Source organism: Flavonifractor sp. An10 (assembly GCF_002161215.1).
Classification (GTDB): Bacteria; Bacillota; Clostridia; order Oscillospirales; family Oscillospiraceae; genus Flavonifractor; species Flavonifractor avistercoris.
In genome coordinates this window covers 396,024-452,081 of sequence record NZ_NFMB01000001.1, presented here as the reverse complement: position 1 = coordinate 452,081, position 56,058 = coordinate 396,024, and the positions used below count along the sequence as shown (strand labels likewise).

The window sequence follows — 56,058 nt, the reverse complement described above, 5'->3', positions numbered from 1 at the left end:
CAAGGGGGTTCCCGGCGGTTTTGTCCACTTTGTGGCAACTCGCCGGGGCGCTCTCCCCTTTCCCCGCCCCCCTTTATGCAGTTTTCGCCGTCCCGGCGGAAAAAATACCCGCGGAACCAACCGTCTCTCTTGCTTTTTTGCCGTTTTCAGAGTACAATATTGGTTCGTATCAAGAAGCAAGAATAAGGAGTGAATCAACATGCCAGAAGAGCGGAACACCACCATGACGCAGAACTTCATCCATGATTTCATCGACGAGGACATCGCCCAGGGTGGTCAGTTCCAGGGCATGACCGTCCACACCCGGTTCCCCCCGGAGCCCAACGGCTACCTGCACATCGGCCATGCCAAGGCGATCTTCGTGGACTTCGGCACCGCCGAGAAGTACGGCGGATTGTGCAACCTGCGCATGGACGACACCAACCCCACCAAGGAGGACGTGGAGTACGTGGAGGCCATCCAGGAGGATATCCACTGGCTGGGCTACGACTGGGGCGACCGCTTCTACTTCGCCTCCGACTATTTTGAGCAGATGTACGGCTACGCGGTGGAGCTCATCAGGAAGGGCCTGGCCTACGTGTGCGAGCTCACCCCCGAGGAGTTCAAGGAGTACCGGGGCGACGTGAATACCCCCGCCCGCTCCCCCTGGCGGGACCGGCCCATTGAGGAGTCCCTGGATCTCTTCGCCCGGATGCGGGCCGGTGAGTTCCCCAACGGCAAATACACCCTGCGGGCCAAGATCGACCTGGCCAGCGGCAACTTCAACATGCGGGATCCGGTGATCTACCGCATCAACCACATGCATCACCACCGGCAGGGGGACAAGTGGTGCATCTACCCCATGTACGACTTCGCCCACCCCCTGGAGGATGCCATCGAGGGCATCACCCACTCCCTGTGCTCCCTGGAGTTTGAGGATCACCGCCCCCTGTACGACTGGGTGATCGCCAACTGCTCCGTCCCCGCCAAGCCCCGGCAGATCGAGTTTGCCCGTCTGGGCATCAACTACACCGTCATGAGCAAGCGCAAGCTGCGCCAGCTGGTGGAGGAGAACCGGGTGTCCGGCTGGGACGACCCCCGCATGCCCACCCTGTGCGGCCTGCGCCGCCGGGGCTACACCCCCCGTTCCATCCGCAACTTCTCCGAGCGCAACGGCGTGAGCAAGGCCGCCTCCACCGTGGAGTTCGCCTTCCTGGAGCACTGCCTGCGGGAGGATCTGAACGAGACCGCCCAGCGGCGCATGGCGGTGCTCCGCCCGGTCAAGCTGACCCTCACTAACTACCCCGAGGGGCAGAGCGAGACCTTCACCGTGGAGAACAACCCCAACCGGCCCGAGGACGGCAGCCGGGAGGTGGCTTTCTCCCGCACCCTGTACGTGGAGGCCGAGGACTTCCTGGAGACCCCGGTGCCCAAGTACAAGCGCCTCTATCCCGACGGCCCCGAGTGCCGCCTGAAGGGCGCCTATGTGATCAAATGCACCGGCTGCGTCAAGGACGCCGACGGCAATGTGGTGGAGATCCTGGCCACCTATGATCCGGACAGCCGGGGCGGTGACCCCGCCGACGGCCGCAAGGTGAAGGGCGCCACCATCCACTGGGTGGACGCCGCCACCGCCGTGGACGCCGAGGTGCGGCTGTACGACAACCTGTTCACCGACCCCGACCCCGACGGCGGGGACAAGAACTTCCTGGACTGCCTCAACCCCAATTCCCTGGAGGTGCTCCCCCACGCCAAGGTGGAGGCCGGTCTGGCCGGGGCACAGGCCCCCGCCTCCTTCCAGTTTCTCCGCCAGGGCTACTTCTGCGTGGACAACAGGGACTCCTCCCCGGAGCACCTGGTGTTCAACCGTTCGGTGAGTCTGAAGGACTCCTTCAAGTTCTAATCTCGTTCCGACGGCGGGCGACCGCAGGCCGCCCCCACGCGCCCATGGTGCAGGGGGAAGCCCGCGGCCGCCCGCCTTATTTTATCAGGAGGTCACGCATATGAAGTACATGTTCCGCAACGACTACTCCTTCGGCGCCCACCCCAAGGTTCTGGAGGCGGTGTGCGCGGTGAACCTGGAGGGCAACTGGGGCTACGGCGACGACGGCTACACCGCAAAGGCCAAAGACCGGATCCGGGAGGTGTGCGGCTGCCCCGACGCCATGGTGGAGTTCCTGGTGGGCGGCACCCAGACCAACGTGGTGGCCTGCTCCTTCCTGCTCAAGCCCTGGGAGGCGGCCATCTGCCCCGACTCCGGCCACCTGAACGGCCACGAGGTGGGCGCCTTTGAGGCCACCGGCCACAAGATTCTCCCCGTGACCGTGGGGGGCGACGGCAAGATCACCCCGGATATGCTGAACCCCGTGGTGGAGCGGCACCAGGATCCCCACCTGACCAAGCCTGGCCTGGTCTATATCTCCAACGCCACCGAGAACGGCACGGTGTACACCAAGGCGGAGCTCACCGCCCTGTACCGGCGCTGCCAGGAGCTGGGCCTGCTGCTCTTCGTGGACGGCGCACGGCTGGGGGCCGCCCTCACCTCTGACGCCAACGACCTGACCCTGCCGGAGTTCGCCCATCTGTGCGACGCCTTCTACATCGGCGGCACCAAGAATGGCGCCATGTTCGGCGAGGCGCTGGTGATCACCCGCCCCGAACTCACCGACGGGTTCTTCCGCATGAAGAAGCGCATGGGCGCGGTGATGGAGAAGGGCTGGATCCAGGGCGTCATGTTCCAGGCCCTGTTCACCGATGACCTCTACTTCCAGATGGCCCGCCACGCCAACGAGATGGCCGCCCGCCTCCAGGACGGCCTGAAGGCCAAGGGCTGGACGCTGTGGGTGGAGTCCCCCACCAACCAGGTCTTTGCCACCGTCCCCAACGACGTGAAGCCCCAGATCGACGTGGTCTGCGACTACGAGGACTGGTGCCCCTACGACGAAACCCACACCGTGGTGCGCTTCGTCACCTGCTTCCACACCTCCCAGGAGGACGTGGACGGCCTGCTGGCCGCCCTGCCCGACCTGCACTGAGCTTCTTCAATTCCCCGAGGCCAACGCCTCGGGGAATTTTTTTGCCCGATTTCGTAACCAAACCGTCTCCGCTTCGTATATACTGATAGAACCGGTTCTTGGAGAGGAGGGGGACAGGCTGGACGAGGTTACACTGGCGAAAAAGCTCCGGCAGGGCAGCCGCCTGGCGCTGGAGAGGGCCATCGACCGCTTCACCCCCTATGTGAGCGCCGTGGTGGTGCGGGTGCTCGCCGGGCGGGGCACCCGGGAGGACGTAGAGGAGCTGACCGCCGACGTGTTTCTGGCCCTGTGGGCCCACGCCGGGGAGCTGGAGCCGGAGCAGGGCCTGCGGCCCTGGCTGGGGGCGGTGGCCCGGAACAAGGCCGCGGACTGGCTGCGCACCCACAGGGAGGCCGTCCCCCTGCCGGAGAACGCCGCCGCCCCCGGAGGCGTGGATCCCCAGGACGAGGCGGAGCGCCGGGAGTGGGCCGCCCGGCTGTGGGACGCGGTAGAGGGGCTGGACGAGCCCGACCGCACCCTGTTCCTGCGCTATTACCACTACGGAGACAAACTCAAGGACATCGCCCGGGCCTTGGGCCTGACCCAGGCCGCCGCCAAGCAGCGGCTGTTCCGGGGGCGGAAGGCCCTGCGGGATATCCTGACGAAAGGAGGGGTGGAGGCGTGAGAGACCGGATGCAGGCGCTGTGGGACGACGTGGTGCCCCTGGGCGGGGCCTGCCCCCAGGCCGACCCGGCGGCGGTCAAGCGGCGGGTCAACGCCGCGCTGAACGCCGTCCCCTCGGAAAGGAGAACCTATATGAGACAGAAAATCCGCTTCGCGGCGGCCGCCGCCGCCGTGGTGGGCCTGCTGGCGGGGACGGCACTGGCCGCCGCCGGCCAGTGGAACGTGCTGGACTTCTACTTTGAGGGGGATAATACCCCCGCCGATGACTACGTGAACCATGAGACATACTCCGTCAGCGATGACAACTACACCCTGTCCGTCACCAGCTCGGTGGCGGACACCCGCTCGGCCTACCTGCTGGTGACGGTGGAGGCCAAGACCGATGAGGCAAGGGCCGCCCTCATGGCGGACGATTTCGAGAACATCAGCACTTTTGATCTCTATACACTCTCGGGCGATACTGCCAATCCGGAAGCCGCCTTGTGCGGATTTGGCTATGGGGAGGACGAACTGCTGCGCACCGACAGCTCCCGCTCCTATGGGATGAGTACGCATGAGATGGGCCCCGCCTATGCCCTCCGGCTCCGTGCGGGCTTTATGGAGGATGGCCTGTATGTGGATATTCCCCTAACCTCCGTGGAACCCCTCTCTTTAGAGATCAACGCCGATGGCACCAGCTTCGGCACCACCAATAACGTCAAAGGCGGGGCCTCCCTCACCTTGGCCTCCATTTCACTCAGCCCCCTGTCCCTGCACATGGAATACTCCTACCCGGCAGGGGGCGGGGAGGCCGAACCGCTGCTCCTGTTCCGCAAAACGGATGGCACCTTGCTGAGCTGGGGGCAGGTAGTCGGCGCCTCCGGAGGCATGTTCGCTACCGGATCGGAGAGCAGCGGCTACAGCGTCCCTGTCCGCGCCCTGTGCGAAGGGCTGGGGGTGGAGTGTATCTGGGACAATGAGGCCCAGACCGCTGCCATGACCTACCGGGGCGTACCATTGTTCTGACTCCTGGCAGTACCACTGCCCTGGTGAACGGGCAGCCGGTGGAGATGGAGGAAGCCCCCGCCGTCCAGGACGGGAAGCTGGCCGCCGAGCATCAGATTTTTACGGACACCTGGCAGCTTGCCATGAGTGTGGCCTATGACAGCTGGCCGCCCGCTGACGGCACCCAGATAGTGGCCTGGCTGATAATCCCCTGACGGAAAAACTCCTTGCGCCCCGCGTCCGGCGGTGGTAAAATAAAGCGGAACGAGCGGTGCCCGGCACGTAAGACCAGTTTACGTGCCGGGCACCGCTCTCTATTTTGGAAAGGGAGTTGCTTGTATGCCGAGAACCAAATTTCAGGAAGTAGTGTTCGCCGCCCTCATGTGCTTTTTCATGGTGCTGGCCATGGAGCTGTACAACACCGCCTTCCGCCTGGGCGGGATGTCCAACGCCTGCTGGCTCCCCGCGCTGCTGGAGCTGCGCATCATGCTGCCCATCTGCTTTGTGATGAGCTTTTTCTTCCTGGATCCCCTGGCCCAGCGCATCGCCTTCGCCCAGGTAAGTCCCGGGGCGGACAGGCCCATCCTGGTCACCCTGGTGCGGGCGGGGGTGACGGTGGCCCTCATGTGCCCCGCCATGAGCCTGTGGGCCACGGTGCTCTTCTCCGGGTTCAGCGCGGAGTTCCTCTCCGTCTGGCTCCAGACCATTGTGCGCAACTTCCCCATGGCCCTGTGCTGGCAGGTGTTCTTTTGCGGGCCCCTGGTGCGCCGGCTGTTCCGCGCCCTGTTCCGCAGGCAGCTCCAGGCCGTCTGAGGTGGCTACAGCGCCAGCCCGTCCGCCACCTGCCGCAGGGTGGCGGCGGAGGCGGCCAGGGCCTCCCGCTCCGCCGGGGAGAGGGGGATCTCCAGGGTGTCCTCCACCCCGTTCCGCCCCACCACGGCGGGTATGCTCATGCACAGGCCGTCAATGCCGTACTGGCCCTGGAGCAGATTGGACACCGGGAGCACCGAGTGCTCGTCCCGCACGATGGCGTGGGCAATGCGGGTCACCGCCATGGCCACACCGTAGTAGGTGGCCCCCTTGCGGCGGATGATCTCGTAGGCGCTGTCCCGCACCTCCCGCTGGAGCCACTCGTCGGCCTTGTCGTGCTCGTAATAGCCCCGCAGCTCGCAGAAGTGATCCAGGGGGATGCCGGACACGTTGGCCCCGCTCCACACCGCCAGCTCGCTGTCGCCGTGCTCGCCGATGATGAAGGCGTGGACGCTGCGGCTGTCCACCCCCAGCCGCTCCCCCAGCAGGTACTTGAGCCGGGCTGTGTCCAGCACCGTGCCCGAGCCCAGCACCCGGTTGGCCGGGTAGCCGGACAGCTTCCACGCCGCCCAGGTGAGCACATCCACCGGGTTGGACACCACCAGCAGGATGGCCTCCCGGTTCCGTTTGGCGATCTCCGGCACGATGCCCCGGAGGATCTCCACGTTCTTGTGAACCAGATCCAGCCGGGTCTCCCCCGGCTTCTGCCCCGCCCCGGCGGTGATGATCACCAGGGCGCAGTCCGCCACGTCGTCGTAGTCCCCCGCCCGGATGTCCATGGGCCGGGCAAAGGGCAGGCCGTGGGAGAGATCCATGGCCTCTCCCTCCGCCTTGTCCCGGTTGGCGTCGATGAGCACCAGCTCGGAGAAAATGCCGTCCTGCATGAGGGCAAAGGCGATGCTGGCCCCCACAAAGCCGCAGCCGACGATGGCCGCCTTCTGTAATTTCACCATAAAATATGCCTCCTTTGAAGCTCAGGATATCCACTTGATTCCATTCCTATTCTATACTATTTCTATAGGAATATCAAGTTTTTTCCTGAATTTCAAAGGAGGCCTATCTCCTCTTTCGACGCCGGGGCTACAGCCTGCTGCGATCCCGCAGCCAGCTGGGCAGGGAGCGCATCTTGATGCTGGAGACAATGCCCATGGCGGCAAACATGGTGACGATGGAGGTGCCGCCGTAGCTGATGAAGGGCAGGGTCAGGCCCACCACCGGGAACACGTAGAGACACATGCCCACATTGACCGCCACCTGGGCGGTGAGCATGCCGGCGTAGCCCATGGCGATGAGGGCGCTCTGGGGGGAGCTGGCCCGCCGGGACACCCAGATGCACCGCAGGATGATGGCCCCCAGCAGGCACAGCAGCAGCACGCAGCCCACCAGGCCGAACTCCTCCCCGCAGACGGCGAAGATCTCGTCGGTGTGCCGGGCGGGGAGGGACTGCTCCGAGGTGCTCTGGGTCTGGGTGCCGTTGAGGTAGCCCATGCCGAACAGGCCGCCGCTGCCGATGGCCAGGATGCTGCGGGTCTGCTGGAAGCCCGTGTCCCGGGTCTGGTCATACAGGGTATCCGGGTTGCCGGTCAGGTGGTCAAACACCACAATGAACCGCCTCATGAAGTAGCGGTCTTTGATATACGGCCAGATCAGCAGCAGCCCCACGACGCACACCACGACAGCCAGAAGAAACCACCGCTTTTTCACACCCCCGGCCCAGGCCACCACCACAAAGATGACGGCATAGGTCAGGGCCATGCCGAAATCGCCGGAGGTGGCCACAATCAGGCCGAGCATCACCAGCGTGTGCCCGGCGATGGAGAACACCGACGTGGGGCGGCTGATGCTCCCCCTCTCTCCCAGCTTCTTCATCTGCCAGGCCAGCAGCAGTACAAAGGTGAGCTTGGCCAGCTCCGCCGGCTGGAGGTTCACCGGGCAGCCGGGGATGTGCAGCCAGCTGTTGTTGCCCGTCTCCTCCCCGCCGGTTCCCAGCGGGGTCAGCAGGAGCAGGTTGATGAACACGCCGAAGAGCAGGAGCCATTTCCAGGATTTTTCCGTAAACAGTTCAATGTCCACCGAGGACAGGAGAATATAGGCCAGCACACCCAGCAGGATGCCCGCCGCCTGGATGACCATGCAGCGCATCCCCGCGGCGGCGTCCATGTACCGGGTGGCGCTGTAGATAAGCACCAGGCCAAATCCGCTGGCCAGCAGGCAGAGAGCCAGCAGCAGCCGGTCGCCCCGCTCCAGGAAGGCCCGGATGGAATCTCGAAGCCAGGACAAGTCCCCGCCTCCTTACCATTTTTTCGCAAATACCGCAATGTTATTTTAGTTTACCATCTTTTTTGCGTTTGGTAAACAGGTGTGTTATAATCTTGTCAGAATCTTCACATTTAAGAGGTGAGCCATGGAACTGCTATCCCATTCGCCGGAGGACACCGAGGACATCGGCGCCCGGCTGGCGGAACAACTGGAGCCCGGCGCGGTGGTGGCCTTTACCGGGGATCTGGGGGCGGGCAAGACCGCCTTCACCCGGGGGCTGGCCCGGGGCCTGGGTATCCCCGACCGGATCACCAGCCCCACCTTCACCATCGTCAACGAGTACGAGGGGGGCCGGCTGCCCCTGTTCCACTTCGATATGTACCGCCTGGGCTCCGCCGACGAGCTGTTTGACATCGGCTGGGAGGACTATCTCCGCCGGGGGGGCGTATGCGCCGTGGAGTGGAGCGAGAACATCGCCGATGCGCTGGAGGAGGACGCCGTGCGGGTGGATATCCGCCGGGGGGCCTCCGACCAGGAGCGCGTCATTACCATTGCGGGGGTGAGCAAGCTGTGAAAATCCTGGCCCTGGAGTCCTCCGCCGTGGCCTGCTCGGCGGCCCTGTGCGAGGACGAGAACCTGATCGCCCAGTCCTTCCAGGACAACGGCCTGACCCACTCCGTCACTCTGCTGCCCATGGCCGCCGCCCTGCTGGAGCAGTGCGGCGCCTCCCTGGAGCAGGTGGACGTCGTCGCCGTGGCCGCCGGCCCGGGCTCCTTCACCGGGGTGCGCATCGGCGTGGCCGCCGCCAAGGGGCTGGCCTGGCCGGGCAGCAAGCCCTGCGCCGCCTGTTCCACCCTGGAATCCATGGCCTGGGGCGTGGCCCACATGGGCATGGACATCTGCGCCGTCATGGACGCCCGGCGGAATCAGGTGTACAACGCCCGGTTCCTGGGCACCGGAGAGGGACTGGAGCGGCTCACCCCCGACCGGGCCATCGGCCTGGACGCGCTGGCGGAGGAGTTAAAAAACCGGGGAAAGCCGCAAATTCTGGTTGGAGACGGCGCGGTTTTATGCTATACTACTTGCAAGGAACTGGGGCTGGATGTCCGGCTGGCGCCGCCCCACCTGCGGCAGCAGAGCGCCTGGGGCGTCGCCCGGTGCGCTCTGGAGCTGGCCCGGTCGGGCCGCCTCACCGACGCGGCCTCTCTGGTGCCCGAATACCACCGGCTCTCCCAGGCGGAACGGGAGCGGCTGGAAAAAGAACGAAACAAAGGGGAATGAGCCATGGACATGGAAAAAGTACACATTCTGGATCATCCGCTGCTCCAGCACAAGCTCTCCATCCTGCGGGATGAGAACACCGGCGTCAAGGACTTCCGGGAGGTCGTCTCCGAGATCGCCACCCTCATGTGCTATGAGGCCACCCGGGATCTGCCTCTGGAGGAGGTGGAGATCAAGACCCCCATCACCACCGCCAAGTTCAAGATGATCGCCGGCAAGAAGCTGGCCATCGTCCCCGTCCTCCGGGCCGGCTTGGGCATGGTGGACGGCATCCTCACCCTGATCCCCTCCGTCAAGGTGGGCCACATCGGCCTGTACCGGGATCCCGACACCCTGGAGCCGGTGGAGTACTACTGCAAAATGCCCACCGACATCGCCGAGCGGGATGTGATCATCCTCGATCCCATGCTGGCCACCGGCGGCTCCGCCTCCGCGGCCATCCAGTTCATCAAGAACTATGAGGTCAAGCACATCAAGCTGATGAACATCATCGCCGCCCCCGAGGGCATCGAGCGGGTGCATCACGACCACCCCGACGTGGATATCTACTGCGCCGCCTTGGACGAGAAGCTCAACGACCACGGCTACATCGTCCCCGGCCTGGGCGACGCCGGCGACCGGATCTTCGGCACCAAGTAAAAATCCATTAAAAAGCGGCCGTCTCCTGCGGGAGACGGCCGCTCTGTTTCTGTTCTGTTACTTGCCGTGCTTGGCCTTCAGGTACTTGTCCATGGACTCGGCGGCCTTCTTGCCGGCGCCCATGGCCAGGATCACGGTGGCCGCGCCGGTGACCGCGTCGCCGCCGGCGTACACGCCCTCCCGGGTGGTCTCCATGGTCTCCTCGTTCACCAGCAGGCAGCCCTTCTTGTTGGTCTCCAGGCCGGGGGTGGTGGAGCGGATCAGGGGATTGGGGCTGGTGCCCAGACTCATAACCACGGTGTCCACGTCCAGGCGGAAGTTGGAGCCCTCCACCACCTTGGGGGCGCGGCGGCCGCTCTCATCGGGGGCCGCCAGGCGCATCTTCACGCACTCCAGGCCGCCCACCCGGCCGCTGCCGTCATCCAGCACCTTCACCGGGTTGGTGAGGAGCATGAACTCGATGCCCTCCTCCTTGGCGTGGTGAACCTCCTCCTTCCGGGCGGGCATCTCCTCCTCGTCCCGGCGATAGAGCACGTACACGTGCTCGGCGCCCATGCGCTTGGCACAGCGGGCGGCGTCCATGGCCACGTTGCCGCCGCCGATGATAGCGGCGGAGCCGGAGATCTTCAGCGGGGTGTCGTACCCCTCCCGGTAGGCCTTCATCAGGTTGATGCGGGTCAGGTACTCGTTGGCGGAGTACACGCCCGCCAGGGTCTCGCCCTCGATGCCCATGAACATGGGCAGGCCGGCGCCGGAGCCGATGAACACGGCCTCGTAGCCCTCGGCAAACATCTCATCGATGTCGTAGGTCTTGCCGATGACCATGTCGGTCTCCAGATCCACCCCCAGGGCGGAGAGCTTGTCCACCTCGTTCTGCACGATGGCCTTGGGCAGGCGGAACTCCGGGATGCCGTACACCAGCACGCCGCCGGCGGTATGGAAGGCCTCGAAGATGGTCACCTCATAGCCCAGCTTGGCCAGATCGCTGGCGCAGGTCAGGCTGGCCGGGCCGGAGCCCACCACCGCCACGCGGATGCCGTTGGTCTGGGGCTTGGCGGGCATGGCGTTCACGTTCTCCCGGTACCAGTCGGCCACAAAGCGCTCCAGCCGGCCGATGGCCACCGGCTCGCCCTTGATGGCGCGGACGCAGCGGGCCTCGCACTGGCTCTCCTGGGGGCAGACGCGGCCGCTGACGCTGGGCAGGGCATTGGTGTCGGAGATGATGTCGTAGGCCGCCTGGAAGTCCCCCTCGGCCACCTTGGCGATGAACTCAGGGATGCGGATATTCACGGGGCAACCGCCCACGCAGGGCTTGTTCTTGCAGTTGAGGCAGCGGGTGGCCTCCTCCATGGCCATCTCCTTGGTGTAGCCCAGGGAGACCTCCTGGAAGTTGTGGTTGCGGACGTTGGGATCCTGTTCCGGCATGGGAACCTTCTTCAGACTCATATTCGGCATTGCTCTCGGCTCCCTTCCTTTAGTGATCCATCATCTCATGGGCCAGCTGGTCAAGGCGGCAGGCGTGCCGCTCCTTCTCCTCGGCCTCCTGGGCGCGGTAGACCGCGTTGCGGTTCATCAGCTCATCAAAATCCACCTCGTGGCCGTCGAAGTCGGGGCCGTCCACGCAGGCAAACTTCATCTTGCCGCCCACGGTGACCCGGCAGCCGCCGCACATGCCGGTGCCGTCGATCATGATGGGGTTCAGGCTGACGATGGTCTTGATGCCGTAGGGCTCGGTGGTCTTGGACACGAATTTCATCATGGGGATGGGGCCGATGGCGATCACCGCGTCGTACTTGACGCCGGAGTCGATGAGCTCCTTGAGCTTGACGGTGACGAAGCCCTGCTCCCCGTAGCTGCCGTCGTCGGTCATGATGTAGCAGTGGTCGCTGACGGACTTGAACTCGTCCTCCAGGATCACGATGTCCTTGGAGCGGAAGCCGGCGATCACGTCCACCTCCAGCCCCTCGGCGTGGCAGGTCTTGGCCTGGGGGTAGGCGATGGCGCAGCCCACGCCGCCGCCCACCACGCACACACGCCTGGCGCCCTCGGGCAGCTCGGTGGGCAGGCCCAGGGGGCCCACGAAGTCCTTGATGGAATCTCCCTCGTTGAGATCGGCCAGCAGCTCGGTGGTCAGGCCCACCTTCTGGAAGATAATCGTGACCGTCCCCTTCTCGCGGTCGTAGTCCGCGATGGTCAGCGGGATCCGCTCCCCCTGCTCATCCAGGCGCAGGATGATGAACTGTCCCGCCCGGGCCTTCTTGGCGATCAGGGGGGCCTCCACCTCCAGCAAGGTCACGCTGGGGTTGAGTACCTTTTTCCGTACAATTTTTACCATGTAGCTTCAACCTCTTCTTCTCTGCTGTCTGAGCCAGCTTACTATATGGAAAGTATGCATCCACATTAAAATAAGACTGGCCGGTTTAGGAAACTCTTACAGCCGCAAGGGTTTCCAGCCCTCAGTCTTAACGCGATTACATTATCAGCTTTCGCCCCTTTTGTCAAGAAAAAAGTAACGCCGCCCTATGTCTCATACGGCGGCGTTAATCTCCCGGACGGCGGGCCAGGACAGGACGATGCAGAAGGTGTCCTCCTCCAGGGCGGCCTCCAGACGGCAGCCCATCTGATCGGCCAGGGCCTTGACGATAGCCAGCCCCAGGCCGGTGTTGCGGCCGGTGCGCATCTTGTCGGAGGTGAAGAAGCGGTCGAACACGTGGGGCACGTCCTCCGCCGTCAGCTCCCGGGTCTGGTTGGCGAAGCGGCTCACCACCCGCCCCTTTTCCAGGTACAGGCGGATGGACATGCGCCCCTCCCCGTGATCCAGGGCGTTGCGGATCAGGTTGGTGTACACCCGCAGCACCGCCGCCGGATCCCCCCACACCGGGGGCAGGTTCTCGGCCAGCTCCACATCCATGTCGAAGCCCTTGTCGGTGAAGTCGCTGTAAAAGGAGGCCAGCAGGCCGGCCAGGGTGGCCCGCAGCTCCACCGGCTCCCGCCGGAGGGGGTACTCGCCCCCCTCCAGCCGGGACAGGTCGTAGAAGCTGGTGATCAGGCTCTGGAGGGCCCTGGCTCGGCTCTCCACCACCGACAGGTACTCCTTTCGCTCCTCCTCGGCAAGCCCGGGGTCGTCCAGCAGCTGGAGGTAGCCCAGGATGGAGGTCAGCGGCGTGCGGAGATCGTGGGAGACGTTGGCGATCTGCTGGCGCAGGGCCTTCTCCCGCTGGCGGTAGGCGGACTGGTCGGCCTGGCGCAGCTCCAGCAGGCGGTTGACCTCGTCCAGCAGGGCCTCCGCCGACCCGTTGGGCACCGCCAGGCGCACCCGGGAGCCGCTCTGGTTCTCCTCCAGGGCCCGGAGCTGCCGGGCCGCCGACCGGAGGGAGCGCCGCTGAGCCCACGCCCAAAAGCCCAGGCCTATGCAGGCCAGGGCCAAAAGAATACATAAGATCAGCACAGCGGGAATCCCCCCTCGTCTTGGGATTGGGCGGCACACAGCCGGGCAGCGCCCCTACCGCACGTTTTTCCGGGTGAACATCAGCATACCCACCCCGGTGGCGGCGGCCAGCCAGCCCAGCCCCACCCCCCAGCACCACAGCTGATACTGGCTGGTGAGCCAGTCCTCCAGCACGGCGGGCATCAGCAGGGAGTAGGGCATGAGGATGGCCGTCACCAGGCTGAAGGTCTCGGTGGCCTCGTAGACGTTGAACAGGAGCATGGCAAGAAACACCAGAATGGGCTGGCCCACAAAGAAGGTCAGGTAGTACCCCGCCACCCAGGCGGCAGTGCTGCGCACCAGCAGGGCCAGGGTGTGGCACATGGCGAACAGGCCGCACCACACGGGCAGGGCCCCAGCAGGCAGAAGCCCACCACGCTCAGGGCCCACGCCGCCTCCCCGCCGCCCCGTGGGGCAGGAGGAGCCAGCCAGCCAGCAGGCTCCCCCACCAGCAGCGCGCAGATCCCCGCCCCCAGGAGCAGGATGCACACAGCTTGCCCCAGTAGATGCGCCCCCGGCTCAGGCCGAAGGACAGCTCGTTTTTCAGGGTGTCCGCCCCGCCGCCGTCCACCAGTTGCACCAGCAGCGGGGCGGCGAGGAAACCGGTGATCATGGTGTTGGACACGGCGGCGGCCAGGCTGGGGAAGCCCTTCAGGCTGCTGGTACCGGTGAACACGGCGGTGCAGAGCACCAGGAGCGCCAGCAGGATGTAGAACACCTGCCGCCGGGAGACCTTCCACAGCTCCGCCTTGATGTAGTTGAGCACGGTCTCCCCTTCTCTCTTTTCAGTGAATATCCCGCCGGGCGAACAGGGCCAGGCCGACGGCGGTGCTGCCCGCCGACCACAGCAGGCCCACCCCCCAGCACCAGAGCAGGTAGGCCGGATCCCACAGGGACACGGCGCCCAGATCCATGGGGGCGGTGAGGGTGAGACGGTAGAGCGCCTCCGCCAGGGCCGACAGCCAGTCCGGCCCCAGCCCCGCAAGTCCGCGGAACACCGGCCCCAGCCCGCTCAGGCACACCAGCACCACCGCCAGCATGGGGACGGTGTGGGCGATGTTGAACATGGCCGCCATGGTGAGGGACAGGGCCCCCAGCCACAGGGGCAGGGCGGCGAGCAGGCGGAACAGGAAGGTCTGGACGGCCTGCCAGTCCTCCGGCCCGGCGGGGATAAACAGCCGGCACAGCACCGCGTAGGCCAGCAGGGTGAGAAACACCAGCAGCAGGCCAGCCGCGGCGGCGGTGAGCAGCTTGCCCAGGTAGATGCGTACACGGGGCAGTCCGTAGGACACCTCGTTTTTCAGGGTGCCCGCCTTGTACTGGTCGGAAAACACCGCGTCGGCCACTATCACGGCCAGGTAGATGCCCGCCGAGAAGAAGGGGATCAGCAGGGACAGGCACTCCCCGAAGGAGCCCTGGAACATGCCCTCCCGCCCCGTCCACCACCAGATCAGGGCCAGGGCGGCGGCCAGGGCTGCCATGACGGCCAGGTAGATCCGGTAGTAGGGCCGGGCCACGGCCTTGCCCCACTCGGCGGTCAGATAGGCTCTCATTCCGCCGCCCCCTATCTGATCTCTTTCCGCCGGAAGGCCAGCAGGCCGATGGCTGTGGCCGCCGCAAACCACACCAGCCCGGAGAGCCAGCACAGGCCCACGTAATTCCACTGGAAGGCCATGTTGGCCAGGGAGTCCACCATGACGTTGGGCATGAACTGCCGGATCACCTCAAATACGGGGTGGATCAGCAGGCCCAGCAGCTGGAAAATCTGAGAGACCAGCAGCAGAATACCCACGCCTGTGAAGGCGGCGATGGTGTTGGAACGGATGAGGAAGTAGCAGGCGTTGACCACGGCCAGCCCCGCCAGCCACAGGGGGAAGGCTCCCGCCAGGCAGTAGCCCACCAGGGCCCAGGTCTGGCCGTCACCGGCGGCGTGGGGGAACAGGAGCCAGCAGCCCCCCAGATAGAGGCCCAGCATGGCCAGGGCGGCGAGCACGGAGACCAGAGCGGTCACCGCCAGCTTGCCCAGGTAGATGCGCGCCCGGGGCACCCCGTAGGATACCTCGTTTTTCAGGGTGTTGTGCTTGTACTGGTCGGAAAAGACGATGTCGCCGGTGATCAGCGGGGCGCACAGCCCCATGCCCAGCAGGAAGGGTACCAGCACCGCCGTGGAGGAAAAGGTGACATTGGGGTTCCCCCAGCTCAAGGTCAGCCAGCAGCACCCCAGCAGCACCAGCTCCAGGCCCAGGCAGACCGCCAGGACGATGTAGAAATACTTCCGGCGGAAGGTCTTGTAGCACTCGGCAGTCAGATAGTTACGCATGGCGGACACCCCCGATCATGGCCAGGAAGTAGTCCTCCAGGTTGGCCCCCCGGCTCTCGATGCCCTGGAGGGCCACGCCGCCCTCCACCAGGGCCTGGGTCACCCGCTGGGGGGCGTCCAGGCTGCTGTAGATGCGCAGCACGTTGCCGGGCAGCACCTCGTAGTCCCGGATGCCCAGCTGCTGCTCCAGCACCAGGGCCGCCTGGGAGGCGTTGTCCACCTTTGCCTCGATGCAGGCCCGGCACTTCTCCTCCAGGGCCTTGGCGGTAATCTGCTCCAACATGCGGCCGTTGTCGATAAAGCCGTAGCAGGTGGCAAGGTTGCCCAGCTCGGACAGGATGTGGCTGGAGATGAGGATGGTGGTCTGCCGCTCCCGGTTGAGCTGGAGCAGCAGGTTGCGGAACTCCACAATGCCCTCCGGATCCAGGCCGTTGATGGGCTCGTCCAGCAGCAGGAAGTCGGGCCGGTTCATCAGCGCCAGGGCCAGGCCCAGCCGCTGCTTCATACCCAGGGAGAAGTTCTTGAAGGTCTTCTTCCCCGTGGAGGCCAGATCCACCTCCTCCAGCACCTCGTCCACCACCCGCCTGCCGGGGATGCCCCGCTGGAGGCGGTAGTACTCCAGGTTCTGCTTCGCCGTCAGGTAGGGGTAGAAGCTGGGGGTCTCCACCATGGCCCCGGTGCGGGCCCGGGCCCTGGACAGGGCCTTCTCCCCCGTCTCGCCGAACAGGGAGAGCTCCCCCTCGGTGGGGGCCGTCTGGGCCGTCACCATCCGGATGATGGTGGTCTTGCCCGCCCCGTTGCGGCCCACCAGGCCGTAAATCTGCCCCTGGGTAATGGACAGGTCGGCGTGATCCACCGCCAGGTGGTGCCCGTACCGCTTGGTCAGCCCCTTGGCCGATAAAATCTCGTTTGCCATTTGGCATCCGCCTTTCTCATTGATCTTGATGCCAGTATAATGGCAAGGCCATAACCTGCCTTTAAGCAAAGGTGAAGAATTTCTTAAACGGGGCGGACGGCAAGGTCAGGGAGGCCGCGCTGAACGGGCGACCACAGGTCGCCCCTACGGGCGGCGGGGGCAAGCCCCCGCCCTACTGAGCGAGTCAGTCTGTCGGAAAGCCCCCGGAAAGGGTTGCCTCGCAGAGTTCCGCCGTCCGCAGACGGCGGAAGCAAATCAAAATCTGTCATTTCCGGGGACATGTGCCTCGGAAATGACACTTCTCATGGCGGAAGGGGCGACAATTTCGCAAGAAATCGAGTCTCTTCCGCCATGCAATCCTTCTCTCAAAAGCAGCAGAGCTGCTTTTGAGAGACACCGCCCTTACAGGTCGCTCATCTTGAAGCCGATGCCCCAGACGGTCTTGATGTACTCGGTGGGGCTGGCCTTGGCCAGCTTGGCGCGCAGGTTGGATATATGGACGTTGACGGTGTTGTCGTCCCCCATGTACGCCCCGCCCCACACCTGCTCGTAGAGCTGCTCCCGGGTGAATACCTTCTTGGGGTGCTCCATCAGCAGGGCCAGGATCTCAAACTCCCGGGCGGTGAGGGTCACGTCCTTCCCTCCGGCGGTGACGGTCACGCTGTCCCGATCCAGGGTGAGATCCCCGTGGGTGAGCACCCGCCCCCCGCCGGACGCGCCGGAGAACTGCTTATACCGGCGCAGCTGGGCCTCCACCCGGGCCAGCACCTCCGCGTTGTCGAAGGGTTTGGGGATGAAGTCGTCCGCCCCCAGCTTGAGCACATTGACCCGATCCTCCAGCCCCGCCTTGGCGGAGAGGACGATGATGGGCATGGTTTTTTTCTTGCGCATCTGGGAAATAAACTCCTCCCCCGTCAGGCCGGGGAGCATGAGATCCAGCAGCACCAGGTCGTACTCATACTGCCCGGCCCACAGCGCCGCCTCGCTGCCCGAGAAGGCCGGCCGGCAGGCGTAGCCCGCCCCCTCCAGAATGCGGCAGAGGAGCTTGTTGATGTCGGGGTCGTCCTCCACCACCAGAATGTTGCAGATGTCCATTTTATTTCACCCTCAATTTCTTCGCCAGCTCGGCGTCGGGCTCCACCACCGCGGTCTGGTAGGTGGTGTACACCACCATGCCGGGCCGGGCCCCCGCCGGCTTCTTCACGTACTTCACCGGCGTGTAGTCCACCGGCACCTTGCTGCCGTCCCGGGCCTGGGAAAAGTAGGCCGCCAGTTGGGCCGCCTCGGTGAGGCTCTGGGCGTCGGCCTCGCCCCCCTCCAGCCAGAGGATCACGTGGGAGCCGTGGATCTTCTGGGTGTGGAGCCAGATGTCGCTCTTGTAGGCCAGCTTGGTGGTGAGCAGGTCGTTCTGGCTGTTGTTCTTGCCCACCGAGATGCGCAGGCCGGCGGAGGAGCGGAATTCCATGGGCTTGCCGCTCACCCTCTTGGCCCGCTTGGCGGCGGTCTTGGGGCGGCGGAGGTAGCCCGTCTCGGTCAGCTCCTGGCGGATCTCCTGGAGATCCTTCTCCCCCTCCGCCAGGGCGATGTTCTCCAGCACGCTGTTGAGATACTCCAGCTCCTTCTCACCCTTTTCGATCTGAATGGTGAGCATCTCCTCGGCGGTCTTGGCCTTGTTGTATTCCTTATAATATTTCGCCGCGTTCTGCTGGGGGGTGAGCAGGGGATCCAGCGGAATGTCCACCTCTCCCCCCTCCGGGTCGTAGAAGTCCATAGTGCGGAAGGTGGACATGCCCCGCTCCATCAAGTGCAGGTTGGAGGTGAGGATGTCCCCCAACTCCCGCAGCCGCTCCCGGTTCTTTGTGGCCTCCAGCTCCCGGGTCTGGTTGCCCAGCTTGCGCGCGGTGCGGTCCCGGGCATTGGTGACGGACTTCACCAGATCCTGCCCCCGCTGGCGCACCCGCTCCGCCGACTCCCGGTCGGAGAAGAAGTCGTCCAGCAGGGCGGAAAAGCTCTCCCAGGGGATGCTCTCCGTCCCCGGGCCGTACTGGAGCACCGGCAGGAACGTAAAGTCCACCGGCTTCCCCTCCCGCACCAGCAGGTAGGGTGTAAGGTTGTTTTCCTCCACAGCTCTACCCAGCTTTTCCAGCTCCGCCGCCAGCCGCTCCGGGTCGTCCCCGGCCCGGAAGGCCAGCTCCCGGGCTGCCAGGGGGGAGAAGCCGGTAAAGCTGTCCAGCAGCAGCTTGTCCCACGCCTTGCCCAGAGGATTGGCCAGCGCCAGGCGCAGCTCCTCCGGCGACAGTGTGAAGGGATTGAGCTTGTCAACCGTCGGAGGCTGCCGGTAGAACAGGCCGGGCAGCAGCTGCCGCTGGCCTCGGGTAAGATCCCCGTCCACCCGGCGGGTGCAGTCCACAATCCGCCCCTCCCCGTCCAGCAGGAGCATGTTGGCACTCCGACCCATGGCCTCCAGCACCAGGCGGCGCTCCACCCGGTCCCCCAGCTCGTCCAGAGTCTCCAGCCTGAAGTCCAGAAGCCGCTCCAGGGGCGGCTGGTTCAGCTCCAGAATCCGCGCACCCTGAAGGTGCTTGCGCAGCAACATGCAGAACATGGGGGGCTGCTCCGGGTTCTCCCGGTTCCGCTCCGTCAGGTGGGCCCGGGGATGGCCCGGGTTGGCGGACAGGAGCAGGCGCACGTTCCCCGCCGGCCCCCGGATGTAGAGCACCACCTCGTCCCGGGTGGGCTGGTAGATCTTGTCGATTTTGCCCCCCTGGACGGCGGCGCGCACCTCCCCCGCCACGGCGGTGAGGCACAGAGCGTCTAACGGCATTCCTCTCCCTCCATCATTACGGCAAACAGTTCATTGAGCCGCTCCGTGCGGCCCTGGAGCCACAGCCAGCCGAACAGGGCCTCCAGCCCGGTGGCGGCCTGGTAGTCCGCCCGGCTGGCGTTCTGGGGCACGCTGTGGGGGCTGGTGTTCCGCCCCCGGCGGAACACGTCCCCCTCCTCCTCGCTGAGCAGGGGGAGAATCTTCTCCACCGCTTTGGCCTGGGCCGGGGCGGCCACGTAGCGCACCGTGGCCCGGTGCAGGCCCTTGGAGGTGGCCTTGCCGTGGAGGCACAGCCAGGAGCGCACCATCAGCTCAAACACCCCGTCGCCCAGATGGGCCAGCCCCAGGGTGCTGATGGCCCGGAGCTGATCAGGGGATACGTCTAATTGAAAATAATTGGTCATAAGTATGTTCCTCGGATCTGTCTCAAATAATAGCATAGTATACCGCAAATTTTCGCGGAAAACAACCGGGAAAGGACGATGCCCCATGGAGATGAAATACCCCTATCAGCTGCCGCCCCTGCCCTATGCCTATGGCTCCCTGGCCCCCGACATCGGGGAGCGCACCCTCTGCTTTCACCACGACAAGCACTTCCAGACCTACGTGGACAACCTGAACACCGCCCTGGCCGACTGCCCGGAGTGCCAGTCCAAATCTTTGGAGGAGCTGCTGCGCCGCCTGGACGAGCTGCCCGACCCCAGGCGCACCGCCATCCGCAACAACGGCGGCGGGGTGTACAACCACTTCCTCTACTTCTGCGGCATGTCCCCCTGCCGCAGCGCCCGGCCCTCCGGCGCCCTGGGGGAGGCCATGGAGCGGGACTTCGGCTCCTTTGAAAACTGGAAGGCAGAGATGAAGGCCGCCGCCCTGGGGCAGTTCGGCTCCGGCTACGCCTGGCTGGTCAGCGAGAGCTCCGGCAGGCTGTCTGTCATGAAGCTACCCAACCAGGACTGCCCCCTGTCCATGGGCCTGCGGCCCCTGCTCTGCCTGGACGTGTGGGAGCACGCCTACTACCTGGACTACCAGAACCGCCGGGCAGACTACGTGGACAACTGGTTCCACCGGGTCAACTGGCACTTTGTCCAGGAGCGGTATGAGGGGGGCGGCCGATAGGGCAGCCATGCCCCGCCCATCAAAATACCCGGGCGGAGCATGGCTCCGCCCGGGCGCTCCGGTCTATTGAATGGTGTAGCTCCCCCGCACCATGATGGTGACGGCGGTAGCGGCGGTCACGCCCCGGCCCTCAATGGTGGCCAGGTACAGGTGGTTGGCCGTCAGGGCGGCTCCGCCGGCCAGGGTGGTGCCGGCGGTCATGTCCACAAGGCCGGGGGAGGTGTCCGACACACAGAGGGCCGTGCCGCTGCGCAGCAGAAACTCGCAGGCCGCGCTCCCCACGATGGTCTGCCCGGCGGAGAGGGTCACCACCTCATAGGAGGCGCTGCCGCTGCCCGGCCGGGCGGCTGTCCCGCCGGAGGAGGCCAGGGCGTCCTCCACCTCCTGGACGTAGCGGTCTACCACTGCGGAGAGCTGCGCCTCCAGCTCGGCCTCCCGCTCGTCCACCATGCTGTCCACCTGGGACAGGATGGCTGGAGTGGTCTGCTGGGTCAGATAGCTGAGGGTGACCAGCGGATCGCTCTGGCTCCCCTGCCCCCCTGCGGCAAAGGCCACCCCCACCAGGCTCAGGGTGACCAGGCAGCCCGCCGCCGCCCGGGCGGGCCAGTGTGTCTTTCTCATATGTACGACCTCCCTCCGGGATGCGGGGCCGCCCGTCCGGGCGGCCCCGTTCTCCCCGTTAAACCATGGTATCCGTGTGCAGGCCGAAGCTGACCGCGATGGCGTTGTCCACCCGCTGCATCTGCGCTTCGTCCAGCCGCCCCATGTGCTCTCTCAGCCGCCTTTTGTCCAGCGTCCGGATCTGTTCCAGCAGCACCACCGACTCCTTGGGCAGGCCGTAGGTGTTGGCTGAGAGCTCAATGTGGGTGGGCAGACGGGCCTTGCCGGTCTGGGACGTGATGGCGGCGGCGATCACTGTGGGGCTGTGCCGGTTGCCGGTGTCGTTCTGTACGATCAGCACCGGCCGCACGCCCCCCTGCTCACTGCCCACCACCGGGCTCAGATCGGCATAGAAGATGTCTCCTCGTTTTACGCTGTTGTCCACAAAAGCTCACACTCCGCCGGAAAATAGTCACCAGCGTCACACAGCGCGGGGCTTATGTAACGCGGTCACTATGATTTTCCCACGGGGCGGCGGAATTTATACACAGGGCTTCAAAATTCAGGAAGTCCCGTGCCCCGCCGCCGCTGCGCCGGCACGGCTCCCCGGCCCATTGTATGCCGGCTCAGAGCGTTTTGTCCCCGTCCTGCTCCAGATACTCCCGGGGCACCCGGGGGGACACGGCGCACAGCAGCTCATATTGGATTGTACCCGCCAGGGCGGCGGCCTCCTCCGCCGGCAGATGCCGGCCGAAGATCTCCGCCTCGTCGCCGGGGTGGACGTCCAGCCCGGTCACATCCGCCATGCACATGTCCATGCAGATGCGGCCCACCACCGGGATACGGCGGCCCTGGAGCCACACCTCCAGCCGGTCGGAGCAGACCCGGGGCAGCCCGTCGGCGTAGCCGGCGGTGAGGGCGGCCAGGCGGGTGTCCCGCTCCAGCACATGGGTGCAGCCGTAGCTCACCGGCGTGCCGGCGGGCACGTCCTTCACCGAGGCCACCCGGGTTTTCAGGGTCATTACCGGGATCAGGCCGGAGCCGTCCAGCCCCTCGCAGGAGGGATCCGGGTAGTGGCCGTACAGGGCGATGCCCGGCCGCACCATATCCAGGTGGGTACAGGGATACTTTAACACAGCCGCGCTGGCGGCGCAATGGCGAATTTGGAAGGTGACGCCCCGCCGCTCCAATTCGGCCAAAAGATCCAGGAAGCGGGTGAACTGCTCCATGGTATAGTCCTCATCGCTGTCGGCGTTGGCAAAGTGGGTGTAGATCCCTTCCGCCTCCAGACCAGGCAGGGCGCACACCGCCTGGATGTCGTCCGCCGCACGCTCCAGCGCCGCCCCGCCGCACAGCCAGCCCAGCCGTGACATGCCGGTGTCCGCCTTCACGTGAACCCGCAGGCGCTTTCCCGCCCGGCACGCCGCCTCGGAGAAGGCGCGGGCAGTCCCCGCGTCGTATATGGTCTGGGTCAGGCCGTAGCGCAGCAGCTCCCCGCCGCAGTCGGCGGGGGTATAGCCCAGGATCAGGATGGGGGCGCAGATACCCGCCTCCCGCAGCTCCACCGCCTCCCCCAGGCAGGCCACCGCCAGATACTCCGCGCCCAGCTGCTCCAGCTTCTGCGCCACACGCACCGCGCCGTGGCCGTAGGCGTTGGCCTTCACCACGCCCAGAAACCGGCACCCCGGGGCCAGCATGGCCCGGAGCGCCCGGTAATTATGCTCCAGATCGGGCAGGGAGATCTCCGCCCAGGTTCTTCTCTCCAGCTGTTTCATGTACTCGCCTCTCTGCATGCTTGGTATTGGTTCATTATACTACGGGCGGGACTGCTCCACAACCCGGCTTTTCATCTATTTTTAATGTTCAGTTCATAGAATTCAAAAGACAAAACGGGCAATTCGGTTTATACTATGCTCAGAACACGGGGCCGGACGGCCCGACACACTCTGTTTCAGGGAAACAACAAGGAGGATTCCATGATGACTTGGGAAAATTTAGGTAAGGCCCTGACCACCGCCGCCTTTGCAGGCGTGGGCCTGGCGGCCCTGGCCGGCGAGCAGCTCTGCAAGGCCGGCAAGGTGCTGGCCGAGAAGGGCGAGATTTATGTGGCCCAGGGCAAAAAGTACGGTGAGGAGCTCCAGCAGAAGCTCCAGGAGGACGCCAGGCGCCGCCAGGACGAGCGGTTTGACCAGCAGGTGTCCGCCCTGGACGCCGAGCAGCGGGACGCCCTGCGCCGCCGCCTGGCCGAGCTGGACGAACTGGAGCGGGAAGCCCGGGAGGCCGCCGCCCAGGTGGATGAGGCCCAGGAGGGCGCCCAGATCACCGAGATTCACGGCGGCCCCCAGGATCGCGGGGATCAGGAGTAAGCCCAGAGTAAAAAACAGCCCGCCGGGGCGCGTCATGCGCCCCGGCGGGCTCGTTTACTGTGTCTGAAAGTTGGAGAACTCGCACTGGATCACCGTGAAGCCGTCCTGGGAGAGCTCCCCCCGCAGCAGAGCATGGGTGGAGGGGTCGAACCAGAGGGAGCACGCCCGCCCCTCCCCCGCCGCGGCCTCCGGCTCCCGGCAGTCCACCCGGAGTACCTCTCGCTCGTCTACGGTCTCCATGCCGCAGGCGGCGATATAGCCCCCTTCGGCGTAGTCCAGCAGCACCGGCACCGCGTCCACCGGGCTCATGCCGCTGTCGTCCAGGGGGCCGGTCTCCACCCGCATGCCGTCATACTCCAGGGCGGTCTCCCCCTCCAGGATGCGGGCGGTGATCCCGGCCACATTCTCCGGGGCGGTGATGGTGAGGACGGTCTCCCCCTCCCGCTGCCAGCTCAGATCAATGCCGTAGGTGTACACCCGCTGGCCGTAGTCCGCCGTCAGCTCCAGCTGCGCGGTGCAGCCCGCCGTCTCCAGCAGCTCCCCCCGAATGTCCAGGGCAAGCTGCTCCGCCGGGCCGATGCCCGCCCCTCCGCCGCAGGCCGTCAAGGCCAGGCAGAGGCTTATCGTCAGTACGCCCATCCGCAGGCGCACACAATCCCCTCCCGTTTATTTGACATGCTGCCGGATCACCCTGGGCAGGGCCGCAATCAGATCCGACGGGGTCATGCCGTACTCGCCGATCTCCCCGGCGCAGAGATCCCCCGCCGCCCCGTGGAGCCACACCGCCATGGGCACCGCCTGCCGGGCGGGCAGGCCCTGGCCCAGCAGGGAGAGGATCAGCCCCGCCAGCACGTCGCCGCTGCCCCCCTTGGCCATGCCGGGATTGCCGGTGGTGTTCAGGTAGGCCGAGCCGTCGGGGAAGGCGGTGATGGTGCAGTGGCCCTTGAGCACCAGGCAGCACCCGTGCTCCATGGCGAAGGCCCGGGCGGCCCCCAGCCGGTCGCCGCCGGACAGATCTCCCCCCAGCCGGGCAAATTCCCCGTCGTGGGGGGTGAGCACCGTGTGGAGCCCCTTCCGGCCGTCCAACACATCTATATGCCCCTCCAGCGCGTTTATGCCGTCTGCATCCAGTACCACGGGGATGCGGATCTCGGGCAGCAGGTGGCGCACCACCGCCGACACGCTGTTGCCCCGGCCCAGGCCGGGGCCGATCAGGCACACGCCGCAGGCGGACAGGCGGGCAAAGGCCGCCTCCCCCGCGTCCAGGGAGAGCTGCCCCTCCTTGCCCGCGGGCAGGGGATGGGGCATGGCCTCATCCAGCTTGGCCGCCGCCACCGGCCAGACCGGGGCGGGCACCCCCACCGTCACCAGTCCCGCGCCGGAGCGCACCGCCGCCTGGGCGGCCAGCACCGGCGCGCCGGTGTAGCCCACGCTGCCGGCCAGTATGTACACCCTGCCGAAATCCCCCTTGTGGGCGTCCCGGGGCCGGGCGGGCAGGGAGACGTCCTCCGCCTCCACCGTGCGGACGGGGTAGTCCTCCCCGTCCACCAGCTCCGCCGGGATGCCGATGTCCGACACGGTGAGCCGGCCGGTGCACAGGCCGCCCTTGCCCACAAAGTGGCCCGCCTTGGGCAGGGTGAAGGTCACCGTCCGGTCGGCCCGCACCGCCGCCCCCAGCACCCGGCCGGTGTCCGTCTCCACCCCGCTGGGGATGTCGGCGGACACCACCGGGATGTCGCAGGTGTTCATCATGTGGATGGCGGTGAGGGCGTCCCCCCGCACGTCGCTGTTCAGGCCGATGCCGAAGATGGCATCCACCATCACATCCGCCTCCAGGCACCAGGAGGCGAAGTCCGCGTCGTCGGGGGCGAAGGGCTCCAGCCTCCCTCCGGCCGCCGCCAGCCTGGCCTCCATGGCCCGGGTGTCGGGGGTCAGCTTCTCCCGCTTGCCCACCAGGACACAGCGCACCTCCAGCCCGGCCTCCAGCAGCAGGCGGGCGCAGGCCACCCCGTCCCCGCCGTTGTTGCCCGGGCCGCAGAAGCACACCGCCCGGCCGGGGGCGCCCCCCGCCAGCTCCAGGGCGGCCTGGGCCAGGGCGGCCGCCGCCCGCTCCATCAGATCGGTGGAGGGCACCCCCCGCTCCTGTATGGTCATCCGATCCAGCTCCCGCATCTGGGACGCTGTGGCAATTCTCATGAAGTTCACGCTCCTGTTTTAAGGAATAGGGAATTCGGTTTCATTATAGGGGCTTGCGGCCCGCTCGTCAATTTCCTTTTTCCTTCAACAGAATAAGCTGGCAGGGGCTTTTTTGACCTATTTCCTGTGCTCATAGGTTCCGTCAGCCCGTTTTCGGCGGGAAATTCAATTTCCCGCTTGCGTTTTTGTACAATCTGTGATATAAATAGGTTCACATGCGAAGAAGGGAAAAAGAGCGGCTCACGCCCCGGCAGAGAGCGTCCGTCACCGGCTGAAAGCGGACGCGGGAAACGGCCCGTTCGGTTCGTCCCGGAGCGGCCCTGGAGACAGGGACGGGATGGCCCCACGTTACCGGGGCCGAGAGCGCCCGCAGTTTGCGGGAATTGCGGGTGGTACCGCGGAAGGTTGGCCTTTCGTCCCAGTGATTTGGGAGGAAAGGCTTTTTTCATGCACAAGTATCCACGGGCCAACCCCGGCAACCCTAATTATCAATTATCAATTATCCATTATCCATTGTAACAGACAAAGGAGCTGCAAGTTATGAAGGAAACGCTGGAACAGATCCGCCGGGAGGCACTGGACGCCCTGGCGGGCGCCGCCGACGCCCAGGCCCTGGACGCCCTGCGGGTCAAGTATCTGGGCAAGAAGGGCGAGCTCACCGCCGTCCTCAAGCAGATGGGCAAGCTGTCCAACCAGGAGCGGCCGGTGATTGGCCAGCTGGCCAACGAGGTGCGCGCCGCCCTGGAGGAGGCGCTGGAGACCCGCGGCCGCGAGCTGGAGGCCAAGGCGCTGGAGGATCGGCTGCGGGCCGAGGCCGTGGACGTGACCATCCCCGGAAAGCCCGTCAAGCTGGGCCACCGCCACCCCATGTATATCGCCCTGGACGAGCTGAAGGAGATCTTCATCGGCATGGGCTTCACCGTGCTGGACGGCCCCGAGGTAGAGCTGGCCGAGCTGAACTTCGACCGCCTCAACGCCGAGGAGGGCCACCCCTCCCGGGACTGGAGCGACACCTTCTACTTCGACGAGGACAGCCGGGTGATGCTCCGCTCCCAGACCTCCCCCATGCAGGTGCGGGCCATGGACTCCATGCCCCTGCCCATCCGCATCATCGCCCCCGGCCGGGTGTACCGCAAGGACGAGGTGGACGCCACCCACTCCCCCATGTTCCACCAGGTGGAGGGCATGGTCATCGACAAGGGCGTCACCATGGCGGATCTGAAGGGCACCCTGAACACCGTGGTGGAGAAGCTCTACGGCAAGGGCACCAAGACCCGCTTCCGTCCCCACCACTTCCCCTTCACCGAGCCCTCCTGCGAGATGGACGTGCAGTGCCACAAGTGCGGCGGCGTGGGCTGCCCCACCTGTAAGGGCGAGGGCTGGATCGAGCTGCTGGGCGCGGGCATGATCCACCCCCGTGTGCTGGAGATGGCGGGCATCGACCCGGAGGTCTACTCCGGCTGGGCCTTCGGCATCGGCCTGGAGCGCACCGCCATGCGCCGGTTTAAGATCGCCGACCTGCGGCTGATCTTTGAAAACGACGTGCGGTTCCTGGAGCAGTTCTGATGGCTTTGGCGGGCGATATTCCGCAGGGCGGGGGCTTGCCCCCGCCGCCGGGATCAACGCCCATAAAACGGCGGGGGCAAGCCCCCGCCCTACAAACGAAGAATAAGGGAGTTTTCAGATATGAACTTATCGCGCAAATGGCTGGAGGAATTCGTCCATGTGGACGCCTCCGACAAGGAGTTCGCCGAGGCCATGACCCTGTCCGGCTCCAAGGTGGAGCTGACCCACGACCTGGGGGCGGAGATCTCCAACGTGGTGGTGGGCAGGGTGCTGTCCATGGTTCGCCACCCCAACTCCGACCATATGTGGATCTGCCAGGTGGACGTGGGCCGGGATGAGCCGGTGCAGATCGTCACCGGCGCCTGGAACGTCCACGTGGGCGATCTGGTGCCCGCCGCCCTCCACAAGTCCACCCTGCCCGGCGGCAAGAAGATCGAGAAGGGCAAGCTGCGGGGCGAGGTGTCCAACGGCATGATGTGCGGCCTGTCCGAGCTGGGCCTGGACGAGCGGGACTTCCCCTACGCCGCCATCGTCCCCGCCGCCCTGCTCAATGACTACAAGCCCCTGGATCCCAATAAGCCATCCATCTCCAACCACATCCAGCCCGGGGACAAAATCTACGGGCCTGTCGTCTGCGCGAAGCTGCTGGAGGTCATGCCCCTGGGCGACGGCACCTTCCACACCTGCGCGGACATCGGCGGCACCACCGTCTGCCCCGACACCCCCTGCCCCAACCTGCACGAGGGGGATCTGGCGGCCTACAATACCAAGATCGACAGCTACTGCACCCTGGCCGATCTGCGGGCCGAGCAGGCGGAGTTCCCCCACTGCATCCCCGACGGCATTTTCATCCTCCACGAGGACTGCAAGCCCGGCGACGACATCAAGCCGGTGATCAACGCCGACGACCACGTGGTGGAGTTTGAGATCACCCCCAACCGGCCCGACTGCCTGTCCGTTATCGGCCTGGCCCGGGAGGTGTCCGCCACCTTCGACGCGCCGCTGAAGCTCCACCAGCCGGTGGTCAAGGGCGGCGCCGACGGCTCCCTGGGCGAGCTGTTGGACGTGGAGACCCCCGCGGCCGACCTGGTGCCCCGGTACACCGCCCGCATGGTGCGCAACGTGAAGATCGCCCCCTCCCCCAAGTGGATGCGGGAGCGGCTGCGCTCCATGGGCGTGCGCCCCATCAACAACATCGTGGACATCACCAACTACGTGATGCTGGAGTACGGCCAGCCCATGCACGCCTTTGACTACCGCTACGTGAAGGGCGGGAAGATCATCGTCCGTCGGGCGGAAGAGGGGGAGAAGCTCACCACCCTGGACGGGAAGGAGCACGTGCTCACCGCCAGCCACCTGGTCATCGCCGACGAGACCCGGGCCGTGGGCCTGGCGGGCATCATGGGCGGTGAGAACAGCGAGATTGTGGGCGACACCACCGACGTGGTGTTCGAGTCCGCCTGCTTCGACGGCACCTGCATCCGCAAGGGCGCCCTAGCCCTGGGCATGCGCACCGAGGCCTCCGCCAAGTTTGAGAAGGGCCTGGATCCCATGAACACCCTCCCCGCCGTGGAGCGGGCCTGTGAGCTGGTGGAGCTGCTGGGCGCCGGCCAGGTGGTGGACGGTGTGATTGACATCCTCAACTTCGTGCCCCAGCCCACCGTGCTCAAGCTGGAGCCGGAGAAGATCAACGCCCTGCTGGGCACCGACATCGCCGCCGGCGAGATGGTGTCCATCCTGAAGAAGCTGGACTTCCAGGTGGAGGGCGACCAGGTTACCGTCCCCTCCTGGCGTGGCGACGTGCTCCGCATGGCCGATCTGGCCGAGGAGGTGGCCCGGTTCCACGGCTACAACAACATCCCCACCACCCTCATGCGGGGAGAGACCACCCTGGGCGGCTACTCCGACGAGCAGAAGCTGGAGAACCGCCTGGGCGAGGTGTGCCGCGCCTGCGGGTATGACGAGATCATCACCTACTCCTTCCTCTCCCCCGCCTGCTACGACAAGATCCGCTGGCCGGAGAACTACGCCCAGCGCAAGAGCTTCCAGATCCTCAACCCCCTGGGGGAGGACACCTCCATCATGCGCACCACCACCCTGCCCTCCATGCTGGAGATCCTCACCCGCAACTGGAACTACCGCAACAAGTCCGCCAAGCTGTACGAGCTGGCCCGGGTCTACCTCCCCGGCGGGGAGGACGGCCTGGCCAACGAGGCCAAGGTGCTCACCCTGGGCGCCTACGGCGAGGACATGGACTTCTACGCCATGAAGGGCGTTGTGGAGGCCGTCCTGAAGGACATCCGGGCCGCCGACGTCCACTTCGAGGGGCCCACCGGCGCCCCCAGCGACGCCTCCTGGCACCCCGGCCGCTGCGCCACCGTGTGGAGCGGCAGCGACTGCATCGGCATCTTCGGCCAGATCCACCCCCTGGTGGCCCGCAGCTACGGCGTGGACGGGGAGCTGTACTGCGCCGAACTCAGCTTTGACGAGCTGTTGAACGCCAGAGGCGCCGACCCGGAGTACGTCCCCCTGCCCAAGTTCCCCGCCGTCACCCGGGATATCGCCGTGGTGTGCGACAGCACCGTCACCGTGGGCCAGCTGGAGGACTGCATCAACCGGGGGGCCAAGGGCCTGCTGAAAGAGGTGGAGCTGTTCGACATCTACACCGGCGCGCCCATCCCCGAGGGCAAAAAGAGCGTGGCCTTCAACCTGACCCTCCGCTCCGACGACCGCTCCCTCACCGCCGCCGAGGCGGATGAAGATGTCAAATCTGTTCTTGAACTGCTGGAGAAGGAGCTGGGCGCCGTTTTGCGATGACCCGTTCCCCATAGACGCAGATACCCCCGCCCGCCGGAGTTTCCGGCGGGCGGGGGTATCCATTATAAAGATTTCATAGTTCCTAGCTTTGTGCGCCTATTTCGCGGCGGGTGCCCCGCGGAGCGGGCCTGCGCGGCCGACGCCCCCATTTCTTCCCGAAGAAATGGGGGAAAAGAAGGGGCAGGGGAGGGATTTCGATTTCCCTCCCCTGCACCCCTCCTTAAAACGACCAATCAGGGGGGAGCTGCGGCTCCCCCCTATTGGATGTACCCCCCCAGGCTGTCCTGCTGGCAGCTTTCTGGCGGCGGCCCCTTACTTCGTAACGGGGCCGCCGCTCGTGGCGTGCCAGCCCTTTCCAGGTTACACCAGGCTGTCCACCACGCCCACAAAGAGGTTCACATCGTTGTTGGAGCGGATGACGAACAGGAAGGGACGGTCCAGATCCATGACACAGATTTGGGGATCTTCCGGCGGGCCGCCAGCACCCGATGCCCCCAGCAGGGTGACGGCGGCGGCCTCAATGCCCTGCTCATCCACCTTCACCCGGGCGATCTGCTTGGCCTGGTTCAGCCACACCGGGTCGGTGTCGGTGAGGGGGGAGAAGTCGGCGGCCTCCGGATCCAGCACCGAGGCGATCCCCAGGCCGGCCAGGGTGGATTTCAGATCCAGGTCGGAGCCGACGTCGAACTTGGGCAGGGACCACTGGACCTCGCCGTAAATGGCGTCCTCATCCTCAAAGTCCAGGCTACCCAGGAGGTCCGGGTCGGCCAGCAGGTCCCGGGGGGACACCCCCTCGTCGGGGAGGACGAACACCACCTGGGCGGCGGTGGTGTACAGGTAGGCCGCCTGGTACCCCTCCCGGCGGAGGAAGGTGCTGTCGTCGGTGCGGTGCATGAACTCCGCCTCCTGCTCCGTGCCGTCGGCGGCGGTGAAGACGTCGTCGGTGTTGTTCTCCGCCCGGAACTCGTCGCTCCACCGGCCCATGGCGTAGAGGGTGGAGGCCAGCACCATCAGGGTGTCGGGGGTGGTCTCCAGCACCTTGCCGTCGGCGCCGATGAGGCCGTTCGTCCGCTCCGCCGTCCAGGCGGACAGGGCGTCGTCCGCCTCGTCGGTGCCCATGGGCACCCGGTAGGAGCCGGCGTAGTAGTGCTCCGCCAGGGAATCCACCGTCTCCTGCCGGTAGTCCATCCCCTCATTGAGCCACAGGGAGGTGCCCAGCAGGACGGCGGCGGCGCCGTCGTCGGTGTAGAGGTCGTGCCAGAGGCTGTCCGCCCACGACCGGAGCTGCTCCACATCCTCCGCCCCCAGGGCGTCCAGGATCTCCTGCCGGCTGTCCCCGTCGGTGGTCTCCGCCAGCATGGCCAGGGCGAACCACAGGGAGATGGGGGAGTACACCCCGTTCCCCTCCCCCGCCAGGGCCAGGGTGGTGCTCTCCGCGGAGAAGTCCGCCAGGGCGGAGAGCAGGTCCTCCTGCTCGTAGAGCCGGGGGACCTCGTCCTGGAAGTCTTTCCACGCCTGCCAATAGGCGTCGTAGTCCTCATTGAACCGCTCCCAGGCGGCATCGCCGCCATTCAGCGGCTCCGTGGGCATGTGGGGCAGGTCGGGGTAGGTGGGCTCCGCCAGGGCGTAGGCGGCGGAGGCGGACATCCCGCCGCCTCCCAGGCCGGGGACGCCGGTGACCAGCAGCACCACCGCCAGCGCCGCGGCTATCCCGGCGGGGATCACGGCCCGCAGGGGGCGGCGGCTCCGGGGCTTTGCCGCCCCGGACAGGGCGCCCTCCGCCGCTTTGCCGGTGGGGTGCAGGGCCTCATTGGCCCGCTTGTATTGCTCCATCAAGGTCATTCGTCTCCTTTCAAGGACGCGGCCAGCCTGTCCCGGCCCCGGGACAGCCAGCTCTTGACCGTCCCCTCCTTGGCCCCCATGAGGGCGGCCACCTCCGCCACGGAGTAGCCCTCCACATAGTACAGGTGGACGGCGGTACGGTAGGGCCTGGGCAGGGCCAGCACGGCTTCATATGCCTCCCGCTCCTCCGGCGGCACCGCCCGGGTCAGGGCCTCGTCCAGGGGCAGGTGCTTCCGCCAGGGGGCGGCAAGCAGGGTGTTGGTGCAGTTGAGGGTGCAGCGGATCAGCCAGGCCTTCCGGTGCTCGTCGCTGTCCAGTGCCCCCTCGTGGCGGAAGAAGCGGGCAAACACCTCCTGGAACACGTCCTCGCTGTCCTGGATATGGCGGGTGCGGGCCAGGGCCAGCCGCCACACCATGTCCCCCCAGCGCTCCACCTGCTCCCGCGCTCTCCTCTCGTCTGTCACTTGCCTCACCTCTCTTTGGGCATGCCCGGGCGGAGCCTCCTCCCCCGCCCATGCCCGCAGGCGGTGGATCTCTCCGTCCCTGGTACCCATAATACCACGGGCGGGGCCGTTTGGTTGCATGCCCGTCCCTCTTTTTTGCCAGTTCTTAAAAACTCATAAATTTTTCGCTTGCCTCTTTACACGGAGGCTGTTTTCCGCTAAAATGAAGAACAGAATGATACACGGGGAGGTGTACCAATGATGGAGATGGACTATACCCGCAAATTTAATCTTCAAAATGACAAGGATCCGGAGATCAAGGAGATTCTATCCTCGGTCTACCAGTCCCTGCAGGAGAAGGGCTATAATCCCATCAACCAGATAGTGGGGTACATCCTCTCAGAGGATCCCACCTATATCACCAACTACAACAACGCCCGTGCCCTGATCCGCAAGCTGGATCGGGACGAGCTGCTCCAGGAGCTGGTGAAGCAGTATCTGCGCGATTGAGCCCTGATGTCCATCCAGCGCGCGCCGCCTTTCCGGCGGCGCGCGTTTTTTTGCCGGGGGTGACTCGGGCTTGGCTGAGGCGAACCATGCTTGACCATGCATCCGGTAAACCCAGACTGGCCAGATTGTAAATAGCCTAGCTCCAGGCCGGCAAAGGAGAGCACCTTTGAGGGGCTCTGAAATTTGCTGAAGCTCCTGAGCTCAGAGAGGATCACAGCAATAGAAAGCTCTGCGATACCAGGAAGAGGCAGGCAGGGTGGATCGATCCCCAGAACGCACTCTTTGATCCGAGAATCCAACTCATCCACCTTATACTCCGACTGGTTGTAAAGTTCCAAGAGGATATTCATCTGGTCAAGGAGATAATTGTTTGGGATTCCGACCATGTTTTTTACTCCGGCTTTGAGCTGCACAAAATCACTCATGGCAGCCTTTCCGGGGAAAACTCGCGCAGGGATTCATTAAAAGCTTGCGTTCATATTGGCGATTCTCTCCGACATTTAGTAGTGAACAAGGATATACAGAGCGGTGGCAGAGAATCTGCCCTTGAAGGAAATCTTGAACTTGGGAAACATCTGACCCAGGCGGCCCGGTATGATTGCAATGAGCCGCGGCAGGGCTATCGCAGCGGCCACTATAGCCGCAGCCTCACCACCACTTCCGGGGATGTCACCCTCAAGGTCCCCAAGCCCAAAGGGATCCTCCTGTGAGACCGCTATCACTGAGCGGTCTCGTCGACGGGAGAGCAGTGTGGGGGAAGCCCTCATCAAAATGTACCTGGCAGTCGTATCCGTCCGGCGCGTAGAGGATATTTCCCCGCAAGGGGATACAACGGCTCTAAACGGCAAAGCCGCTAAGGCTTGTTTGAAAATTGGCGATGTGTCCAGCGGCGAGGGATTTTGGGCCGCTGGCAAGCAATTTTTTCGCAGGAATCCTGACGGATTTCAAGGAAAAATTGCGCCGTCCAGGGGGCAAAAGGCCCGCCGATTGGGCATGTTGACATGTTTCAAACAAGCCCTAGGAGCCGTCCAAGTCGAAACTCTGTGGTGCAGCAAGGGGCCTCCCTCCACCATCGGTGAGATGAACAAGATAGCGTATGTCCACGCGGAGAGTTTGAAAATGTGACTATTCTGGTGGCGATTGCGGTGAATGAGGACGGATACCGTAAGGTTTGGGTGCTGCCGAAGGCATGAAGGAGGACAAGGCCAGTTGGGCCAGCTTCTTCCAGTGGCTGCGAGGCCATGGTCCGGATGGGGTCCATCTGGTGGTTGGCGACAAGTGCCTTGGTATGCTAGAGGCTGTGGGAGAAGTATTCCCCGAGGCCAAGTACCAGCGCTGTACCGTACATTTTTACTGCTTTGAGTTCACTTCCTGTTGCCCTTAGTTTGACAATTCACTTTGTATACTATAACATCAATATGAGGTATCTGTATGGAAATCACCATTCGACAGGAGAGCACCTCCGAGCACCGGGCCGTGGAGGAGCTGGTGCGGGAGGCCTTCTGGAACGTCTATCAGCCCGGGTGCAACGAGCACCACTATCTCCACCTGCTCCGCCAGTCCCCCGCCTTCCGGCCGGAGCTGACCTTCGTGTGTGAGGCGGACGGCCAGCTGGCCGGACAGATCGCCTGCTCCGCCAGCTGGATCGAACTGGCCGGCGGCGGGCGGCTGGACACCGTCACCTTCGGCCCCCTGGCCGTGCTGCCCCAGTATCAGAAGCAGGGGCTGGCCCGGGCCCTGGTGTGCCATGCCCTTCGGGCGGCCCAGGCCGCGGGCCAGCAGGCCGCCGTGATCCTGGGCGACCCCCGGCACTACGGCCGCTACGGCTTCTGGTGCGGGGAGAAGTGGGGCATTTCCCTGGAAAGCGGCCAGTACCTCCCCGGGCTCCAGGCGGTGGAGCTCTCCCCCGGCGCCCTGACCCACGCCGCCGGGCGCTTCTACGAGGGCTTCGCCTATGATCCCGATCCGGCGGAACTGGACACTTTCGACGGCTCTTTCCCTGTGAAGGAAAAAGCCATTACAGATTTTCAGAGAGAATTCCAGGTGATGTGCTCCCTGGGACACGAGGTGATCCCCCATGGATTTATGCAGTGAGAAGGACATCCGGGCCCTGCTGGCCCGCCACGGCTTCCGCTTCTCCAAGAGCATGGGCCAGAACTTCCTGATTGAAGGCTGGGTGCCCAGGGACATCGCGGAGGCCTCCGGTGCAAATGAGACCACCGGCGTGCTGGAGATCGGCCCCGGCATCGGCCCCCTGACGGTGCAGCTGGCCCGGCGGGCGGCCAAAGTGGCCGCCGTGGAGCTGGATCGCACCCTCTACCCCATTCTGGACGAGACCCTGGCCCCCTACGACAACGTGGAGGTGGTGCCCGGCGACGTGATGAAGCTGGATCTGGCCGCACTTGCAGCCGACAAGTTCTCCGGCCTTACAGCCATCGCCTGCGCTAACCTGCCCTACAACATCACCACGCCGGTGCTCACCGCCCTGATCCAGGCGGGGTGCTTCGCCTCCATCACGGTGATGATCCAGCGGGAGGTGGCCCTGCGCATCTGCGCCGCGCCGGGGACGGCGGACTACGGGGCCTTCTCCGTATTCTGCCAGTACCACACCGCGCCGGAGCTGCTCTTCGAGGTGCCGCCGGAGTGCTTCCTCCCCGCCCCCAAGGTGACCTCGGCGGTGATCAAGCTGGTGCCCCGGCAGGAGCCGCCCCAGGAACTGGTGGAGGAGGGGCTGTTTTTCCAGGTGGTGCGGGCCTCCTTTGCCCAGCGGCGCAAGACCCTGCTCAACGGGCTGACCTCCGCCTTTGGGAGCCGGGTGCCCAAGGATGAGCTGCGTGCCGTCCTGGCGGAGGCCGGCCTGCCCGAAAACGTGCGGGGGGAGACCCTGGGCATCCCCCAGTTCGCCGCCCTAGCCGCCGCCCTCTCCCGCCGACTGTAATGGCAAACCGGACGGTTTTTGCAAATCCGTCGAAAAGGGCTTGCAAAAATGGCCCGTTTCTTCTACAATATCCCTAACAGCACTTTTCCGCACTACACAATCAAAGGGGGATACTTTCATGGCATTGACAAGCAATCGCGCGGTTTTGGATTGGATTGACGAGATGGCGGCCATGACCCAGCCCGACCAGATCGTTTGGATTGACGGCTCCGAGGCGCAGCTGGAGGAGCTGCGGGCGCAGGCCTGCGCCACCGGGGAGATGGAGAAGCTCAACGAGGAGAAGCTGCCCGGCTGCTACCTCCACCGCACGGCGGAGAACGACGTAGCCCGGGTGGAAGACCGCACCTTCATCTGCTGCAAAAAGCAGGAGGACGCCGGCCCCACCAACAACTGGATGGATCCCCAGGAGATGTACGCCAAGCTGAAAAAGCTGTACACCGGCGCCATGAAGGGCCGCACCATGTACGTCATCCCCTACTCCATGGGTGTGGTGGGCTCCCCCTTCGCCAAGTACGGCATCGAGCTCACCGACTCCATCTACGTGGTGCTCAACATGGCCATCATGACGAGGGTGGGCCAGGCCGTGGCCGACGTGATCGGCGACGACTTTGTCAAGGGCCTCCACGCCAAGGCGGACATCGACCCGGCCAACCGCTACATCGTCCACTTCCCCGAGGACAACACCATCATGTCCGTCAACTCCGGCTACGGCGGCAACGTGCTGCTGGGCAAGAAGTGCTTCGCCCTGCGCATCGCCTCCTACCTGGGCCGGCAGCAGGGCTGGATGGCCGAGCACATGCTGATCCTGGGTGTGGAGAACCCCCAGGGTGAGGTGCGCTACCTGGCCGCCGCCTTCCCCTCCGCCTGCGGCAAGACCAACCTGGCCATGCTCATTCCCCCGGAGCACTACCGCAAGGCCGGCTGGAAGGTCTGGTGCGTGGGCGACGACATCGCCTGGCTGCGCATCGGCCCCGACGGCCGCCTGTGGGCCATGAACCCGGAGTACGGCTTCTTCGGCGTGGCCCCCGGCACCAACGCAAAGTCCAACCCCAACGCCCTGGCCACCACCCGGCAGGGCACCATCTTCACCAACGTGGTACATAACCTGGACGACAACACCGTGTGGTGGGAGGGCCTGGACAAGAACCCGCCGGAGCACGCGGTGGACTGGAGGGGCCGCCCCTGGAACGGCAAGACGGCCACCGAGAAGGGCGCCCACCCCAACTCCCGCTTCACCGCCCCGGCCAAGAACTGCCCCTGCATCTCCCCCGAGTTTGAGAACCCCCAGGGCGTGCCCATCTCCGCCATCGTGTTCGGCGGCCGCCGGGCCAAGACCGCCCCCCTGGTCTACCAGTCCCGGGACTGGGCCCACGGCGTGTTTGTGGGCTCCATCATGGCCTCGGAGACCACCGCCGCCGCCGCCGGCGCGGTGGGCGTGGTGCGCCGGGATCCCATGGCCATGCTCCCCTTCTGCGGCTACCACATGGCCGACTACTGGCAGCACTGGCTGGACATGGGCGAGAAGCTGGGGGACAAGGCCCCCAGGATCTTCAACGTCAACTGGTTCCGCACCGACGACGAGGGAAACTTCATCTGGCCCGGCTTCGGCGACAACCTGCGGGTGCTGGAGTGGATTCTGAAGCGCTGCTTCGGCGAGGCCGACGCGGTGGAGACCGCCATCGGCTACGAGCCCAGGCCAGAGGACATCGATCTGGAGGACTCCGGCGTGGAGCTGGACACCCTGAAGGGCCTGCTGGGCGTGGACAAGGCCCTGTGGCAGGAGGAGGTCAGGGGCATCCGGGAGTTCTATCAGAAGTTCGGCGATAAGCTGCCCGAGAAGCTCGCCGAAGAACTGGACGCGCTGGAGGGCCGGCTCAACTGAATCTGTTTCCCGCCTCGCCGGGGGCCCGACGGCTTCGGCCGCCGGGCCCCTTTTGTATGGTAAATGCGCACAAAACAGAGCGGGACTTACTCTGCGCGGTATCACCAAACTTAAACTTAGGCAAAAAGTTTCGTTGGCGGGCAAGAATCCGGATGTGTTATGATCTTTACAGATAAAAAAGGAGGAATTGCCCATGAAACGGATTCAGAGCGCCTGCCTGGAACAGACCATTCTCTTCTCCGCCAGCGACGATCTCAGCCCCGAGCTGGCCGCCAAAATGGTGCGCCAGGAGGTGGAGAGCTACAAGCTGTCTCTGACGCGCAAGCAGGTGGCCTATAAAATCGAATCGGAAACGCCTCAGCCGGACGGCTCTGTGATCGTCAAGCTCAGGCGGCAGTACAACTTCTACAGCTGCGGCAGCTATCTGGACTGAGCAGGTGGGCCTATGTATCAGATTGGAGACTATGTGGTCTACGGCGGCAGCGGCGTCTGCCAGGTGATGGGGGTAGGGACACCGGCCTCCTCCGCATGTGACCGCCGGCGGGATTATTACACCCTCCATCCCCTGGCGGGCACGGAGACCATCTATGTGCCGGTGGACACCCGCGTGTCCATGCGCCCGGTGCTCACCCGGCGGGAGGCCGACGCGCTGATTCTCCAGCTCCCCGCCCTCTCCGAGTGCCCGGTGTACACCAAGAATCCCCAGCTCCGCTCCCACGCCTACCAGGCGTCCTTCCACGCCAACGACAGCGCGGAGCTGGCCCGTCTGCTCAAGACCATCCACCACAAGGACTCGGACGCCCGGAAGGCCGGACGGCAGCCGGGCAAGGCGGATGAGCGCTTCCGCAAGCGGGCGGAGGAGCTGCTCTACGAGGAGCTCTCCGTGGCATTGGGCATCCCCCAGGACAGCGTGCCCCAATATATCCATCAGAAATTAAAGGCGGCGGGACGGAGCTGATCCGTCCCGCTTTCTGCTGTCAGGCGGCCGGCCCGGCGCATAGGATGGGCAAAAAGGAGGTATTCCCATGCCCATCATCTATCTCTCCCCTTCCACCCAGGAGAACAACCTGTACGTCAGCGGCGGCACCGAGGAGGAGTGGATGAACCGCCTGGCCGACGCCATGGTGCCCTATCTCACCGCCGCCGGCATCCGCTACACCCGCAACACCCCCGAGATGACCGCCGCGTCCTCCATCCGGGCCTCCAACGCGGGCAATTACGATCTCCACCTGGCCCTCCACTCCAACGCCGCGCCGGAGGGCCAGTACGGCCAGGTGCGGGGGGTACTGGTGTTCTACTATCCCGGCTCCGTCCAGGGACAGCGGGCCGCCAACCTGGTGGCCAACGGCCTGAAAACCATCTACCCCCTGCCCAACCTGGTGCGGGCGGAGCCCACCACCTCCATCGGCGAGGTGCGCCGGGTGCGGGCCCCCTCGGTGTTCCTGGAGCTGGGCTACCACGACAACCCGGACGACGCCGCCTGGGTGAAGAACAATCTGGACGCCATCGCCCGCAGCATCGTCCTCTCCCTCACCGAGTACTTCGGCCTGCCCTTCCTGGAGCCCCAGGCCCCCCGGCCCGCCGTGGTGGACGTGTCCTGGGGCTACCTGAACATACGGGATAAGCCGGATACCCGCTCCGCCGTGATCGCCCGGGCCTACGACGGCGCCCGGCTCACCGTCCTCAACCAGTGGCAGGGCTGGTATGTGGTGCGCTTCGACAACGTAGTGGGCTGGGCCAGCGGCGACTTCATCACCCTGCTGTGAGGCGCCGCCATGGTCATCCACGTGGTGCGGCCCGGGGAGAGCGCCTACTCCATCGCCCTGGCGTACGGCATCCCCATGTCCCAGCTGGTGCTGGACAACGGCCTGGAGAGCTCCGGCCGCCTGGCGGTGGGCCAGGCGCTAGTGGTGCAGTTCCCGGCCCAGACCCACACGGTGCAGGCTGGGGAGACGGCCGCCTCCATCGCCGCGGCCCATGGGCTCTCCCTCCGTCAGCTCTACCGCAACAACCCCATCCTGGGCGGCCGGCCGGACATCTACCCGGGGGAGACCCTGGTGATTTCCTATGACCAGGAGCCGGAGGGGGAGCTGACCGCCAACGGCTACGCCTACCCCTTTATCCCCTCCTCCCTGCTCTCCTCCGTCCTGCCCTATCTCACCTACCTGACCCCCTTCACCTACGGCTTTACCCCCCAGGGGGCACTGGTGGAGCTGGACGACGGGGCCCTCCTGGCCGCCGCGGCGGAGGCGGGCACCGCCCCGCTGATGCACCTGTCCACCCTCACGGAAAGCGGTGGCTTCTCCAACGAACTGGCCCACCTGGCCCTCACCGACCAGGCGCTGCAGGACACCCTGATCGACAACCTGGAGGCCATGCTGCTCCGAAAGGGCTACCGGGGGCTGGATGTGGATTTTGAGTATCTGCCGCCGGAGGACGCTGGGGCCTACGCCGCCTTCCTGGCCCGGCTGACGGAGCGGCTGGCCCCCCTGGGCCTGCCGGTGCTGGCCGCCCTGGCCCCCAAGACATCCGCCGACCAGCCGGGCACCCTCTACGAGGGCCACGACTACGCCGCCATCGGCTCCGCTGTCAGCAGAGTTCTGCTGATGACCTACGAGTGGGGCTATATCTACGGCCCGCCCATGGCGGTGGCCCCCCTGCCAAACGTGCGCCGGGTGGTGGAGTACGCCCTCACCGAGATCCCGGCGGAGAAGCTGTGGCTGGGGGTGCCTCTCTACGGGTACGACTGGCCCCTCCCCTTTGTCCAGGGCCGCACCAAGGCCCAGTCCCTCTCCCCCCGGGAGGCGGTGGCCCTGGCCGTCCGGTACGGCGCGGAGATCCAGTATGACCAGCAGTCCCAGGCCCCCTGGTTCCGCTATACCGACGAATACGGCGGCGGGCACGAGGTGTGGTTCGAGGACGCCCGCTCCATCCAGGCCAAGCTGGCCCTGGTGCCGGAGTACGGCCTGGACGGCGTGGGATACTGGAATCTCAACCGGCCCTTTCCCCAGAACTGGCGGGTGCTCAACGCCCTCTACCGCATCCGGGAGCCGCAGATTTAGGGGCATTCTGGCGTTCATAGAACGTTCATAGTAAGTTTGGAAATGGTTCACCACTTGCCGGCGGAAGCTGATAGAATAGAGACTGCCAGGAAGACCAAAGCAATCCTGTCGAACCTCCTCCTCTCTTTTCCTCTCTTTGACCCACCCCCATTACTGTCTCCCGCAGGACGGCAATCGTCTCCTGCGGGAGGCAGACCAGACACTCCGCGCCTCTGCCTGCAGAGGCGCGTTTTTGCGCCTTTGGCGGGCAGAAAATACCCCTTGTGCTTTTTTCGTTCCTTCTGTATAATAAGTACATAGATATAGTGGTTATCCCCGTCCGCTGAAAGGAGCTCCCCATGGCGCGATACGGCTTCATCCATGACAAGCTTGATATGAAACTGCTGATCCTCTACTTCATGTGCCGTGTGGCGGCCCCGGTGGATTTTGCCACCGTGACTGGGCTGACCGTGTGCGACGACGGCATCGACTACTTCGACTTTGCCGAGGCCCTGTCCGAGCTGGTGGATACCGGCCACCTGACCCTGGAGGACGGGCTCTACGCCATCACGGAGAAGGGGCGGGCCAACAGCGCCGCCTGTGAGAGCAGCCTTCCCTTCTCCGTCAAGCGCAAGTGCAGCGCCCAGCTGGTCAAGCTCAACGGCATCCTCCGCCGCAACGCCCAGGTGCGGGCCGAGACCCATCTGCGCACGGACGGCGGCGTCGCCCTGCAGCTCTTTCTGGACGACGAGACCGGCAACCTGCTGACCCTGGAGATGTTCTGCGGCTCCCAGGAGCAGGCCGACCGCCTGGCCAGAAACTTCAAGGCGGAGCCGGAACGCATCTACAACGAGGTGCTCTCCGCTCTCCTCTCCTCCGGTGAGGATGGAAAGGACGAACGGGAGGAGTGAACCCGAAACAAGCCCAAAAAGTCCGCCCCGCGTTGGTACGCGGGGCGTCAGCCTGTCGAAAAAGTTTTTTCGACAGGCTGCTGAACTTTTTGAAACTTTTTTGAAGTTTCAAAAAGTTGTTTGATCTAACGCGAAAGGGAACCCTGACGGTTCATCTCCGCGCCAAGTGCCGCCGCATTGCGGCGGTTGCGCTCCGAAACGCCCTGTGGGGCAGCCTTTCACACTATCCCTCCCTCCGCATCCTTCAACAGGAGGGCTTATCGGCAATCTCACGCCCCGCGTCGGTACGCGGGGCGTGCTCTTTTGGGGTCTGTTTCACCTACAGCAGCGGGGCCAGCACCCGCAGGATGGAGCGGAACAGCCGGCGGGGCCAGGCGTGGGCCAGGCACTCCTCCAGCGTCACCGGCTGGCTCTTAAACTGGGTCTCCAGGAAATCCCGTTTCACATCCAGGATGGTGGGATCCCGGTAGAGCAGCACCGCGTCCTCAAAGTGGAGGAACATGCTGCGATAGTCCAGGTTGATGGAGCCCACCACGGCACAGAGATCGTCCACCACCATATTTTTGGCGTGGACAAAGCCGGGGGTATACTCAAAAATCTGCACCCCCGCCTCCAGCAGGGGCTCGTAATGGGAGCGGGTCAGCTCAAACACCAGGGGCTTGTCCGGAATATGGGGGGTAATGATGCGCACGTCCACCCCCGCCTTGGCCGCGTTGCACAGGGCGGTGTTCACGCTGTCGCTGATGATCAGATAGGGGGTCATGGCATAGATATAGTGCTTTGCCTTGCTGATCAGGTTCAGGTATACCGTCTCCCCCACCGGCTCGTCGTCCAGGGGGTTGTCGGTATAGGGCTGGACATAGTATCCGGCCCCCCCGGCGGCCTCCGCCGGCAGGGCCGCCGGGCGGAAGCGGCTGTAGTCCTCCTCCACATCCCGGATATACTCCCACATGGTGAGGAACATCACCGTCATGCTCCACGCCGCCTCCCCCTTCAGCAGGATGGCGCTGTCCTTCCAGTGGCCGAAGCGGGGTTTTTGGTTGATATACTCGTCGGCCAGGTTGATGCCGCCGGTGAAGGCGGTGTGGCCGTCGATGATGCAGAACTTCCGGTGATCCCGGTTGTTCATGCGGATGGATATGATGGGCTTGAAGCGGTTGAAAAAGCAGCAGGGGATGCCGGTCCCGGCCTCAAACTTGTGGGCGTAGTTCATGGGGAGGGTGTTCAGGGAGCCCACGTCGTCGTAGATCACCCGCACGTCTACCCCGGCGGCGTGCTTTTCCCGCAGGATCTCCACAATGGAGTCCCAGAACACGCCGGGGGCGATGATGAAATATTCCAGGAAAATATACTTCTCCGCCTTTTTCAGCTCCTCCAGCATGACGGGGAAGGCGTCATCCCCCAGCGGAAAATAGCGCGTCCAGGTGTTGGTGTACACGGGGCAGCGGGCGTACCGCTCCAGATAGCGGGCCTGGTTGGCCGCGTCCGCCCCCAGCCGCTCCAGCTGCTCCGCCTTGTAGTCCTGCTCCAGCTGCTCCAGCATGGTGCGATCCATACCCTGCATCTTCCGCCGCTGCCGGGCTGACAGCTTGTTGCCGCCGCAGAGCAGATACAGCAGCCAGCCAAAGGCGGGAAACAGCAGGATGGGAACGATCCAGGCGATCTTATACCCCGGGTCGGTCTGCCGGCTGACAATAATCAGGACAGCCAGCACGGACAGCACCAGGCTTCCCCATCTGACATACGAGTATCCGGCCGAGGACAGCGCAAGCATTCCGATGATCAGTGCCGCCTGTACAAGGATCAGCGCCGCCACAACCACAGACCGCTGAAAGAGCAGGGACGCCAGCTTTTTGATGTTCATGGGTTTCATGAATTCGCCTCTCTACTTGACCACCACGTTTTCCGCGCCCAGCAGCTCCTGGAGTTCCCGGATCAGGGCGTCGTGCACCAGGCAGGGGGTGCCCAGCAGCTTGCCGGTGTCCGCACAGCGCACCTTCATCTGCTCGGTGCCCGGGAACATGGTGAGCACCAGCCTGATTTTCTCCCACCGGGGATCCTCCAGGCTGGGTATGCGGATGTAAAGCCGTCTGGCTTTCCGGCCCTCTTCCGCCGGGGGCTGGCTGCCCTTCACGTGCTCCAGGGGGCGCACCCGGTCGCACATGAGCTGGGGGGCCTTCTCATCCCGGACGGAGAGGCGGCCCTCCGCCAGCACCGGCACCCCCTCCTTCAGGTAGGGGCCCGCCTCCCCCAGCACCCGGGCGAAGACCAGCATCTCCATGGAGCCGGTGTCGTCCTCCAGCACCACGTAGGCCATCAGGGTGTTGCTGCGGGTGGTCTTGGTGCGGGCGGAGGCCACCACCCCCGCCAGGGTCACCCGCTGCTCATCCCGGTAGGTGGTGGGGCCGCCCTCCTGGGCGAAGTCGGCCAGAATGGAGCCGATGGGGGCCGCCTTACACTGGCGGGCCAGCGCCCGGTACTCGTCCATGGGGTGGCCGGTGAGGTAGAGGCCGGTGGTCTCCTTCTCCATGGTCATCAGCTCCTGCCGGGTGAACTCCTCAATGGGCTCCACCCGCAGCTCCGGGGGCTTCTGCTCCCCGCCGCCACCGCCGCCGAAAAGGTCAAACTGCCCCTCCAGGTTCCGTTTCTTGTTCTGGGCGATGGCGTCCACCAGGGACTCATAGGCCCGGAGCAGCTGGGAGCGGTACACCCCCATGCTGTCAAAGGCGCCGCACTTGATGAGGCTCTCCAGCACCCGCTTGTTGCAGTCGGCGTCGCTCATGCGCTGGCAGAAGTCGGGGAAGGAGGTGAAGGGCCCGCCCCTCTGCCGCTCCGCCAGCACCTCGTTGATGAAGCCCCGGCCCACCCCCTTGACGGCCACCAGGCCGAAGCGGATGTTGTCGCCGGAGACGGTGAAGTCGGCCTCCGACTCGTTGATGTCCGGGGGCAGCAGGGCAATGCCGCAGTCCTTGCACTCGGCGATATACTCGGCAACCTTCTCGCTGGAGTCCAGCACGGAGGTGAGCAGGGCGGCCATGTACTCCCGGGTGTAGTGGCACTTGAACCAGGCCGTCTGGTTCGCCACGATGGCGTAGGCCACGGCGTGGGCCTTGTTGAAGGCGTACTGGGCGAAGTCCTCAATCTCGTCGTAGATGTCCTGGGCGGTCTGCTCCGGGATGCCGTTGGGCACGCAGCCGGCGATGCCCCGCTCGGGATCCCCATAGATAAAGGATTGCCGTTCTTTCTCGATCTGAGCCTTCTTTTTCTTGGAGATGGCCCGGCGCACCATGTCCGCCTGTCCCATGGTGTACCCCGCCAGCTTGCGGAAGATCTCGATGACCTGCTCCTGGTAGACGATGCAGCCGTAGGTGACGGACAGAATGGGCTCCAGCAGGGGGTGCTTGTAGCGCACCTTGTCCGGATTGTGCTTGCAGGCGATGAACCGGGGGATGGAGTCCATGGGGCCGGGGCGGTAGAGGGCGATGATGGCGGTGATGTCCTCGATATTCTGGGGCTTGAGGCCCACGCACACGCCGGTCATGCCCGCCGACTCCATCTGGAACACGCCGGAGGTCTTGCCGTCGGAGAGCATCTGGAACACCTCGGGGTCGTCATCCGGCACATCCGCCAGGGTGAAGCCGGGGCGGCTCTTCTGCACCAGCTTCACGGTGTCGTCCAGGATGGTCAGGTTGCGCAGGCCCAGGAAGTCCATCTTCAGCAGGCCCAGCTCCTCCAGGGTGGTCATGACGTACTGGGTGACCACTGACTCGTCGTTCTTGGCCAGGGGCACGTAGTCCACCACCGGCCTGCGGGTGATCACCACGCCGGCGGCGTGGGTGGAGGCATGGCGGGGCATGCCCTCGATGGCCTTGGCGGTGTCGATGAGGTTGTGAATCCGCTCGTCCCCCTCGTACATCTCCCGCAGGGGCTTGGACAGCTTGAGGGCCTCGTCCAGGGTGATGTGGAGGGCGCCGGGGCCGCTGGGCACCTGCTTGGCCACCGCGTCCACCTCGGCATAGGGGATGTTCAGGGCCCGGCCCACATCCCGGATGGCCCCCCGGGCGGCCATGGTGCCGAAGGTGACGATCTGTGCCACGTGGTCGGCGCCGTACTTGTCCTGGACGTACTCAATGACCTCCTGCCGCCGGCGGATGCAGAAGTCGATGTCGATGTCCGGCATGGTGACCCGCTCCGGGTTCAAAAACCGCTCGAAGTAGAGGGAGTATTTCATGGGATCCACGTCGGTGATATTCATGCAGTAGGCCACCATGGAGCCGGCGGCGGAGCCCCGGCCGGGGCCCACCGGGATGCCCCTTCCCTTGGCGTAGCCGATGAAGTCGGAGACGATGAGGAAGTAGTCCACAAACCCCATCTGCCGGATGACCCCCATCTCATAGTCCAGCCGCTCCCGGTAGCCCTCCGGATTGCCGGGGTAACGGCGGGCAAAGCCCTCCTCGCACAGCTTCTGGAAGTAGGCGTCCCCGTCGGTGTACCCCTCGGGCAGCTTGAACTCGGGCAGGTGGTGGACGCCGAACTGGAAGTCCATGTTGCACAGCTCGGCGATCTTCACCGTGTTCTCCATAGCCTCGGGGTACTCGGGGAACAGCTCGGCCATCTCCTCAGTGGACTTGACATAGAGCTCGCTGGTCTCCATCCGCAGGCGGTTGGGATCGTCCACCGTCTTGCCCATCTGGATGCACATGAGGGTGTCCTGCATCTCCGCGTCCTCCCGGCGGAGGTAGTGGGCGTCGTTGGTCACCACCAGGGGGATGCCCGTCTCCTGGTGGATGCGGATGAGCCCCTGGTTGATGACCGGATCGTTGGGCAGCTTGTGATCCTGCAGCTCCAGGTAGTAGCCGTCCTCCCCGAACAGCTCCCGCATCTCCAGGGCGGCGGCCTTGGCCCCCTCGTAGTTGCCCGCCAGGAGCAGCCGGGGCACCTCCCCGGACTGGCAGGCCGACAGGGCGATCAGCCCCCCGGCGTGCTGGCGCAGAATCTCCTTGTCGATGCGGGGCTTGATGTAGAACCCCTCGGTGAAGGCCGCGGAGTCCAGACAGCACAGGTTGCGGTAGCCCTCCTCGTTGCGGCACAGGAGGATTAGGTGGTACATGGAGGCATCGTACTCGTGTACCTTGTCGGTGCGCCTCCGGGGGGCCACATACACCTCGCAGCCGATGATGGGCTTGATCCCCTCCGCCTTGCAGGCCTTGTAGAAGTCCACCACGCCGTACATCACCCCGTGGTCGGTGATGGCCACGGCAGGCTGGCCCAGCTCCTTCACCCGCTTCACCAGCAGGGGGATGCGGCAGGCCCCGTCCAGCAGGGAAAATTCGGTATGCACATGCAGGTGGACAAAGGACATGGTGGTGCCTCCTCTTTCTCTATTGGGTCAGGTTGTCGTCGGTAACAACCGCCCCGCAGCGGGGACAGTAAACCGGCCGCCGGAAACGGGTTTTTCGGAAGGCCCTGCCCCAGATCGGATACCCGCAGCGGGGGCAGCGGGAACAGAAGGCGCGGGCCGTCAGCAGGAACAGTACCAGCAGGCAGGCGATCCCACCCAGGGTGAGTACGATTCCCAATATCCGGAGCGTATCTCCAAGCAGAGCGCCGGCCGCGATCACAGCAATACACAGTCCGTCCAGCAGGAGCATCCGGCACCTTTGCCGGGCGATCTTTTTCATTGTTCTATCCCTTCTTCCAGCAGCAGCGGGCGGGGTTGGGGCCCGCCTCCGCATCCCTGTCCGGGAATCACGCGGGCGAACACAGTTCGCCCCTACGACTTGGCCAGGGCTACCAGCTTGCGCAGCCGGTGGTTGAAGGCCGACTTGGACACCGGCGGATTGCAAAGCTCCGCCAGCTGGGTCAGGGTGAACTCCGGGTGGGCCACCCGCAGATCCACCGCCTCTTTCAGCTTGTCCGGCAGTTCCTCCAGCATCCCCCGCTCCTCCAGGGTGGCAATGGCCTCCAGCTGCACCTGAGCGGCGTCCACCGCCTTGTCCAGGTTGGCCGCGTCACAGTTGACCCGGCGGTTGACGCTCCCCCGCAGATCCTTCTCCGCCTTGGCGTTCATGATCTCCATGGCGGCCAGGGGGGCGCCGATGGCGGTGAGGAAGTCCTCGATGGCCTCGCTCTGCTTGAAGTAGGTGACGGAGTTGCCCTTGCGGGTGGTCTCCTTGGGGGAGAAGCCCGCCTCCAGCAGCAGGGCCCGCAGCTCCCGGCTGACGCTGAGATGGGGGGTGGACAGCTCCAGATGGTAGCGCTTGGCCGGGTCGGTCACCGAGCCCCCCGCCAGGAAAGCCCCCCGGAAAAAGGCCAGGCGGCAGTGCTCCTCCTCCAGCACGGCGAAGTTGATGTGGTGGGCCAGGGCCCCCGCCGGCTCATAGCCGAAGGCAGACCAGAGGGCGGACAGCTTGTCCGGCCGGGTGATGGAGAAGATCTGCTTCCCCGCCCCCGCCTCCGGCAGCCGGTCGAAGGAGACCTGAAACGCCTTCTGGAACAGGGCGGGCAGCCGGGCCGCAAAGGGGGCGGACTCGGTGGTGATGCGCACCTGCCGGGCGGTGAACTGGTTGCAGTAGAGCAGCACGCCGTAGGCCTCCGCCTGGGCGCAGCAGCGCCGGGACAGGGCCGTGCGGCACAGCTCCCCCTTGACCTGGGACGAAAAGGACATGGCCGCCCCTCCTTAAAAAATTCTGGTGTGGGCCCGCTCCTCGTAGAGCTCCATCACGGCCTTGGCCAGCCGGGCGAAGGAGTGGCGGGCGTAGTTCAGGGTCTCGGAGGCCAGGGGGCGGGTGACCACCTCCACCCCCAGGGCCTCAATGGCCGCTCTATCCACCACGATGGGGGCGGCGTCCTCCTCCCTGTACCGCTCCACCAGGCCGGGGCGCACCGGCGCGGAGTTGCACAGGCAGACGTCCACCAGCCCGGGGCCGGAGTGGCGCAGCAGGGCCGCCACGTGGTCGGAGGCGGTCATGCCCTCGGTCTCCCCGTCCTGGGTCATGATGTTGCAGATATAGATCTTCAGGGCCTTGGAGGCGCACACCGCCCGGGCGATGCCGTCCACCAGCAGGTTGGGAATCACGCTGGTGTACAGGCTGCCGGGGCCCAGGAGGATCAGCTCCGCCTCCTCAATGGCCTGGATGGCCGCGGGGAGGGCCTGGGGGTGCTCGGGCAGCAGGCGGACGCTCTCAATGCGGCAGTCCTGCTCCTTCTTGAAGGCGCTGATCTTGGACTCCCCCAGCACCCGGGTGCCGTTTTCAAAGGTGGCCTCCAGGGCCACGTTGTCGTTGGTCACGGGCAGTACCCGGCCGGTGATGGCCAGCACCTGGCTCATGCGCGCCACCGCCTCATCAAAGGAGTCGGAGATGCCGTTGAGAGCGGCCAGGATCAGATTGCCGAAGGACTGGCCCGTCAGGTTGCCGGAGCCCTGGGGAAAGCGGTAGGTGAGCAGCTGCTCCATCACCGGCTCCACGTTGGCCAGGGCCTCCATGCAGTGGCGGATGTCCCCCGGCGGGGGCATGCCCAGATCCTGCCGCAGCTTGCCGGAGCCGCCGCCGTCGTCGGCCACGGTGACAATGGCCGTCAGGTTTTTGGTGTGGCTTTTCAGGCCGCGCAGCATGGTGGACAGCCCGGTGCCGCCGCCGATGGCAACCACCCGGGGCCCCTGCTCCCGCCGCCGCTCCAAACAGCTGGATTCTGTCATGCTCTGTCCCCCCTATGCCCGCGTCATGTCCCGGTGGTTCTCCGTGGCCGCGTAGCCCTTCCGCTTGATGAAGCCGGCCAGGGCCCGGGTGACAGCCACCGAGCGGTGCTGCCCGCCGGTGCAGCCGATGCCGATGACCAGCACGGTCTTGCCCTCCGCCTCGTACTGGGGCAGGAGGAAGCCGATGAGGCCCTCCAGGTGGGCCATGAAGTCCTTGGTCTGCTGGTAGCCGAACACGAAGTTGTACACACCCTCGTCCAGACCGGTCTGGGGCCGCAGCTCGGCGATGTAGAAGGGGTTGGGCAGGAAACGCACGTCAAAGACCAGATCCGCCTCCAGGGGGATGCCGTACTTGTAGCCGAAGGAGATCACGCTGACGCTCATGGCCGGGGCGGCGGTGCCGTCCCCAAACAGGCGCAGCACCTCCCCCCGCAGCTTGGCGGTGGACAGGTTGGAGGTGTCGATGATGTACTCCGCCCGCTGGCGAACCGGGGCCAGAACGGTGCGCTCCTGCCGCACCGCCTCGTCCAGGGTGCGGGAGGAGCCGGCCAGGGGATGGATCCGCCTCGTCTCCTTATAGCGCTTGATGATGGTCTCCACCGTGGCCTCCACAAAGAGGATCTTGTAGGCGCACCCCATCTGGTGGAGCTCCTCCAGGGCGGCGAACAGGCCGTCAAAGGTCTGGCCCCCCCGGATGTCGGTGACCAGGGCAACCCGGTCATACCGGCCGGGCCCGGCCATGCACAGCTCGGCAAACTTGGGGATCAGCGGGGCGGGCATGTTGTCCACCACGTAAAAGCCGATGTCCTCCAGGAAGGAGGCCGCCTTGCTCTTCCCCGCCCCGGACATGCCGGAGATGATGATAAATTCCATGGCAAAAACTCCTTATTTCCGCAGGTCAAAAGCCCAGAAGCCGAACCTCCGGCTCCAGGGCCACGCCGGTCTCCCGGAGCACCGTCTCCTGCACCAGGGCCATGAGCCGCCGCACGTCGTCGGCGGTGGCGTCCCCCCGGTTGATCACAAAGCCGGCGTGCTTCTCCGACACCTGGGCGCCGCCGATGCCCACACCCTTGAGGCCGCACGCCTCGATGAGAGCGGCGGCAAAGTGGCCCTCCGGACGCTTGAAGGTGCTGCCCGCACTGGGCCACTCCAGAGGCTGCTTTTCCCGGCGCTTCCGGGCCAGCTCCTCCATCCGCCCGCGGATCTGCTCCCCCTCGCCCTGCGGCAGAGCCATCTCTGCCTCCAGGATCAGCCACTCCGGATGCCCGCAGAACAGGCTGTGCCGGTAGGACAGGCCGCACGCCCCGGCAGGCAGGGTATGGCGCGTCCCCGCCTCGTCCAGGTAGGTGACGCTGGTGAGCACCTGAACCATCTCCCCGCCGTAGGCCCCCGCGTTCATCATCACGGCGCCCCCCAGGGTGCCGGGGATACCGTGGGCGAACTCCAGGCCGGTGAGGCCCCGGCCCAGGGCGGCCATGGCCAGCCGGGCCAGAGGGATGCCGCACTCCGCCCGCAGACGGCGGTTGACCTCCCTGGTCTGATCCAGGCCGGTGGTCTTGAGGATAAAGCCGTCGAAGCCGCCGTCCGCCACCAGCAGGTTGCTGCCGTTGCCCAGGAAGAAGGGGGCCACCCCCTCCGCCGCCGCCAGGCGCACCGCCGCCGCGGCCTCCTTCCCGTTTCTGGGCAGGGCCATGAGCCGGGCCGGGCCGCCGATGCGGAAGGTGGTGTGGTTCCGCATGGGCTCCTCCTCCCGCAGCTCCAGGCCGGGCAGCTCTCCGCTCAGCTTGCGCGCCAGTTGTTCCAATCGCTCCATAGCGGCCTCCTGTTTCCAAAATTACTCTAAGGTTATATTATACCAGAACCGGGCGGGAAATAGAAGAGGACAGGCGACAAAATACGCCTGTCCGGTGTAGGATTACAATACATTTTGGACAAGTGAAGAAAAAGGATGAAGGATAAGGCCTCATCGGTTAAAGTTGAGTTACCACACACCAACTGTACGAGAGGGGGCCATATCCTTCATGAGCAAGAGTATAACACAGGGCAGAGCATATCGGCAATCCCTGATGAAGTACGTGGAGAAACACGGCGTCAAGCGAGCCAGCCGGAGGTACAACGTACATTTACTTCTGGAAGGCGCGCTGGGATGGCACACCGGAGTCATTGTCTTGCCGGTCCCGGCGGCCCCACAAACACCTGAACCAGCATACAGAGGCAGAGCTGAAGCTAATCCGGGACATGCGCCGCAGGAACCCCCGCCTCGGCATGGTGGAACTGTGGCACCGGCTGCAGCAGCGGGGCTGCACCCGCCGCCCGGAGAGCCTGTTCCAGGTAATGAAAAAGCTGGGGCTGTTCCCACCCAAAGAGAAGAAAACGGCCTACAAGCCAAAGCCCTACCAGCAAATGACTTATCCGGGGCAGCGGGTCCAGGTGGATGTAAAGGTGCCCCCCCCCCCCCGCCGCTGCATGGCCGACCCGGAGCTGCGCCTGTACCAGTATAATTACGTGATCCCGCCCCAAAGCAATGTGTCTAATCCCTGACCGGTAGACTGGTATCTGTACAAGGAGCGGCATCTGATTGAGTGTTTTTTCCAGAAAATCAAGTGGTTTCGCAGAATTGCCACCAGATGCGACAAGCTGGTCGCCTCCTACTTGTCCTTCCTTTACCTTGCCGCCATTGCATTCCTGTTGATTTAGAACAAGACTCCCGATTTTTCAAACAAGCCCTAGCTGTCTATCCCCACGATCTCGATTACATCCCGATCCATTTCCCCTCGTTCCAGCATCTTTCATCACTCCCTCCTCCCTATTTTACCTCATACCTTAAGAAATAGCCCAGCTTTTACTGAACTTTTTCGAGAAAGAGCACATGGTGGGAGGGGTTCGTTTTCTTGCGAAAAAGTCACCCCTTCCGCCATGAGAAGTGTCATTTCCGAGGCACATGTCCCCGGAAATGACGGATTCTGATTTGATTCCTGCGGCTGCGGCCGCGGGAACTGTACGAGGCGCTCCTTCACGGGAGGTTTTTCGACAGCCTGAGGGGCGGGGCTAAAAGCCCCGCCCCTCTGTGGGTTCCCTTGTCTTTTCACATGCTCGGCGGAAGTGAATTCCGCCTGCGCCAAGGTTTTGCCTCCGGCAAAACGCTTGTACGGCGCAAGCGCCGCCCCATCTGCGATGGGGCCCCGTGGAGCAGCTGACCGCTTTATCCCAGCAGCAGCTTGTCGTCCGCCTCGTCCGACCCGCTGGCCTTGCTGAACAGGTTAAGCAGCTGCCTCCCACAGAGGGGCGGGGCTTTTGCCCCGCCCCTCTGTGGGTTCCCTTGTCTTTTCACATGCTCGGCGGAAGTGAATTCCGCCTGCGCCAAGGTTTTGCCTCCGGCAAAACGCTTGTACGGCGCAAGCGCCGCCCCATCTGCGATGGGGCCCCGTGGAGCAGCTGACCGCTTTATCCCAGCAGCAGCTTGTCGTCCGCCTCGTCCGACCCGCTGGCCTTGCTGAACAGGTTGAGCAGCTGCTCCACAGTCAGCTTCTTCTTCTCCTCGCCGGACACGTCCACGGCGATGCGGCCCTCATACATCATGATCAGGCGGTTGCCGTGGGCGATGGCGTCCCGCATGTTGTGAGTGATCATGAGGGTGGTGAGCTTGTCCCGCTGGACGATTTTCTCGGTGGTGTCCAGCACCTTGGCCGCCGTCTTGGGATCCAGGGCGGCGGTATGCTCGTCCAGCAGCAGCAGCTTGGGCTTCTTCAGGGTGGCCATCAGCAGGGTCAGGGCCTGCCGCTGGCCTCCGGAGAGCAGGCCTACCTTGCTGGTCAGCCGATCCTCCAGGCCCAGATCCAGGATCTTCAGCAGCTCCTTATACTGCTCCCGCTCGGCCCGGGTGATGCCGGGGCGGAGGGAGCGGCCCTGCCCCCGGCGGGCGGCCAGGGCCAGGTTCTCCTCGATCTGCATGGTGGCGGCGGTGCCCATCATGGGATCCTGGAACACCCGGCCGATGAACTTGGCCCGCTTGTGCTCGGGCAGGCGGGTCACATCCTGCCCGTCGATGGAGATGGTGCCGCTGTCCACCGGATAGACGCCGGCCACCAGGTTGAGCAGGGTGGACTTGCCCGCGCCGTTGCCGCCGATCACCGTCACGAAGTCCCCGTCGTTGAGGGTGAGGGACACGCCGTTCATGGCCCGCTTCTCGTTGATGGTGCCGGCGTTGAAGGTCTTGTAGATTTCCTTGATCTCAAGCATGGGTCTGCGCTCCTCTCTTGCCCGCCTTGCTGAAGTAGCGGGACTTCCAGTAGGGGATGGCCAGGAAGGCGGCCACGATCAGGGCGGTGACCAGCTTCATGTCGTCGGGGTTGAGGCCCAGCCAGATGACCACCTGGTACACCAGGTAGTACAGCACCGCGCCGATGGCCACGGCCAGCAGCTTCAGGCCGAAGTTGTGGAACACCTTGGAGAAGAGCACTTCACCGATGATCACGGCGGCCAGGCCGATGACGATGGCGCCCCGGCCCATGTTCACGTCGGCAAAGCCCTGATACTGGGCCAGCAGGGCGGAGGACAGGGCCACCAGGCCGTTGGAGAGCATCAGGCCCAGCACCTTGGACACGTTGGTGTTGATGCCCTGGGCCCGGGCCATGTTCTGGTTTGCGCCGGTGGCCCGCAGGGAGGAGCCCAGCTCCGTGCCGAAGAACCAGTAGAGCACGGCGATGATCACCACCACGAAGATGGCGCCGATGAAGATCGGGTTCTGGATGCTCAGCGCCCGCACGTCCCGGGAGGAGAGCAGCACGTCGTACTGTATAGAGTTGATGGGCCGGTTGGCCTGCCCCATGATGCGCAGGTTCACCGAATAGAGGGCCAGCTGGGTCAGGATGCCGGCCAGGATGGCGGGGATGCCGCACAGGGTGTGGAACAAGCCGGTGGCCAGGCCCGCCAGCAGGCCCGCCAGGAAGGCCCCCAGCAGGGCCGCCGGCCAGGGCAGGCCCGCCATGGTGAGCATGATATACACCGCGCCGCCGGTACACATGGTGCCGTCCACGGTCAGATCGGCCACATCCAGGATCTTATAGGTGATGTAGACCCCGATGGCCATGATGCCCCAGATAAGGCCCTGGGCCGCTACGCCCGGCAGGGCGTTGATCAGGTGCATGAAGTTCAAGTTCATTCCTCCTCAGCCCCCGTGAAGCGAGGGCTGTTTTTTTACGCCAAAACCAGCGGAAGGACAGAATCCTCCCGCTGGCTGTTGGTTCTGGTTGTGGGCCGGGTTACTCGGCCGCAATGGCCTCGTAGCCCTCCGGGGGCGTCAGGCCCAGGGCCTCGCAGTTGGCCGCGTTGTACTTGGGGGTGAAGTTGGGGGCGTAGGCGATCTCCATGGTGGCGGGATCGGCCCCGTTGACCAGGATCTCGTAGGCCATCTCGGCGGTCTGGCAGCCCAGATCATAGTAGCTGATGGTCAGGGTGGCCACGCCGCAGCCGGAGCAGATGCCCTCCTCGCCGGCGATGATGGGCACGCCCGCGGGCACCGCGATGTTGCCGATGAGCTCGGCGTTGGTGGCGGCGGTGTTGTCAGTGGGGATATAGAGCACGTCGCTCTCCGCGCAGGCGGTGGTGACCACGGCGGACAGGTCGTTGGAGTCGGAGAAGGCGTACTCCGTGCAGGTGTAGCCCATCTCCTCCAGATAGCCCTTCACGGTCTGCACCTGATAGTCGGAGTTGGGCTCGGCGGAGCAGTAGACCAGGCCCACGTTCTGGGCCTCGGGGAACCACTCCTGGAGCATGGCGGCCTGCTCATCCAGGGGGGCCAGGTCGGAGGTGCCGGACACGTTGATGCCGGTGGTGCCGTCGAAGCCGTCGATGCCCAGGGCCACGCCGTACTCGGTGATGGAGGTGCCCAGGATGGGGATGTCGCCGGTGGCGGCCACAGCCGCCTGGAGGGCGGTGGTGCCGTTGCACAGGATCAGATCCACGCCCTGGGACACAAAGTTGTTGATGATGGTGGTGCAGTTGGCCGCCTCACCGGAGGCGTTCTGCTCCTGGATCTCCACAGAGGTGCCCAGCTTCTCCTCCAGGGTCTCGATGAAGCCGCGGGTGGCCTCGTCCAGCGCCACGTGCTGCATCTGCTGGCAGATGCCCACCACGAAGGTCTCGCCCGCCGCGGCGGGGGACTCGGTACCGGCCGCGGGGGACTCGGTGCCAGAGGGCGTATCGGACGTGCCGGTGCCGCCGCCGCAGGCGGCCAGGCCAAGCGCCAGAATGCCGCTCAGGCCGAGAGCGGCCAGCCTAGATAGCTTTCTCATATTTGTCTCCTCCAATTCCTACTGCTCTTTAGCGATTTTAGTCGCTAAAGAAAGAACTTGTGCTCATTATACTCATCTGCGCGCCGCTTGTCAACGGGGAACTTCCCCATTCTTCACAGAATCTTCATTTTTCCCGTCCCCCTTTTCCCGGTTTTTTCATGGACTTTTTCGGAAGGATGTGATAGAATGGCCTCAAATTGTGGACAGAATTCCAATCGGAGGCAATGTCATTTTGAGGACAGATATTTTGGGCGTCGGCTTCGACGACCTGACCTTGGACGAGGCCGCTGAGGCCGGCGCCGCCCTGGTGGAGGACGGCGGCTTCCACTACGCGGTCACCCCCAATCCGGAGTTCCTGCTGGCCGCCCAGCACGATGAGCCCTTCCGGCAGGCCCTGCTGGGGGCGGATCTGGTGCTGGCCGACGGGGTGGGCGTGACCTACGCCGCGAAAATCCTGGGCCGTCCGCTCAAGGGCCGGGTGCCCGGCATTGAGTTCGCCCAGCGGCTGTTGGCCTGGATGGCCGCCCACGGCAAGCGGCTCTTCCTCCTGGGGGCCAAGCCCGGCGTGGCCGAGCTGGCCGCCGCCAATCTGAAGGCCGCATACCCGGGGCTGATCGTCTGCGGTACCCACGACGGGTATT

Annotated in this window: 55 protein-coding genes and 3 pseudogenes (1 of these 58 cut by a window edge); 27 read left to right on the top strand and 31 right to left on the bottom strand. The window is 65.0% G+C overall.

Annotated elements, in window-relative coordinates:
• Positions 1–199 precede the first annotated feature (199 nt).
• The 6 genes from B5E42_RS02285 (at position 200) to B5E42_RS02265 (ending at position 5,474) form a co-directional block, all read left to right on the top strand.
• A complete protein-coding gene (locus tag B5E42_RS02285; protein ID WP_087236478.1) occupies positions 200–1,882 on the top strand; it encodes a glutamine--tRNA ligase/YqeY domain fusion protein in 1,683 nt (560 codons plus the stop codon).
• A 100-nt stretch (positions 1,883–1,982) separates the two neighbouring features.
• Positions 1,983–3,014 (top strand): aminotransferase class I/II-fold pyridoxal phosphate-dependent enzyme, encoded by a 1,032-nt coding sequence (locus tag B5E42_RS02280; protein WP_087236476.1) that lies wholly within the window; start codon positions 1,983–1,985, stop codon positions 3,012–3,014.
• A 79-nt stretch (positions 3,015–3,093) separates the two neighbouring features.
• Positions 3,094–3,678: a sigma-70 family RNA polymerase sigma factor gene (locus B5E42_RS02275; RefSeq protein WP_343214171.1), complete on the top strand. Its 585-nt coding sequence runs from the start codon at positions 3,094–3,096 to the stop codon at positions 3,676–3,678.
• Positions 3,675–4,682, top strand: a complete 1,008-nt coding sequence (locus B5E42_RS02270) for a DUF4179 domain-containing protein (RefSeq protein WP_242966988.1) — start codon at positions 3,675–3,677, stop codon at positions 4,680–4,682. Before B5E42_RS02275 ends, B5E42_RS02270 begins: the two co-directional genes overlap by 4 nt.
• A 23-nt stretch (positions 4,683–4,705) precedes the next feature.
• Entirely contained in the window at positions 4,706–4,876 is a 171-nt protein-coding gene (locus tag B5E42_RS19450) for a hypothetical protein (protein WP_242966987.1), read from the top strand.
• A gap of 124 nt (positions 4,877–5,000) precedes the next feature.
• The gene (locus tag B5E42_RS02265; RefSeq protein WP_087236471.1) at positions 5,001–5,474 is read left to right on the top strand and encodes a DUF2798 domain-containing protein; all 474 of its coding nucleotides are present in this window, start codon (positions 5,001–5,003) and stop codon (positions 5,472–5,474) included.
• A 5-nt stretch (positions 5,475–5,479) separates the two neighbouring features.
• On the opposite strand, the gene B5E42_RS02260 is transcribed toward B5E42_RS02265, so the two are convergent.
• Both B5E42_RS02260 and B5E42_RS02255 read right to left on the bottom strand, forming a co-directional pair.
• The gene (locus tag B5E42_RS02260) at positions 5,480–6,424 is read right to left on the bottom strand and encodes an L-lactate dehydrogenase (RefSeq protein WP_087236469.1); all 945 of its coding nucleotides are present in this window, start codon (positions 6,422–6,424) and stop codon (positions 5,480–5,482) included.
• Between the two features lie 127 nt (positions 6,425–6,551).
• Complete coding sequence (locus tag B5E42_RS02255) at positions 6,552–7,751, bottom strand: FtsW/RodA/SpoVE family cell cycle protein (RefSeq protein WP_087236467.1); 1,200 nt, start codon at positions 7,749–7,751, stop codon at positions 6,552–6,554.
• 124 nt (positions 7,752–7,875) lie between these two features.
• Here B5E42_RS02255 and tsaE point away from each other — a divergent pair, with 124 nt between their 5' ends.
• From tsaE to upp, 3 genes are read left to right on the top strand one after another with little or no spacing between them, the layout of a single operon-like run.
• On the top strand, positions 7,876–8,304 hold the full coding sequence (gene tsaE / locus B5E42_RS02250) for a tRNA (adenosine(37)-N6)-threonylcarbamoyltransferase complex ATPase subunit type 1 TsaE (protein ID WP_087236465.1): 429 nt from the start codon (positions 7,876–7,878) through the stop codon (positions 8,302–8,304).
• Positions 8,301–9,011, top strand: a complete 711-nt coding sequence (gene tsaB, locus B5E42_RS02245; protein WP_087236463.1) for a tRNA (adenosine(37)-N6)-threonylcarbamoyltransferase complex dimerization subunit type 1 TsaB — start codon at positions 8,301–8,303, stop codon at positions 9,009–9,011. Before tsaE ends, tsaB begins: the two co-directional genes overlap by 4 nt.
• Before the next feature lie 9 nt (positions 9,012–9,020).
• Complete coding sequence (gene upp / locus B5E42_RS02240) at positions 9,021–9,650, top strand: uracil phosphoribosyltransferase (RefSeq protein WP_087236641.1); 630 nt, start codon at positions 9,021–9,023, stop codon at positions 9,648–9,650.
• 57 nt (positions 9,651–9,707) lie between these two features.
• Here upp and gltA read toward each other — a convergent pair whose 3' ends face one another.
• The 11 genes from gltA to B5E42_RS02190 form a co-directional block, all read right to left on the bottom strand.
• Positions 9,708–11,105: an NADPH-dependent glutamate synthase gene (gene gltA / locus B5E42_RS02235; RefSeq protein ID WP_087236461.1), complete on the bottom strand. Its 1,398-nt coding sequence runs from the start codon at positions 11,103–11,105 to the stop codon at positions 9,708–9,710.
• Between the two features lie 19 nt (positions 11,106–11,124).
• Complete coding sequence (locus B5E42_RS02230) at positions 11,125–11,985, bottom strand: sulfide/dihydroorotate dehydrogenase-like FAD/NAD-binding protein (RefSeq protein ID WP_087236459.1); 861 nt, start codon at positions 11,983–11,985, stop codon at positions 11,125–11,127.
• A 192-nt stretch (positions 11,986–12,177) separates the two neighbouring features.
• Positions 12,178–13,098 (bottom strand): HAMP domain-containing sensor histidine kinase, encoded by a 921-nt coding sequence (locus B5E42_RS02225; protein ID WP_087236457.1) that lies wholly within the window; start codon positions 13,096–13,098, stop codon positions 12,178–12,180.
• Positions 13,099–13,152: 54 nt separating this feature from the next.
• Entirely contained in the window at positions 13,153–13,527 is a 375-nt protein-coding gene (locus tag B5E42_RS19445; protein ID WP_242966986.1) for a hypothetical protein, read from the bottom strand.
• Positions 13,517–13,903: a hypothetical protein gene (locus B5E42_RS19440; RefSeq protein ID WP_242966985.1), complete on the bottom strand. Its 387-nt coding sequence runs from the start codon at positions 13,901–13,903 to the stop codon at positions 13,517–13,519. The genes B5E42_RS19445 and B5E42_RS19440 overlap by 11 nt, the downstream gene beginning before the upstream one ends.
• A gap of 19 nt (positions 13,904–13,922) precedes the next feature.
• Entirely contained in the window at positions 13,923–14,690 is a 768-nt protein-coding gene (locus tag B5E42_RS02215) for an ABC transporter permease (protein ID WP_087236454.1), read from the bottom strand.
• A gap of 11 nt (positions 14,691–14,701) precedes the next feature.
• Positions 14,702–15,457, bottom strand: a complete 756-nt coding sequence (locus B5E42_RS02210; RefSeq protein ID WP_087236451.1) for an ABC transporter permease — start codon at positions 15,455–15,457, stop codon at positions 14,702–14,704.
• Positions 15,450–16,373 carry an ABC transporter ATP-binding protein gene (locus tag B5E42_RS02205; RefSeq protein WP_087236449.1) on the bottom strand — a complete coding sequence of 308 codons (924 nt, stop codon included), beginning with the start codon at positions 16,371–16,373 and terminating at the stop codon, positions 15,450–15,452. Before B5E42_RS02205 ends, B5E42_RS02210 begins: the two co-directional genes overlap by 8 nt.
• Positions 16,374–16,775: 402 nt before the next feature.
• On the bottom strand, positions 16,776–17,468 hold the full coding sequence (locus B5E42_RS02200; protein WP_087236447.1) for a response regulator transcription factor: 693 nt from the start codon (positions 17,466–17,468) through the stop codon (positions 16,776–16,778).
• Position 17,469: 1 nt separating this feature from the next.
• Positions 17,470–19,197, bottom strand: coding sequence for an NFACT RNA binding domain-containing protein (locus B5E42_RS02195; RefSeq protein ID WP_087236445.1), 1,728 nt, complete (start codon positions 19,195–19,197; stop codon positions 17,470–17,472).
• Positions 19,188–19,601, bottom strand: coding sequence for a ribonuclease III domain-containing protein (locus B5E42_RS02190; protein ID WP_087236443.1), 414 nt, complete (start codon positions 19,599–19,601; stop codon positions 19,188–19,190). Before B5E42_RS02190 ends, B5E42_RS02195 begins: the two co-directional genes overlap by 10 nt.
• Before the next feature lie 85 nt (positions 19,602–19,686).
• Here B5E42_RS02190 and B5E42_RS02185 point away from each other — a divergent pair, with 85 nt between their 5' ends.
• Positions 19,687–20,313, top strand: a complete 627-nt coding sequence (locus B5E42_RS02185) for a superoxide dismutase (RefSeq protein WP_087236441.1) — start codon at positions 19,687–19,689, stop codon at positions 20,311–20,313.
• Between the two features lie 63 nt (positions 20,314–20,376).
• Here the strand turns inward: B5E42_RS02185 and B5E42_RS02180 are convergent, their stop codons facing one another.
• The 3 genes from B5E42_RS02180 to alr form a co-directional block, all read right to left on the bottom strand.
• Positions 20,377–20,934, bottom strand: a complete 558-nt coding sequence (locus B5E42_RS02180) for a hypothetical protein (protein ID WP_087236439.1) — start codon at positions 20,932–20,934, stop codon at positions 20,377–20,379.
• 58 nt (positions 20,935–20,992) lie between these two features.
• On the bottom strand, positions 20,993–21,358 hold the full coding sequence (locus tag B5E42_RS02175; RefSeq protein ID WP_007489832.1) for a type II toxin-antitoxin system PemK/MazF family toxin: 366 nt from the start codon (positions 21,356–21,358) through the stop codon (positions 20,993–20,995).
• 181 nt (positions 21,359–21,539) lie between these two features.
• A complete protein-coding gene (gene alr / locus B5E42_RS02170) occupies positions 21,540–22,688 on the bottom strand; it encodes an alanine racemase (protein ID WP_087236437.1) in 1,149 nt (382 codons plus the stop codon).
• A 201-nt stretch (positions 22,689–22,889) separates the two neighbouring features.
• On the opposite strand from alr, the gene B5E42_RS02165 reads away from it, so the two are divergent.
• Positions 22,890–23,279, top strand: coding sequence for a hypothetical protein (locus B5E42_RS02165; RefSeq protein WP_242966984.1), 390 nt, complete (start codon positions 22,890–22,892; stop codon positions 23,277–23,279).
• Positions 23,280–23,333: 54 nt separating this feature from the next.
• Here B5E42_RS02165 and B5E42_RS02160 read toward each other — a convergent pair whose 3' ends face one another.
• Entirely contained in the window at positions 23,334–23,930 is a 597-nt protein-coding gene (locus tag B5E42_RS02160; RefSeq protein WP_087236433.1) for a hypothetical protein, read from the bottom strand.
• A gap of 15 nt (positions 23,931–23,945) precedes the next feature.
• Positions 23,946–25,475, bottom strand: a complete 1,530-nt coding sequence (locus tag B5E42_RS02155) for an NAD(P)H-hydrate dehydratase (RefSeq protein ID WP_087236431.1) — start codon at positions 25,473–25,475, stop codon at positions 23,946–23,948.
• Between the two features lie 540 nt (positions 25,476–26,015).
• Between B5E42_RS02155 and pheS the strand changes: the two genes are divergently transcribed.
• Entirely contained in the window at positions 26,016–27,041 is a 1,026-nt protein-coding gene (gene pheS / locus B5E42_RS02150; RefSeq protein ID WP_087236429.1) for a phenylalanine--tRNA ligase subunit alpha, read from the top strand.
• A 120-nt stretch (positions 27,042–27,161) separates the two neighbouring features.
• Entirely contained in the window at positions 27,162–29,858 is a 2,697-nt protein-coding gene (pheT, locus tag B5E42_RS02145; RefSeq protein WP_087236427.1) for a phenylalanine--tRNA ligase subunit beta, read from the top strand.
• A gap of 360 nt (positions 29,859–30,218) precedes the next feature.
• Here the strand turns inward: pheT and B5E42_RS02140 are convergent, their stop codons facing one another.
• Together B5E42_RS02140 and B5E42_RS02135 are read right to left on the bottom strand one after the other, a co-directional pair.
• The gene (locus B5E42_RS02140) at positions 30,219–31,691 is read right to left on the bottom strand and encodes a serpin family protein (protein ID WP_162613890.1); all 1,473 of its coding nucleotides are present in this window, start codon (positions 31,689–31,691) and stop codon (positions 30,219–30,221) included.
• Positions 31,692–31,696: 5 nt separating this feature from the next.
• Positions 31,697–32,164: an RNA polymerase sigma factor gene (locus B5E42_RS02135; RefSeq protein ID WP_242966983.1), complete on the bottom strand. Its 468-nt coding sequence runs from the start codon at positions 32,162–32,164 to the stop codon at positions 31,697–31,699.
• 240 nt (positions 32,165–32,404) lie between these two features.
• Here B5E42_RS02135 and B5E42_RS02130 point away from each other — a divergent pair, with 240 nt between their 5' ends.
• From B5E42_RS02130 to B5E42_RS02075, 11 genes and pseudogenes are all read left to right on the top strand, one after another.
• Positions 32,405–32,653: an IreB family regulatory phosphoprotein gene (locus tag B5E42_RS02130; RefSeq protein WP_087236639.1), complete on the top strand. Its 249-nt coding sequence runs from the start codon at positions 32,405–32,407 to the stop codon at positions 32,651–32,653.
• Between the two features lie 569 nt (positions 32,654–33,222).
• Positions 33,223–33,466 (top strand): annotated as a pseudogene (locus B5E42_RS02120) (transposase); the annotation flags it as partial.
• A 222-nt stretch (positions 33,467–33,688) separates the two neighbouring features.
• Positions 33,689–34,007: pseudogene (locus B5E42_RS02115) on the top strand (transposase); the annotation flags it as partial.
• 77 nt (positions 34,008–34,084) lie between these two features.
• A complete protein-coding gene (locus tag B5E42_RS02110; RefSeq protein ID WP_087236420.1) occupies positions 34,085–34,747 on the top strand; it encodes an N-acetyltransferase in 663 nt (220 codons plus the stop codon).
• Positions 34,731–35,591 carry a 16S rRNA (adenine(1518)-N(6)/adenine(1519)-N(6))-dimethyltransferase RsmA gene (rsmA, locus tag B5E42_RS02105; RefSeq protein ID WP_087236418.1) on the top strand — a complete coding sequence of 287 codons (861 nt, stop codon included), beginning with the start codon at positions 34,731–34,733 and terminating at the stop codon, positions 35,589–35,591. Before B5E42_RS02110 ends, rsmA begins: the two co-directional genes overlap by 17 nt.
• A gap of 118 nt (positions 35,592–35,709) precedes the next feature.
• Positions 35,710–37,473: a phosphoenolpyruvate carboxykinase (GTP) gene (locus tag B5E42_RS02100; RefSeq protein WP_087236417.1), complete on the top strand. Its 1,764-nt coding sequence runs from the start codon at positions 35,710–35,712 to the stop codon at positions 37,471–37,473.
• A 193-nt stretch (positions 37,474–37,666) separates the two neighbouring features.
• Positions 37,667–37,906, top strand: a complete 240-nt coding sequence (locus B5E42_RS02095) for a hypothetical protein (RefSeq protein WP_087236415.1) — start codon at positions 37,667–37,669, stop codon at positions 37,904–37,906.
• A gap of 12 nt (positions 37,907–37,918) precedes the next feature.
• Complete coding sequence (locus tag B5E42_RS02090; RefSeq protein WP_087236413.1) at positions 37,919–38,431, top strand: CarD family transcriptional regulator; 513 nt, start codon at positions 37,919–37,921, stop codon at positions 38,429–38,431.
• 67 nt (positions 38,432–38,498) lie between these two features.
• Positions 38,499–39,239: an N-acetylmuramoyl-L-alanine amidase gene (locus B5E42_RS02085; protein ID WP_087236411.1), complete on the top strand. Its 741-nt coding sequence runs from the start codon at positions 38,499–38,501 to the stop codon at positions 39,237–39,239.
• 9 nt (positions 39,240–39,248) lie between these two features.
• The gene (locus B5E42_RS02080) at positions 39,249–40,535 is read left to right on the top strand and encodes a glycosyl hydrolase family 18 protein (protein ID WP_087236409.1); all 1,287 of its coding nucleotides are present in this window, start codon (positions 39,249–39,251) and stop codon (positions 40,533–40,535) included.
• Positions 40,536–40,873: 338 nt separating this feature from the next.
• Positions 40,874–41,425 carry a DUF4364 family protein gene (locus B5E42_RS02075; RefSeq protein WP_087236407.1) on the top strand — a complete coding sequence of 184 codons (552 nt, stop codon included), beginning with the start codon at positions 40,874–40,876 and terminating at the stop codon, positions 41,423–41,425.
• A gap of 319 nt (positions 41,426–41,744) precedes the next feature.
• Here the strand turns inward: B5E42_RS02075 and cls are convergent, their stop codons facing one another.
• From cls to murB, 7 genes are all read right to left on the bottom strand, one after another.
• Entirely contained in the window at positions 41,745–43,298 is a 1,554-nt protein-coding gene (gene cls / locus B5E42_RS02070; protein ID WP_343214167.1) for a cardiolipin synthase, read from the bottom strand.
• Positions 43,299–43,310: 12 nt separating this feature from the next.
• On the bottom strand, positions 43,311–46,787 hold the full coding sequence (locus B5E42_RS02065; protein ID WP_087236406.1) for a DNA polymerase III subunit alpha: 3,477 nt from the start codon (positions 46,785–46,787) through the stop codon (positions 43,311–43,313).
• Between the two features lie 19 nt (positions 46,788–46,806).
• Positions 46,807–47,106 (bottom strand): hypothetical protein, encoded by a 300-nt coding sequence (locus tag B5E42_RS02060; RefSeq protein WP_087236404.1) that lies wholly within the window; start codon positions 47,104–47,106, stop codon positions 46,807–46,809.
• A gap of 92 nt (positions 47,107–47,198) precedes the next feature.
• Positions 47,199–48,092, bottom strand: coding sequence for a DNA-binding protein WhiA (whiA, locus tag B5E42_RS02055; protein WP_087236402.1), 894 nt, complete (start codon positions 48,090–48,092; stop codon positions 47,199–47,201).
• A 12-nt stretch (positions 48,093–48,104) separates the two neighbouring features.
• Entirely contained in the window at positions 48,105–49,124 is a 1,020-nt protein-coding gene (locus B5E42_RS02050; RefSeq protein ID WP_087236400.1) for a gluconeogenesis factor YvcK family protein, read from the bottom strand.
• Positions 49,125–49,136: 12 nt separating this feature from the next.
• A complete protein-coding gene (gene rapZ, locus B5E42_RS02045) occupies positions 49,137–49,997 on the bottom strand; it encodes an RNase adapter RapZ (RefSeq protein ID WP_087236398.1) in 861 nt (286 codons plus the stop codon).
• Between the two features lie 25 nt (positions 49,998–50,022).
• A complete protein-coding gene (murB, locus tag B5E42_RS02040; protein WP_087236396.1) occupies positions 50,023–50,937 on the bottom strand; it encodes a UDP-N-acetylmuramate dehydrogenase in 915 nt (304 codons plus the stop codon).
• A 452-nt stretch (positions 50,938–51,389) separates the two neighbouring features.
• On the opposite strand from murB, the gene B5E42_RS02035 reads away from it, so the two are divergent.
• Positions 51,390–51,665: a hypothetical protein gene (locus tag B5E42_RS02035; protein WP_162613889.1), complete on the top strand. Its 276-nt coding sequence runs from the start codon at positions 51,390–51,392 to the stop codon at positions 51,663–51,665.
• 15 nt (positions 51,666–51,680) lie between these two features.
• A pseudogene (locus B5E42_RS02030) lies at positions 51,681–51,821 on the top strand (IS4/IS5 family transposase); the annotation flags it as partial.
• A gap of 505 nt (positions 51,822–52,326) precedes the next feature.
• Here the strand turns inward: B5E42_RS02030 and B5E42_RS19085 are convergent.
• The 4 genes from B5E42_RS19085 to B5E42_RS02015 all read right to left on the bottom strand — a co-directional run bounded on the left by B5E42_RS19085 (position 52,327) and on the right by B5E42_RS02015 (position 55,417).
• The gene (locus B5E42_RS19085) at positions 52,327–52,488 is read right to left on the bottom strand and encodes a hypothetical protein (protein ID WP_162613883.1); all 162 of its coding nucleotides are present in this window, start codon (positions 52,486–52,488) and stop codon (positions 52,327–52,329) included.
• An 80-nt stretch (positions 52,489–52,568) separates the two neighbouring features.
• Complete coding sequence (locus B5E42_RS02025) at positions 52,569–53,363, bottom strand: ABC transporter ATP-binding protein (RefSeq protein ID WP_087236392.1); 795 nt, start codon at positions 53,361–53,363, stop codon at positions 52,569–52,571.
• Positions 53,356–54,285 (bottom strand): ABC transporter permease, encoded by a 930-nt coding sequence (locus B5E42_RS02020; protein WP_343214166.1) that lies wholly within the window; start codon positions 54,283–54,285, stop codon positions 53,356–53,358. The genes B5E42_RS02025 and B5E42_RS02020 overlap by 8 nt, the downstream gene beginning before the upstream one ends.
• A 100-nt stretch (positions 54,286–54,385) precedes the next feature.
• A complete protein-coding gene (locus B5E42_RS02015) occupies positions 54,386–55,417 on the bottom strand; it encodes an ABC transporter substrate-binding protein (protein WP_087236388.1) in 1,032 nt (343 codons plus the stop codon).
• A gap of 232 nt (positions 55,418–55,649) precedes the next feature.
• Here B5E42_RS02015 and B5E42_RS02010 point away from each other — a divergent pair, with 232 nt between their 5' ends.
• A protein-coding gene (locus B5E42_RS02010; protein ID WP_087236386.1) for a WecB/TagA/CpsF family glycosyltransferase crosses the window boundary here: on the top strand, positions 55,650–56,058 show its 5' portion. 326 nt of this gene lie beyond the right edge of the window; the window shows 409 of its 735 coding nt (coding positions 1–409); its start codon is at positions 55,650–55,652; the stop codon falls past the right edge of the window.

Coding starts and splice junctions, on each gene's coding strand:
- B5E42_RS02285 (WP_087236478.1), top strand. CDS start 200: ATGCCAGAAGAGCGGAACACCACCATGACGCAGAACTTCATCCATGAT.
- B5E42_RS02280 (WP_087236476.1), top strand. CDS start 1,983: ATGAAGTACATGTTCCGCAACGACTACTCCTTCGGCGCCCACCCCAAG.
- B5E42_RS02265 (WP_087236471.1), top strand. CDS start 5,001: ATGCCGAGAACCAAATTTCAGGAAGTAGTGTTCGCCGCCCTCATGTGC.
- B5E42_RS02260 (WP_087236469.1), bottom strand. CDS start 6,424: ATGGTGAAATTACAGAAGGCGGCCATCGTCGGCTGCGGCTTTGTGGGG.
- tsaE (WP_087236465.1), top strand. CDS start 7,876: ATGGAACTGCTATCCCATTCGCCGGAGGACACCGAGGACATCGGCGCC.
- upp (WP_087236641.1), top strand. CDS start 9,021: ATGGAAAAAGTACACATTCTGGATCATCCGCTGCTCCAGCACAAGCTC.
- gltA (WP_087236461.1), bottom strand. CDS start 11,105: ATGCCGAATATGAGTCTGAAGAAGGTTCCCATGCCGGAACAGGATCCC.
- B5E42_RS02230 (WP_087236459.1), bottom strand. CDS start 11,985: ATGGTAAAAATTGTACGGAAAAAGGTACTCAACCCCAGCGTGACCTTG.
- B5E42_RS02215 (WP_087236454.1), bottom strand. CDS start 14,690: ATGAGAGCCTATCTGACCGCCGAGTGGGGCAAGGCCGTGGCCCGGCCC.
- B5E42_RS02210 (WP_087236451.1), bottom strand. CDS start 15,457: ATGCGTAACTATCTGACTGCCGAGTGCTACAAGACCTTCCGCCGGAAG.
- B5E42_RS02205 (WP_087236449.1), bottom strand. CDS start 16,373: ATGGCAAACGAGATTTTATCGGCCAAGGGGCTGACCAAGCGGTACGGG.
- B5E42_RS02200 (WP_087236447.1), bottom strand. CDS start 17,468: ATGGACATCTGCAACATTCTGGTGGTGGAGGACGACCCCGACATCAAC.
- B5E42_RS02195 (WP_087236445.1), bottom strand. CDS start 19,197: ATGCCGTTAGACGCTCTGTGCCTCACCGCCGTGGCGGGGGAGGTGCGC.
- B5E42_RS02190 (WP_087236443.1), bottom strand. CDS start 19,601: ATGACCAATTATTTTCAATTAGACGTATCCCCTGATCAGCTCCGGGCC.
- B5E42_RS02185 (WP_087236441.1), top strand. CDS start 19,687: ATGGAGATGAAATACCCCTATCAGCTGCCGCCCCTGCCCTATGCCTAT.
- B5E42_RS02180 (WP_087236439.1), bottom strand. CDS start 20,934: ATGAGAAAGACACACTGGCCCGCCCGGGCGGCGGCGGGCTGCCTGGTC.
- alr (WP_087236437.1), bottom strand. CDS start 22,688: ATGAAACAGCTGGAGAGAAGAACCTGGGCGGAGATCTCCCTGCCCGAT.
- B5E42_RS02165 (WP_242966984.1), top strand. CDS start 22,890: ATGATGACTTGGGAAAATTTAGGTAAGGCCCTGACCACCGCCGCCTTT.
- B5E42_RS02155 (WP_087236431.1), bottom strand. CDS start 25,475: ATGAGAATTGCCACAGCGTCCCAGATGCGGGAGCTGGATCGGATGACC.
- pheS (WP_087236429.1), top strand. CDS start 26,016: ATGAAGGAAACGCTGGAACAGATCCGCCGGGAGGCACTGGACGCCCTG.
- pheT (WP_087236427.1), top strand. CDS start 27,162: ATGAACTTATCGCGCAAATGGCTGGAGGAATTCGTCCATGTGGACGCC.
- B5E42_RS02140 (WP_162613890.1), bottom strand. CDS start 31,691: ATGGAGCAATACAAGCGGGCCAATGAGGCCCTGCACCCCACCGGCAAA.
- B5E42_RS02130 (WP_087236639.1), top strand. CDS start 32,405: ATGGAGATGGACTATACCCGCAAATTTAATCTTCAAAATGACAAGGAT.
- B5E42_RS02110 (WP_087236420.1), top strand. CDS start 34,085: ATGGAAATCACCATTCGACAGGAGAGCACCTCCGAGCACCGGGCCGTG.
- rsmA (WP_087236418.1), top strand. CDS start 34,731: ATGGATTTATGCAGTGAGAAGGACATCCGGGCCCTGCTGGCCCGCCAC.
- B5E42_RS02100 (WP_087236417.1), top strand. CDS start 35,710: ATGGCATTGACAAGCAATCGCGCGGTTTTGGATTGGATTGACGAGATG.
- B5E42_RS02095 (WP_087236415.1), top strand. CDS start 37,667: ATGAAACGGATTCAGAGCGCCTGCCTGGAACAGACCATTCTCTTCTCC.
- B5E42_RS02090 (WP_087236413.1), top strand. CDS start 37,919: ATGTATCAGATTGGAGACTATGTGGTCTACGGCGGCAGCGGCGTCTGC.
- B5E42_RS02085 (WP_087236411.1), top strand. CDS start 38,499: ATGCCCATCATCTATCTCTCCCCTTCCACCCAGGAGAACAACCTGTAC.
- B5E42_RS02080 (WP_087236409.1), top strand. CDS start 39,249: ATGGTCATCCACGTGGTGCGGCCCGGGGAGAGCGCCTACTCCATCGCC.
- B5E42_RS02075 (WP_087236407.1), top strand. CDS start 40,874: ATGGCGCGATACGGCTTCATCCATGACAAGCTTGATATGAAACTGCTG.
- cls (WP_343214167.1), bottom strand. CDS start 43,298: ATGAAACCCATGAACATCAAAAAGCTGGCGTCCCTGCTCTTTCAGCGG.
- B5E42_RS02065 (WP_087236406.1), bottom strand. CDS start 46,787: ATGTCCTTTGTCCACCTGCATGTGCATACCGAATTTTCCCTGCTGGAC.
- B5E42_RS02060 (WP_087236404.1), bottom strand. CDS start 47,106: ATGAAAAAGATCGCCCGGCAAAGGTGCCGGATGCTCCTGCTGGACGGA.
- whiA (WP_087236402.1), bottom strand. CDS start 48,092: ATGTCCTTTTCGTCCCAGGTCAAGGGGGAGCTGTGCCGCACGGCCCTG.
- B5E42_RS02050 (WP_087236400.1), bottom strand. CDS start 49,124: ATGACAGAATCCAGCTGTTTGGAGCGGCGGCGGGAGCAGGGGCCCCGG.
- rapZ (WP_087236398.1), bottom strand. CDS start 49,997: ATGGAATTTATCATCATCTCCGGCATGTCCGGGGCGGGGAAGAGCAAG.
- murB (WP_087236396.1), bottom strand. CDS start 50,937: ATGGAGCGATTGGAACAACTGGCGCGCAAGCTGAGCGGAGAGCTGCCC.
- B5E42_RS02035 (WP_162613889.1), top strand. CDS start 51,390: ATGGTGGAACTGTGGCACCGGCTGCAGCAGCGGGGCTGCACCCGCCGC.
- B5E42_RS02025 (WP_087236392.1), bottom strand. CDS start 53,363: ATGCTTGAGATCAAGGAAATCTACAAGACCTTCAACGCCGGCACCATC.
- B5E42_RS02020 (WP_343214166.1), bottom strand. CDS start 54,285: ATGAACTTGAACTTCATGCACCTGATCAACGCCCTGCCGGGCGTAGCG.
- B5E42_RS02015 (WP_087236388.1), bottom strand. CDS start 55,417: ATGAGAAAGCTATCTAGGCTGGCCGCTCTCGGCCTGAGCGGCATTCTG.